Source organism: Nocardia bovistercoris (genome assembly GCF_015674855.1).
GTDB lineage: Bacteria > Actinomycetota > Actinomycetes > Mycobacteriales > Mycobacteriaceae > Nocardia > Nocardia bovistercoris.
Genome location: NZ_JADMLG010000007.1, coordinates 280,829 through 338,499 on the forward strand (window position 1 = coordinate 280,829; position 57,671 = coordinate 338,499).

The 57,671-nt window shown below is 68.0% G+C and carries 42 protein-coding genes, 4 tRNA genes and 2 pseudogenes (2 of these 48 running past the window's edge); 31 read left to right on the forward strand and 17 right to left on the reverse strand.

The window, feature by feature from the left end:
* Positions 1-1,074, forward strand: the 3' portion of a protein-coding gene (menD, locus tag IT779_RS18980; protein WP_196150677.1) for a 2-succinyl-5-enolpyruvyl-6-hydroxy-3-cyclohexene-1-carboxylic-acid synthase. It extends 561 nt beyond the left edge of the window; the window shows 1,074 of its 1,635 coding nt (coding positions 562-1,635); the start codon falls outside the window, past its left edge; its stop codon occupies positions 1,072-1,074.
* Positions 1,075-1,243: 169 nt separating this feature from the next.
* On the opposite strand, the gene IT779_RS18985 is transcribed toward menD, so the two are convergent.
* Entirely contained in the window at positions 1,244-1,453 is a 210-nt protein-coding gene (locus tag IT779_RS18985; RefSeq protein WP_196150678.1) for a hypothetical protein, read from the reverse strand.
* A gap of 248 nt (positions 1,454-1,701) precedes the next feature.
* Between IT779_RS18985 and IT779_RS18990 the strand changes: the two genes are divergently transcribed.
* Positions 1,702-2,280, forward strand: coding sequence for a TIGR03086 family metal-binding protein (locus tag IT779_RS18990; protein ID WP_196150679.1), 579 nt, complete (start codon positions 1,702-1,704; stop codon positions 2,278-2,280).
* A gap of 46 nt (positions 2,281-2,326) precedes the next feature.
* On the opposite strand, the gene IT779_RS18995 is transcribed toward IT779_RS18990, so the two are convergent.
* The 5 genes and pseudogenes from IT779_RS18995 to IT779_RS19015 all read right to left on the reverse strand — a co-directional run bounded on the left by IT779_RS18995 (position 2,327) and on the right by IT779_RS19015 (position 9,625).
* Positions 2,327-6,619 (reverse strand): bifunctional nitrate reductase/sulfite reductase flavoprotein subunit alpha, encoded by a 4,293-nt coding sequence (locus IT779_RS18995; protein WP_196150680.1) that lies wholly within the window; start codon positions 6,617-6,619, stop codon positions 2,327-2,329.
* A 237-nt stretch (positions 6,620-6,856) separates the two neighbouring features.
* Positions 6,857-7,567: a demethylmenaquinone methyltransferase gene (locus tag IT779_RS19000; RefSeq protein WP_332838861.1), complete on the reverse strand. Its 711-nt coding sequence runs from the start codon at positions 7,565-7,567 to the stop codon at positions 6,857-6,859.
* A gap of 103 nt (positions 7,568-7,670) precedes the next feature.
* A pseudogene (locus IT779_RS39085) lies at positions 7,671-8,198 on the reverse strand (glycosyltransferase); the annotation flags it as partial.
* Positions 8,199-8,543: 345 nt separating this feature from the next.
* Positions 8,544-9,137, reverse strand: a pseudogene (locus IT779_RS39090) (glycosyltransferase); the annotation flags it as partial.
* Positions 9,138-9,172: 35 nt separating this feature from the next.
* On the reverse strand, positions 9,173-9,625 hold the full coding sequence (locus IT779_RS19015) for a DUF3592 domain-containing protein (RefSeq protein WP_196150818.1): 453 nt from the start codon (positions 9,623-9,625) through the stop codon (positions 9,173-9,175).
* Between the two features lie 67 nt (positions 9,626-9,692).
* Here IT779_RS19015 and IT779_RS19020 point away from each other — a divergent pair, with 67 nt between their 5' ends.
* The gene (locus IT779_RS19020) at positions 9,693-10,199 is read left to right on the forward strand and encodes a DUF2505 domain-containing protein (protein ID WP_196150682.1); all 507 of its coding nucleotides are present in this window, start codon (positions 9,693-9,695) and stop codon (positions 10,197-10,199) included.
* Between the two features lie 328 nt (positions 10,200-10,527).
* Here the strand turns inward: IT779_RS19020 and IT779_RS19025 are convergent, their stop codons facing one another.
* Positions 10,528-11,793, reverse strand: coding sequence for a geranylgeranyl reductase family protein (locus IT779_RS19025; RefSeq protein ID WP_196150683.1), 1,266 nt, complete (start codon positions 11,791-11,793; stop codon positions 10,528-10,530).
* A 184-nt stretch (positions 11,794-11,977) separates the two neighbouring features.
* Between IT779_RS19025 and IT779_RS19030 the strand changes: the two genes are divergently transcribed.
* Together IT779_RS19030 and htpX are read left to right on the forward strand one after the other, a co-directional pair.
* Positions 11,978-13,000 (forward strand): polyprenyl synthetase family protein, encoded by a 1,023-nt coding sequence (locus tag IT779_RS19030; protein ID WP_196150684.1) that lies wholly within the window; start codon positions 11,978-11,980, stop codon positions 12,998-13,000.
* Between the two features lie 104 nt (positions 13,001-13,104).
* Complete coding sequence (gene htpX / locus IT779_RS19035; protein WP_196150685.1) at positions 13,105-13,980, forward strand: zinc metalloprotease HtpX; 876 nt, start codon at positions 13,105-13,107, stop codon at positions 13,978-13,980.
* Positions 13,981-14,087: 107 nt separating this feature from the next.
* On the opposite strand, the gene IT779_RS19040 is transcribed toward htpX, so the two are convergent.
* Positions 14,088-14,170 (reverse strand) — tRNA-Tyr (locus IT779_RS19040).
* A gap of 193 nt (positions 14,171-14,363) precedes the next feature.
* Between IT779_RS19040 and IT779_RS19045 the strand changes: the two genes are divergently transcribed.
* The 24 genes from IT779_RS19045 (at position 14,364) to rpoB (ending at position 37,328) form a co-directional block, all read left to right on the forward strand.
* The gene (locus IT779_RS19045; RefSeq protein WP_196150686.1) at positions 14,364-14,855 is read left to right on the forward strand and encodes a YajQ family cyclic di-GMP-binding protein; all 492 of its coding nucleotides are present in this window, start codon (positions 14,364-14,366) and stop codon (positions 14,853-14,855) included.
* 181 nt (positions 14,856-15,036) lie between these two features.
* Positions 15,037-15,109 (forward strand) — tRNA-Thr (locus IT779_RS19050).
* Positions 15,110-15,199: 90 nt separating this feature from the next.
* Positions 15,200-15,275, forward strand: a tRNA-Met gene (locus IT779_RS19055).
* Between the two features lie 43 nt (positions 15,276-15,318).
* Positions 15,319-15,489, forward strand: coding sequence for a 50S ribosomal protein L33 (rpmG, locus tag IT779_RS19060; RefSeq protein ID WP_011211653.1), 171 nt, complete (start codon positions 15,319-15,321; stop codon positions 15,487-15,489).
* Positions 15,490-15,858: 369 nt separating this feature from the next.
* A complete protein-coding gene (locus IT779_RS19065) occupies positions 15,859-16,917 on the forward strand; it encodes a fused (3R)-hydroxyacyl-ACP dehydratase subunits HadA/HadB (protein WP_332838870.1) in 1,059 nt (352 codons plus the stop codon).
* 252 nt (positions 16,918-17,169) lie between these two features.
* Positions 17,170-17,242, forward strand: a tRNA-Trp gene (locus IT779_RS19070).
* Between the two features lie 31 nt (positions 17,243-17,273).
* A complete protein-coding gene (gene secE / locus IT779_RS38825) occupies positions 17,274-17,678 on the forward strand; it encodes a preprotein translocase subunit SecE (RefSeq protein WP_196150687.1) in 405 nt (134 codons plus the stop codon).
* Positions 17,679-17,792: 114 nt separating this feature from the next.
* Positions 17,793-18,602 carry a transcription termination/antitermination protein NusG gene (nusG, locus tag IT779_RS19080; protein WP_332838871.1) on the forward strand — a complete coding sequence of 270 codons (810 nt, stop codon included), beginning with the start codon at positions 17,793-17,795 and terminating at the stop codon, positions 18,600-18,602.
* Between the two features lie 202 nt (positions 18,603-18,804).
* The gene (gene rplK / locus IT779_RS19085; protein WP_196150689.1) at positions 18,805-19,239 is read left to right on the forward strand and encodes a 50S ribosomal protein L11; all 435 of its coding nucleotides are present in this window, start codon (positions 18,805-18,807) and stop codon (positions 19,237-19,239) included.
* Between the two features lie 93 nt (positions 19,240-19,332).
* Positions 19,333-20,046: a 50S ribosomal protein L1 gene (gene rplA, locus IT779_RS19090; protein WP_196150690.1), complete on the forward strand. Its 714-nt coding sequence runs from the start codon at positions 19,333-19,335 to the stop codon at positions 20,044-20,046.
* Between the two features lie 400 nt (positions 20,047-20,446).
* Positions 20,447-20,986 (forward strand): 50S ribosomal protein L10, encoded by a 540-nt coding sequence (rplJ, locus tag IT779_RS19095; protein ID WP_196150691.1) that lies wholly within the window; start codon positions 20,447-20,449, stop codon positions 20,984-20,986.
* Between the two features lie 54 nt (positions 20,987-21,040).
* On the forward strand, positions 21,041-21,421 hold the full coding sequence (gene rplL / locus IT779_RS19100; protein WP_196150692.1) for a 50S ribosomal protein L7/L12: 381 nt from the start codon (positions 21,041-21,043) through the stop codon (positions 21,419-21,421).
* A 242-nt stretch (positions 21,422-21,663) separates the two neighbouring features.
* Positions 21,664-22,743, forward strand: a complete 1,080-nt coding sequence (locus IT779_RS19105) for an ABC transporter ATP-binding protein (RefSeq protein ID WP_332838872.1) — start codon at positions 21,664-21,666, stop codon at positions 22,741-22,743.
* 22 nt (positions 22,744-22,765) lie between these two features.
* Complete coding sequence (locus IT779_RS19110) at positions 22,766-23,548, forward strand: MlaE family ABC transporter permease (RefSeq protein WP_456299693.1); 783 nt, start codon at positions 22,766-22,768, stop codon at positions 23,546-23,548.
* Positions 23,549-23,551: 3 nt separating this feature from the next.
* Positions 23,552-24,418 (forward strand): MlaE family ABC transporter permease, encoded by an 867-nt coding sequence (locus IT779_RS19115; protein ID WP_196150694.1) that lies wholly within the window; start codon positions 23,552-23,554, stop codon positions 24,416-24,418.
* Positions 24,415-25,761: an MCE family protein gene (locus tag IT779_RS19120; RefSeq protein WP_196150695.1), complete on the forward strand. Its 1,347-nt coding sequence runs from the start codon at positions 24,415-24,417 to the stop codon at positions 25,759-25,761. Before IT779_RS19115 ends, IT779_RS19120 begins: the two co-directional genes overlap by 4 nt.
* Positions 25,758-26,834: an MCE family protein gene (locus IT779_RS19125; protein WP_196150696.1), complete on the forward strand. Its 1,077-nt coding sequence runs from the start codon at positions 25,758-25,760 to the stop codon at positions 26,832-26,834. Before IT779_RS19120 ends, IT779_RS19125 begins: the two co-directional genes overlap by 4 nt.
* Positions 26,834-27,844: an MCE family protein gene (locus IT779_RS19130; RefSeq protein ID WP_232541881.1), complete on the forward strand. Its 1,011-nt coding sequence runs from the start codon at positions 26,834-26,836 to the stop codon at positions 27,842-27,844. The genes IT779_RS19125 and IT779_RS19130 overlap by 1 nt, the downstream gene beginning before the upstream one ends.
* A gap of 1 nt (position 27,845) precedes the next feature.
* Entirely contained in the window at positions 27,846-29,108 is a 1,263-nt protein-coding gene (locus IT779_RS19135) for an MCE family protein (RefSeq protein ID WP_408637769.1), read from the forward strand.
* Complete coding sequence (locus tag IT779_RS19140; RefSeq protein WP_332838863.1) at positions 29,105-30,400, forward strand: MCE family protein; 1,296 nt, start codon at positions 29,105-29,107, stop codon at positions 30,398-30,400. The genes IT779_RS19135 and IT779_RS19140 overlap by 4 nt, the downstream gene beginning before the upstream one ends.
* The gene (locus IT779_RS19145; RefSeq protein WP_196150697.1) at positions 30,397-31,638 is read left to right on the forward strand and encodes an MCE family protein; all 1,242 of its coding nucleotides are present in this window, start codon (positions 30,397-30,399) and stop codon (positions 31,636-31,638) included. Before IT779_RS19140 ends, IT779_RS19145 begins: the two co-directional genes overlap by 4 nt.
* 29 nt (positions 31,639-31,667) lie before the next feature.
* Positions 31,668-32,612: a hypothetical protein gene (locus IT779_RS19150; protein WP_196150698.1), complete on the forward strand. Its 945-nt coding sequence runs from the start codon at positions 31,668-31,670 to the stop codon at positions 32,610-32,612.
* Positions 32,613-32,621: 9 nt separating this feature from the next.
* Positions 32,622-33,314 carry a hypothetical protein gene (locus IT779_RS19155; protein WP_196150699.1) on the forward strand — a complete coding sequence of 231 codons (693 nt, stop codon included), beginning with the start codon at positions 32,622-32,624 and terminating at the stop codon, positions 33,312-33,314.
* A 531-nt stretch (positions 33,315-33,845) separates the two neighbouring features.
* On the forward strand, positions 33,846-37,328 hold the full coding sequence (gene rpoB, locus IT779_RS19160) for a DNA-directed RNA polymerase subunit beta (RefSeq protein ID WP_196150700.1): 3,483 nt from the start codon (positions 33,846-33,848) through the stop codon (positions 37,326-37,328).
* Between the two features lie 47 nt (positions 37,329-37,375).
* Here rpoB and IT779_RS19165 read toward each other — a convergent pair whose 3' ends face one another.
* The 8 genes from IT779_RS19165 to IT779_RS19200 form a co-directional block, all read right to left on the reverse strand.
* Positions 37,376-37,732: a hypothetical protein gene (locus IT779_RS19165; RefSeq protein WP_196150701.1), complete on the reverse strand. Its 357-nt coding sequence runs from the start codon at positions 37,730-37,732 to the stop codon at positions 37,376-37,378.
* A gap of 637 nt (positions 37,733-38,369) precedes the next feature.
* Positions 38,370-39,182, reverse strand: a complete 813-nt coding sequence (locus IT779_RS19170; RefSeq protein ID WP_232541882.1) for a class I SAM-dependent methyltransferase — start codon at positions 39,180-39,182, stop codon at positions 38,370-38,372.
* 39 nt (positions 39,183-39,221) lie between these two features.
* Entirely contained in the window at positions 39,222-40,484 is a 1,263-nt protein-coding gene (locus IT779_RS19175) for a PucR family transcriptional regulator (RefSeq protein ID WP_196150703.1), read from the reverse strand.
* 643 nt (positions 40,485-41,127) lie between these two features.
* Complete coding sequence (locus tag IT779_RS19180) at positions 41,128-42,150, reverse strand: AraC family transcriptional regulator (RefSeq protein WP_196150704.1); 1,023 nt, start codon at positions 42,148-42,150, stop codon at positions 41,128-41,130.
* A 42-nt stretch (positions 42,151-42,192) separates the two neighbouring features.
* Positions 42,193-43,593, reverse strand: a complete 1,401-nt coding sequence (locus IT779_RS19185) for a condensation domain-containing protein (protein WP_196150705.1) — start codon at positions 43,591-43,593, stop codon at positions 42,193-42,195.
* Between the two features lie 40 nt (positions 43,594-43,633).
* Positions 43,634-45,076 carry an MFS transporter gene (locus tag IT779_RS19190; protein WP_196150706.1) on the reverse strand — a complete coding sequence of 481 codons (1,443 nt, stop codon included), beginning with the start codon at positions 45,074-45,076 and terminating at the stop codon, positions 43,634-43,636.
* Positions 45,073-51,615 carry a type I polyketide synthase gene (locus IT779_RS19195; protein ID WP_196150707.1) on the reverse strand — a complete coding sequence of 2,181 codons (6,543 nt, stop codon included), beginning with the start codon at positions 51,613-51,615 and terminating at the stop codon, positions 45,073-45,075. The genes IT779_RS19190 and IT779_RS19195 overlap by 4 nt, the downstream gene beginning before the upstream one ends.
* A gap of 125 nt (positions 51,616-51,740) precedes the next feature.
* On the reverse strand, positions 51,741-52,745 hold the full coding sequence (locus IT779_RS19200; protein ID WP_196150708.1) for an alpha/beta hydrolase: 1,005 nt from the start codon (positions 52,743-52,745) through the stop codon (positions 51,741-51,743).
* Positions 52,746-53,005: 260 nt separating this feature from the next.
* On the opposite strand from IT779_RS19200, the gene IT779_RS19205 reads away from it, so the two are divergent.
* Both IT779_RS19205 and IT779_RS19210 read left to right on the forward strand, forming a co-directional pair.
* Positions 53,006-54,019 carry an alpha/beta hydrolase gene (locus tag IT779_RS19205; protein ID WP_196150709.1) on the forward strand — a complete coding sequence of 338 codons (1,014 nt, stop codon included), beginning with the start codon at positions 53,006-53,008 and terminating at the stop codon, positions 54,017-54,019.
* A gap of 403 nt (positions 54,020-54,422) precedes the next feature.
* Positions 54,423-55,295 carry an aldo/keto reductase gene (locus tag IT779_RS19210; protein ID WP_196150710.1) on the forward strand — a complete coding sequence of 291 codons (873 nt, stop codon included), beginning with the start codon at positions 54,423-54,425 and terminating at the stop codon, positions 55,293-55,295.
* A 569-nt stretch (positions 55,296-55,864) separates the two neighbouring features.
* Here the strand turns inward: IT779_RS19210 and IT779_RS19215 are convergent.
* Positions 55,865-57,671, reverse strand: the 3' portion of a protein-coding gene (locus IT779_RS19215; protein WP_196150711.1) for a serine/threonine-protein kinase. It continues 1,877 nt past the right edge of the window; the window shows 1,807 of its 3,684 coding nt (coding positions 1,878-3,684); its start codon lies beyond the right edge, outside the window — the gene reads right to left on this strand; the stop codon is at positions 55,865-55,867.

Genomic DNA, 57,671 nt, shown 5'->3' on the forward strand with positions numbered 1-57,671 from the left:
GTGCCGGACCTGGCACCGGGTGAGTCGGCGCCCGAGGGCCGCACGGACGGCCGCGCGTGGACCGCCACCGAATACGCCACCCTCGACGTCCCGTTGGAGATCGACCTCACCCCCGACACGGTGGTCATTTCCGGCCACGGCGCCGGTCTGCGGCCCGAGTTGGCGCAGCTGCCGACGGTAGCGGAGCCGACCGCCCCCATGCACGGCCCTGCCCTGCACCCTCTCGCGCTGCCATTGCTGCGCCCGAAGCAGGCCATCATCACCGGTCGCCCCACCCTGCACCGGCAGGTTTCGCGGGTTCTGGCCGATCCCGATGTCACGGTGTTCGCGTTGACCACTGGCCCGCGCTGGCCCGATGTGTCCGGCAATGTCGTCGGCACCGGTACCAGGGCGGTCATCTCGGGCGCGCCGCGCGCGGAGTGGCTGGCGCGCTGCCGCGAACTGGATGCGACCGCCGATCAGGCGGTGCGCGCCGAACTCGCCGGACATCCGAAGCCGACGGGCCTGCATGTGGCGGCCGTCGTCATGGACGCTTTGCGCGCGGGCGATCAACTGCTGCTCGGCGCGTCCAATCCGGTGCGGGACGCCGCACTGGTCTCGGATCCGCGTCCCGGGGTGCGGGTGCTGTCCAACCGAGGTGTCGCCGGTATCGACGGCACCGTGTCGGCGGCCGTCGGCGCGGCGTTGGCGCACGAGGGCCGCACCGTGGCCCTGATGGGCGACCTGACCTTCCTGCACGACGCGTCCGGCCTGCTGATCGGCCGCGGCGAACCCCGCCCGGAGGACCTCACGATCGTGGTCGCCAACGACGACGGCGGCGGCATCTTCGAACTGCTCGAACAGGGCGACCCGCAGTACGCGGGCGTCTTCGAACGCGTCTTCGGCACCCCGCACGGCATGGACCTGGCCGCACTCTGCGCCGCCTACCGCATCCCGCACCGGCAGGTCGACCCGGAGGAACTGGCCATGGAACTCGTCGGCCCCGCCCACGGTGTCCGAGTGCTCGAGGTGATCACGGAACGTTCGAGCTTGCGCGAACTACACGCCGCCGTGCGGGCCAAGATAGCCCCCTGACGCTTGCCGACAGCCTCGGGCGTCGCATCGCCACCATCGATTTCCCGCGACAGATCGGGCGGTCCAGGAGCCGCAGCGCGCTCGCCGTCGCCGGGGCGCCGAGTCGTCTCGGATCTACGAGGCAGACGGTTCGTGGCGTGATCAAGGCCGCAGATATCCAGGCCGCAGATCAGGCGCCTGGCGCGAAATCCTCGTCATCCAGCGGCGCCGGAATCGACTGCTCGACCACATCCGCCGGATCGGCCGACCAGATGTCGCGGGCGACGGCGTCGGCGAGGTCGACCTCGGCCGGGTCGTCCGGGTAGGCGGGGGCAGCCTGTTCGGCCAGGTCCGCTTCGGAAACCTCGTCGGTGGTGCGGAATGTGCTGCGATCGATCATCGTGCCCTCCTGTCCACTGGGTTCTCGTTACCGCGTACCCGAATCACGGACGAACATCAGTACGAGGATGCGCCCCGCCTGCCGAGTAGGGCAACCCGTCGGCCGCAACAGACGGTCACGACGGCGTGCCGTGGGGTCGCGGTGTGTCGCGACAGCATCCTGCGACGAGTTCGAGGTCCCGCGCCGATGAGTTCGCGACTCCCGCGCCGTCCACACAGGTGAAGCCACGTCGTCCGACCGGAGAACTCATGACTGCGAATTTCGACCTCGAACCCGCCGCCACCGCACTCGCCGCGGTGGTCGCCGCGATCACCGACGACCAACTCACCGCGCCGACGCCCTGCGCCGACACCACCGTGCGTGACCTGCTGGCCCACGTCGTGATGCTCACCGAGGCATTCCGCCAGGCCGCGACCAAGGAAGCCGTCGGCCGTTCCGCCCCGCCCGGCTCGGCCGCCGACATCGAGCTGCCCGCCGACTGGCGCACCGTGATCCCGACCCGCCTGAAGGCCCTGGTCGAGGCATGGCGCGAGCCCGGCGCGTCGGACGGCGACACCGAGGCGGGCGGCGTAGCGCTGCCCGCCGCCGCCATGGCGGTGATCGCTCTCGACGAGGTCGTCGTCCACGGCTGGGATCTGGCCCGCGCCACCGGCAGCACCTTCACCGCCACCGAAACCGACCTCACCCTCCTGCTCGACATGCTGAAGGACACCCCAACCGAAGGCACCCCCGGAATGTTCGGCCCCGTACTCCAACTCACCCCGGACGCCCCACTACTCGCCCGAGTCCTGGCCCTCACCGGCCGCAACGCCACCTGGCCCGCCTGACCCCTTACGGACTGCTCGCAGGCGATCGGCATCTGCTCGCCTGAGGTCAGTAGACGTCGCGGACGTAGCGTTTCTCGGCTATCAGCTGTTTCTTGAAGGCGAGGGCGGCGGGTTCGTCGAGTTTTCCGTGGATCTGGGCGATGCGCAGGAGGGTGTCGTCCACGTCCTTGGCCATGCGGGCGGCGTCGCCGCAGACATAGAAGTGGGCGCCGTCGCGCAGCCATGACCAGAGTTCGGCGCCGTGTTCGATCATGCGGTGTTGTACGTAGACGCGTTCGCGTTGGTCGCGGGAGAAGGCCAGGTCGAGGCGGGTGAGGAAGCCGGAGCGGAACATGTCTTCCAATTCGCTTCGGTAATAGAAGTTCTCGGCGGCGTGTTGATCGCCGAAGAACAGCCAGTTGCGGCCGCGGGCGCCGAGTGCGCGGCGTTCGTGCAGGAAACCGCGGAACGGGGCGATGCCGGTGCCGGGGCCGACCATGATCATCGGGGCGTTCGGGTCGAGCGGCGGGCGGAAATGCGGCGCGCGTTGCAGGAATATGGGCACCCGCGGCGCGCCGTCGGCGACCCGGTCGGCGAGGAAGGTCGAGCACACGCCGCCGCGGCGCGCCGCCGAACCGGTCGCGGCCGGATCACCGAAACGCACCACGCCGACGGTCAATTGGACCTCGTGCGGGCTCACCAGTGGACTCGACGAAATCGAGTATTGGCGCGGTTGCAGTTTTTTCAGCACCCCGAGCCATTCCACCAGATCGGCGCGCACCGGGAAATCGCGCAGCACGTCCACGGCTTGGCGGTCCCACAGATAGTTGTCGAGTTCGTTGCGGTTGTCGCGACGCAACAGTTTCGCCAGTTGCTGGCTCGGATTGCGTTCGGCGACGAACGCGAGCAGGTCCGGTCCGACCTTGGTGATGTCGTAGTGCGTGCGCAACGCTTCGGCGAGCGGGACTTCACGGTCATCGATTTCGACGCCGCGGTGCGCGTCGAGCCCGGTCGCGGCCAGCCATTCGCCGACCAGCGACGGGCAATTGGCGGGCCAGATCCCGAGCGAGTCGCCGACTTCGTAGCGCGCGTCGAGATCGCGCAGGTCGAATCCGAATCGGCGGACCTCCTTGGCGGAACCGCCGCTGGAGAGCGGTTCGTTGCGGACCAGCGCGGAGGACAGGGGAGTGTTGCGGGTGAACGGCGCACTCGCCCGCGACGTACGCGCGGGCGCCGGACGGGTGAGCGTCGTGGTGCCACCGCTCGCACCGCCGCCATCCCTACCGCCGTTTCCGATTCCGCCGCCCGTGACTCCACTACCGCCGCCGCCCGTGGCGCCGCCGCCTCTGATGCCGCCCGCCGGTCCGCTGACTGCGAGCCCGCCGCCGTTGCCACCGCCGCCGTCCCGCGCCGCACCGCTCCGATCCGACGCCCCGACCCCCGCATCGATGAGCTCACTCCCGCCGAGCGTGCTCACCACGCGATCCAGCCAGCTGTCGGCGGCCTCACGAAAATCCGGTTCGCTGTCGACCCGTGGCAACAACCGGGTCGCCCCACGCTCGGCCAGCACCCGGTCCAGTTTCCGCCCGTGCCCGCAGAAGTCGTCGTAGGAGGAATCGCCGAACGCGAACACCGCGTAGCGCAGCGTCGGGAACCGTCCGACGCCCGCGTCGAGCCGATCCCAGAAGTCGGCGCCGTTGTCGGGCGGCCCGCCGTCCCCGAAGGTGCTGCTGATGAGCAGCACGTCGCCGGTGAGGGAGTCGAGTCCGCAGGAGTCCATATCGATCAGGCGCGGCGCGTATCCGGCGTCGGCGAGCCGTTCGGCGACCTCGGCGGCGAATTCCTCCGCGGTGCCGGTTTGCGAGGCCCACAGCACTGTTACCGGCGACCTGGCGGGCTCGGGTGTCCCGGCCGCTTCGGCCGCGTTCGCCCGCGAGTACATGCCCGCGAGCAGTCCGTCGATCCAGGTCCGGCTGCGCGCGGACAGCGGCGCGGTTTCCGGCAGCACCGGTTGTCCGACCACCGGAAGTGATTGCAGGGCGGCGAGATAGCCGCCGAGGTAGATCTGTTCGACATCGCTGAGGGTCGGCGCGGTCGCGGTGTCGAGTCCGAGCATCACGGCCAGCGGATGCCGTTGCTCCACCGGATTCGACACCGGCTGCGCCGGGCTCGGCACGGGCGCCACCCGCCGCAGCGAGACCGCGCACGCCTTGAATTCCGGTTGCAGCGAATCGGGGTCGACGGCGTCATTGGTGACCGCATTGATCGTCAGGTATTCGCCCTGTTCGTCGTTCCAGTGGAACGGGGCGAAACAATCACCGGGCCGGACCCGGTCGCTGATCAGCACCGGCAGCACGGCCCGACCGCGCCGCGACGCGATCTCGAGCTGATCCTCGGCGCGCACCCCGAGCCTTTCGGCGTCCTCGGGATGAATTTCGATGAAGGGCGCGCCGTTCAGTTTGTTGAGTTTGCCGATCTTGCCGGTCTTGGTCATGGTGTGCCATTGATGCTGGAGGCGACCGGTATTGAGGGTGAAGGGGTAGTCGTCGTCGGGCATTTCCCGCGGCGTCATATGCGGACGCGGCCAGAACACGGCCCGCCTGCTCGGCGTCGCGAATGCCAGGCGCGGCCGGTGTCCGTCCTCGTGTTCGTGCAGATGCTGGCTGACGCCGTCGTTGCGGTAGCGGATCGGGTTGCGGCGGTCGCCCGGCTCGGCGCACGGCCACTGCATCGGGCCTTCGCGCAGCGCCGCGTAGCTCATGCCGCGCAGGTCGTAGCCGGTGGCCGGATTCGCGAAGCGCTGGATCTCGGCGAACACCTCCGCGCTCGACGCGAAGTCGAAGCCGGGGAAGCCCATGGCGGTGGCGACCTGGGCGATGAGCAGCCAGTCGGGGCGCGCGTCGCCGACCGGGTCGACCGAGCGCCGCAACAGCGTGACCGTGCGATCGGAATTGACCATCACCGCGTCGGATTCGGCCCACAGGGTGGCGGGCAGCAGCAGGTCGGCGTAGGCGTTGGTGGCGGTTTCGACGTAGGTGTCCTGGGCGATGACGAGGTCGGCGGCTTCGAGTCCGGCGATCACGGTCTTGCGGTTGGCGACCGAGGCCACCGGGTTGGAGCAGATGATCCAGGCGGCTTTGATGTCGCCCTCGGACATCGAGCGGAACATCTCGATGGTGCCGGGACCGGCTTCGGTGCGCAGCGTGCCCGGCTCCAGTTCCCACGCCGTCTCCACGAAGGCACGGTCGCCCGCGGCGAGCAGGCTGCGCTGACCGGGCAGCCCTGGCCCCATGTAGCCCATCTCGCGCCCGCCCATGGCGTTGGGCTGGCCGGTGAGCGACAGCGGCCCGCTGCCGGGGCGGCAGATCGCGCCGGTGGCCAGGTGCAGATTGCACAGCGCGTTGGTGTTCCAGGTGCCGTGGGTGGACTGGTTGAGTCCCATCGTCCACAGCGACATCCATTCCCCGGCCGCGCCGATCCAGGCGGCCGCGGTGCGGATATCGGCTTCGGCGAGTCCGGTGAGTTCGGCGACCCGCGCGGGCGGATAGTCGGCGAGGAATTCCGGCATCGCCTCCCAGCCCTCGGTGTGTTCGGCGATGAATTCGGTGTCGATGTCGCCGTTCTCGACGAGCAGGTGCAGGATGCCGTTGAGCAATGCCAGGTCGGTGCCCGGTTTCAGTTGCAGGAACAGGTCGGCGCGCGCGGCGGTGTCGGTGCGCCGTGGATCGACCACGATGAGTTTCGCGCCCGCTTTGAGCCGATCGGCCATGCGCAGGTAGAGGATCGGGTGGCAGTCGGCCATATTCGCGCCGATCACGAAGAACAGGTCGGCGTGTTCGAAATCCTCGTAGGAACCGGGCGGGCCGTCGGCGCCGAGCGATTGTTTGTAGCCGGTGCCCGCGCTGGCCATGCACAGCCGCGAATTCGCTTCGATGTGGACGGTCCGCAGGTATCCCTTGGCCAGTTTGGTCGCCAGGTACTGCGCTTCCAGCGACATCTGCCCGGACACGTAGATCGCGATGGCGTCGGGTCCGTGTTCGTCGAGGATCGCCTTCAGCCTGGCCGCGGCCTCGGCGACCGCGGCGTCCACCGCGACGGGTTCGGGTGTCGCGCCGCGTTCCGGGCGGCGCGACGCGGTCCGCATCCGGCCCGGCGTCCGCATGAGTTCGAGATGGGTCGCGCCCTTGGTGCAGAGCCTGCCCGCGTTGGACGGGTGCGCCTTGTCGCCGCTGACCTTGGTGATCGTCGTCGCACCCGCGCCGTCGAGTCCGGTCTCGACGGTGATGCCGCAGCCGACGCCGCAGTACGAGCACTGCGTGCGCGCGGTGCCCGTGGCGCGTCTCGTACTCGCATCCGACATGCCTCCGATGATGGCGACCGGCCGTTGCGTCGCATTTACCGTGCGTTAGGGCCAGATGACAATTAACCTCACGCCTCGCGCACGACGCGGTGAGATGTCGGCCGATACCCGCGTTCCGTCGCGCGTTTTACTGCTATGAGCTGCGGATATGTGGATGTCACCGCACTGTGTCGCGCATCGTGAACCGCAACCGCGCTCGCAGTGGACCGGCGCGTGAGCGGTGTCACGCCCGGATGCTCACAGTTTGTAGGCCCGGTGCAGCGCGACGATCCCGCCGGTCAGATTGCGCCATTTCACCGACGACCAGCCGGTGTCGGCGATCCGCATCGCCAACTGCCGCTGATTGGGCCAGGCGCGGATCGACTCGGCCAGGTAGACGTAGGCGTCCGGATTGCTGCTCACCGCGCGCGCCACCCGCGGCAGCGCCTTCATCAGATACTCCATGTAGATGGTCTTGAAGACCGGGATCACGGGTGTGGAGAATTCACACACCACGAGCCGACCGCCCGGTTTGGTGACCCGCAGCATCTCGCGCAGCGCCGCGTGGCTCTCGGAGATGTTGCGTAGGCCGTAGGAGATGGTCACCGCGTCGAAGGAGTTGTCGGCGAACGGTAATGCGGTCGCGTCGGCCGCGACCATCGGCACCGCCCGGAACCGGCCCGCGGCGAGCATGCCTTTGGAGAAGTCGGCGGCCAGACACCAGGCCCCCGACCCGGCCAGGTCGAGCGTCGAGATTCCGGTGCCCGCGGCGAGATCGAGGATGCGTTCACCCGGTCGGGGCGCCACCGCCTTGCGCACCGCCCACCGCCAGTACCTGTCCTGGCCGGCGGAGATCACGGTGTTGGTGATGTCGTATCGCTTCGCGACCCCGTCGAACATCGACGCGACCTCGCTCGGCTGCTTGTCGAGCGAGGCCCGAACCGATTCCCGTTGCTCTGTTTTCGCCACGAGGTCGACCCTAATGCGCCGGGGCTCCGGCGGGCCATCGCGCCGGGACATGCCGGCTCGGACAGCGGGTTCCCAGCCTCCGATACCCGCCCGAACAGCGGTTTCAAGCCGAATTCGGCAGCCGGAGCCGCATTCCGGTCACGTCACAGTAGTGGCCCATCAGTTCGGTGCAGATGGCGGGCCAGGTGCGGTGCAGCACCGATTTGCGGGCCGCGCTCGCGAACCGCGCGCGCACCCGCTCGTCCCGCAACGCGCCGACCGCGCTCGGCAGCAGTTCCTCGAAACGCGGCACCGGAAGCAGGTAGCCGTTGCGGCAGTGTGCGATGAGGTCGCGCGGACCGCCCGCGTCCGGGCCGATCACCGGCACACCGGAGGACAGCGCCTCCTGCACGCCCTGGCAGAACGTCTCGTGCTCGCCCGCGTGCACCATCACATCGAGACTCGCGTAGGCCTGTGCCAGCTCCGCGCCGCCGAGTTCGCCGGTGAACACCGCGTTCGGCATCATCCGCCGGAGCTGGGCGCGGTCGGGTCCGTCGCCGACGATCACCAACTGGACGTTCGGGTCGTTGGCGAGCACCGCCAACCGGTCGACATGCTTCTCCGGCGCGAGCCTGCCAACGAAACCGACGATCAACTTGTCCGCGCGGCCCTGCTCGTGCGTGCCGCCCTGCTCGTGCGTGCCGTCGTACTGGTGCGTGCCGTCGTACTGGTGCGTGCCGTCGTACTGGTGCGTGCCGTCGTACTGGTGCGTGCCGTCGTACTGGTGCGTGCCGTCGTACTGGTGCGTGCCGTCGTACTGGTGCGTGCCGTCGTGCTCGTGTGTGCCGTCGTGCTCGACCGTGCCGCGCTGTACGTGTCTGCCCCGCTGCTCGACCGTGCCGCGCTGCTCGACCGTGCCGCGCTGCTCGACCGTGCCGCGCTGCTCGTTCTTGCTGCTCTGCCTGTGCGTACCGCTCTGCTCATGCACACCGCTCAGCCATCGCGCGCGCAGGTCGTCGCGGCGGGCCGACGGGGTGAACCGGGCGATGTCGACGCCGCGGCCCCAGCGGTGGATGCGAGGGATGCCGTGCGCGGCCAGATCCTCGGCGGCGGCGCTGGACGGCGCGAGGGTGCGCGTGGCGCCCTCGTGGATGCGGCGGGTCCAGCGCCAGGCGGCGCGCTCGGCGAGACCGAGTCCGTAGCTCTTGGCGAAACCCGCCACGTCGGTCTGGTAGACCGCGACCGTCGGCAGATCGAGCCGAACGGCCGCGCCGAGTCCGCCCGCGCCGAGCAGGAACGGCGAGGCCAGGTGCACCACGTCGGCGTCGAACGCGCCGATCGCGGCGGTGATGCCTGGCTGCGGCAGGCCGACCGGAAGCGAACTGATCCTCGGCACCATCACCGCGGGCACCCGGTGCACGGCGAACCGCCCGTGTCCGCGCGGGGCGGGTGGCTGCCCGCGCGGGGTGTCCGGCGCGATCACGAGCGCCTCGTGGCCGTGCCGGTCCAGATGATCCAGCACCTGCAGGACGGAGTTGACGACACCGTTCATATTCGGCAGGAACGACTCCGCGACGATGGCTACGCGCACGCTTACCAGCCTGCCTCGCGCGCCGCGCCGACCCGTCACGCAGACGTGACGCCAGAGGAAACGTCCGGCGAACGATTGGCGCGACGGCCGACGCGGTACAGGATCCACACCGTCGGCAGCGCGAGCAGCCACACCACCACGATCACCGACAGCGCCGGTAGCAGCGCCACTCGCACGTCACGTCCGGCGACCCGCACCAGATCGGGATCGGCGCGGCTGTACTCGACATTGATGCGCTCACCCGCGGTGAGGTTGGTCGGATACAACACGCCGACCTTGGGATTGTGCGTCTCGCCGTCGGGCGTGACGTAGATGACGGCCGAGCGCAACCGCCCCGCCGACAGCACCTCGGCGGTGGTCACGCCCTTGTCGGAACCGATCAGGTGGTCGTTGCGCCACGCGGCGAGCACCAGCAGCACCATCAGCACGCTCACCACCGTCGCCACGGTGCACACGCTGATCGCGGCGCGCCGCAGGCCGACCGGCATGCTCGCGGACTGAGTGGTTTCCGACACCGCAACAGGCTACCGAGCCGTTCGACTAGCGTGAGCGCCCATGTCCCGAAAATTCAGCTTCACCGTGCCCTACGCAGTCCCGGTCGAAGATCTTCACCGGGCACTGGTTCGCGACGACGTCTGGCACGCCAGATTCGAGGAAGCGCTCACCGCGACTCTCGAACTCTCGCATCCCGAAGGCGCGAACACCATTCGCATCCACATGGTCGAGCGGGCCGACAAGGACAAGGTCCCCGGCATCGTGCGCAAACTGCTCAAGGCCGACCTGATCCTGTCGCGCACCGACGACTGGCATGCCATCGACGGGGCGACCGCCAAGGGCGTCTTCCACGCCACGACCTCCGGAATCGCGGGCGACATGTCGGGCGCCTACGAACTGCGGCCGACCGCCGAGGGCTGCGAGATCGCGGTGGTCGGCACCGTGCAGGTCAAGGTCCCGCTGGTCGGCGGCGCCATCGAACCCCTGGCCGAGCAGCTGTACCGCAAAGTGCTGAGCAGCGAGCGCGTGTTCTTCGAGAAATGGGTCGCCGCACAGGCCGATGCGTGAGTCGCCTTCTCGGCAACCCCACGCGCCCTTGCCGATCGCAGAAGGCGGGTTCACGTGCGACAAGTGAGCCGCCTTCTTCCGACCACCCCGGCTGTGTTCTCGTGTGACCGACTGAGCCGCCGTGTCGTCGCGACCCGTGCGCGGCGGCTCCTCGTTCGATCGCGTGCGGCGCGCCTCGGTGTGCCGCCGCGCGCGGTGATTTCGCGTGTGACCAGCCCACGCCTTCTCGTTCGACCTACCTCGGGCGCAGGTAGGCCTGCCGTCCGCGGCGCCGAGTCGCGCGGGACGCGATCATGGATCGGGCTCGTGTGTGTGGCGGGGGTCCGGTTCAGGAGAACGGCGGGCGTTCGTCCAGGCGCAGCGAGGCCCGTCCGGCGACCCGCCAGGCGCGGGCGGTCAGGTCGAGGTCCTCGTCGGTCACGAGATTGCCCATGACCCGGACGGCGGTGCGCTGCAAGTACTTCGACCGCATCACGGGCGGGCCGCCGGTCGGCACCATGCGCGGGTGGGTCGCCAGGCCCGCGATGCGCCGCGCCACCGAGAAGGTGCGGCCGTAGCGAGCGCGCAGCAAATCCGGCCAGATCCGGGTCAGGTCGGGTTCGTCGAGCAGGTCGGCGAGCATGTGGCCGCCTTCGAGCCCGTAGTCGATGCCTTCGCCGTTGAGCGGGTTCACGCAGCCCGCCGCGTCGCCGATCAGCACCCAGTTGCGCCCGGCGATCCCGGAGACCGCGCCGCCCATCGGCAGCAGCGCCGAGGCTTCGGCGCGCAGTTCGCCCTCGAACTCCCATTCCGCGCGGCGCTGCGAAGTATAGTGGCGCAGAAGCGGTTTCAATGCGATGTGCGAGGGCCGGGCTTCGGTGGCCAGTGAGCCGACGCCGATGTTCACCTCGCCGTTGCCGAGCGGGAACACCCAGCCGTAGCCGGGCACGAGCGCACCGTCGGCGTCGCGCAGTTCCAGGTGTGAGGTGATCCACGGATCGTCGCTGCGCCCGGACCGGATGTAGGCGCGCGCCGCGGTGCCGTAGGCGTAGCGTCGATGCCAGGTGCGGCCGAGTTTCTTGCCGACGGTGGAGCGCACGCCGTCGGCGACCACGAGTGTCCGGCAGACGATGTCGTGGGTGCCCTCGGCAGTCTCGACCCGCGCGCTCACGACGCGATCACCGTCACGAGTGACATCGATCACCTTCGTGCCGTCCAGCAGTCGCGCGCCCGACTCGGCCGCGGTCTCGCGCAGCTTGTCGTCGAGTTCGGTTCGCGGGACGGCGCTTCCGTAAGCCGGGAAGGAACCGGCTGGCCAGCTCAGCAGCGCCTCGCGCCCGAAGCCGGTCATGCGGAGGCCGTGATTGACAGTGTGCCCGCGCAACCACTCGCCGAGCCCGAGGTGTTCGAGTTCCGCGGTGGCCCTCGGGGTCAGCCCGTCGCCGCAGGTCTTGTCCCTGGGAAACACCGCGGAGTCCACGAGCAGCACGTCGCGGCCCGCGCGCGCGGCCCACGCGGCCGCCGCCGAACCCGCGGGGCCCGCGCCGACCACGAGCACTTCGGCACGGTCCGGCAGCGCTTGCCCGCTCGCGGCGGTGACATCCGGTGCACCCATGGCCCCCATACTGGCAGGACCGCGCGCGCGGCGTCGACGGCGGTCGGTCCGCACCGCGCTCCCGGGTGTCGGGGCCGTGTGGAAAGGTTGGGGGTGCAGGGCAGAGTGACGGTGTTCATGGGCCGCGCGCAGCGCACACGCTAGGTTCTTCACCGTGGGGTCGGACGCATCGCTGGGAGAAGAGATGAGCACATCGGCTGTGACAGCGCAGACCACGGTGGTGGCCGGGGTCGACCTCGGTGATTACGAACTCGCCTCGACCGTTCGCAACGGCCTGGAACAGGTCGAGAAACTCCTCATCGACGAACTGTCCGACGGCGAGGACTTCCTCCAGGAAGCGGCGCTGCACCTGGCGAAGGCCGGTGGCAAGCGCTTCCGCCCGCTGTTCACGATCCTCACCGGCCAGCTCGGCCCCAATCCCGCCGATCCGGCGTTGATCACGGCGGGCACCGTCGTGGAACTGGTCCACCTCGCCACCCTCTACCACGACGACGTGATGGACGAGGCCACCATGCGCCGCGGCGCGCCGAGCGTTAATTCGCGCTGGGGCAACAACATAGCGATCCTCGCGGGCGACTACCTGTTCGCGCACGCCTCCCGCCTCACCTCAACCCTCGGCCCCGACGCGGTCCGCATCATCGCCGAGACCTTCGCCGAACTGGTGACGGGCCAGATGCGGGAAACCATGGGCGCGCGCGATTCCCAGGACCCGATCGAGCACTACCTGCGCGTGGTGTGGGAGAAGACGGGTTCGCTCATCGCCGCGGCGGGCCGCTTCGGCGGCACCTTCTCCGGCGCCGACACCGATCACGTCGAACGGCTGGCCCGCCTCGGCGACGTGGTCGGCACCGCCTTCCAGATCTCCGACGACATCATCGACATCTCCTCGGCCTCCGAGCAGTCCGGCAAGACGCCGGGCACCGACCTGCGCGAGGGCGTGCACACCCTGCCGGTGCTCTACGCGCTGCGCGAGGACGGCGCCGACGGCGACCGCCTGCGCGAACTGCTGGCACGCCCGCTGGAGACCGACGGCGAGGTCGAGGAGGCGCTCGCGCTGCTGGCCCGCTCGCCGGGCATGGGCAAGGCGAAGGAGAAGCTGCGCGGCTACGCCGACATCGCGCACACCGAACTCGCCGCGCTGCCCGCGGGCCCCGCCAACGACGCGCTCGTGCGTCTGGTGAGCTACACGATCGAACGCGTCGGCTAGCGCCGCGCCGCCGTGCCCGCCACCGGAACCTTTACCCGGTATCCGTCGTTGACCTGGTGTGATGTAGTCGGCGATGCCACGCGGAGAGGCAGGTCAGGGCGGATATGCACGCACATGCGAACGGACTGAAGACCTTCGGTCTGCTGGTCGGGCTCTCGGCGCTCATCGTCTTCGCGGGCGCGATGTTCCGCAGTCCGACGATTCTGGTGGTCGCGATCCTGTTCGCGGTCGGCATGAACGCCTACGTCTACTTCAACAGCGACAAACTCGCCCTGCGGGCCATGCACGCGCAACCTGTCAGCGAATTGGAGGCGCCGGTCATCTACCGGATCGTGCGTGAACTCGCGACCGCCGCGCGCCAGCCGATGCCCCGGCTCTACATCAGCCCGACCAACGCCCCCAACGCCTTCGCCACCGGCCGCAATCCGCGCCACGCGGCGGTGTGCTGTACCAGCGGAATCCTGCAGATACTGGACGAGCGGGAATTGCGCGCGGTGCTCGGGCACGAGTTGTCGCACGTCTACAACCGCGACATCCTCATTTCCTCCGTCGCGGGTGCGATGGCCGCGGTGATTTCCGGTCTGGCGAATCTGGCTTTCTTCGCGTCGATGTTCGGCGGCCGCGGCAACGGCGACGGCCCGAATATTCTCGGGGTGATCCTGGTTTCGCTGCTCGGGCCGATCGCCGCGACGTTGGTCAAACTCGCGGTGTCGCGGTCGCGGGAGTACCAGGCCGATCGTTCCGGCGCCGAATTGACCGGTGACCCGCTCGCCCTCGCGTCGGCGCTGCGCAAATTGGAGCGCGGTGTGCAGGCGGCCCCGCTGCCGCCGGAACCGCAGCTGACCGCGCAGTCGCATCTGATGATCGCCAACCCGTTCCGCGCGGGTGAGCGTGCCGCGCGGTGGTTTTCGACACATCCGCCGATGGCCGAGCGGATCGCGCGGCTCGAGGAGATGGCGGGCGGACCGCATACGCATTGAGCGCCGGAAATACTTGCCGGGCGAATATCGGGCGATCTGAACCGAATGGTCCGGAAAACGAATGAGCGAGCCGTGTGTTACACGACTCGCTCATTCGTCTATGGGTGTGGCAGGTGTAGGATTCGAACCTACGTAGGCTTTCACCGACAGATTTACAGTCTGCTCCCATTGGCCGCTCGGGCAACCTGCCGTCGCGCTGCTTGCGCTTTCGCACTTCTCGGCGCGCAGAGCAGCTTACAACGTACCCCGCCCCGTAATGCAAACCGGCTGGCCAACGGCCGTGCGGTGGGACAGCGCCGGTGCCCGACCGGTAGAACTGACGGTGACCGAGAGTGCCGGTCGATGGTGAGTCCGTGCAGGACCGTCAGGAACAGGAGCGAAGTGTGGCCGATTCGTCTTTCGATGTCGTCAGCAAGGTCGACCGGCAGGAGGTCGACAACGCCCTGCATCAGGCGGAGAAGGAATTGAACACCCGCTACGACTTCCGCGGCACCGGCGCGACCATCGAGTGGTCGGGCGAGGACAAGATCGTGCTCACCGCGGAGGCCGAGGAGCGGGTGAAGGCGGCGCTCGAGGTGTTCAAGGAGAAATTGATCCGGCGCGATATCTCGCTCAAGGCGCTCGAGTCCGGTGAGCCGCAGGCCTCGGGCAAGACCTACAAGATCACCGGAACCTTGGTGCAGGGCATCGATACCGAGCACGCCAAGAAGATCTCGAAGAAGATCAGGGACGAGGGTCCCAAGGGTGTGAAGGCGCAGGTCCAGGGCGACGAGTTGCGGGTGAGCAGCAAGAAGCGCGACGATCTGCAGGCGGTCATCTCGCTGCTCAAGGGCGAGGATTTCGGCATCGCGCTGCAGTTCGTGAACTACCGCTGACGCGTGTCGCGAACGGGGTGCGCGCCCGGTGCGGCTGCGGCCATCGGCTGATGGCCGCAAAAACCGCTCTGACCACCCGGTTTGGAGGTGCGACATGAAGGTGTGTAATCTCGTTCAAGACTTCGCCGCGCCGGAGTCGAGCAGTTCGATGCAGTTCAATATCGGTGCGGGACCTAGTCATGCCCCCTTAGCTCAGTCGGCAGAGCGTTTCCATGGTAAGGAAAAGGTCAACGGTTCGATTCCGTTAGGGGGCTCGCCGGATTGCCGGTGGTGACCGACTCGGCAACGCTGAATGTTTCCACGACGTGGAAGCCGGGGCGCGTCATCGTGGCAATGCGACCCGTGGCGGTGTAGCTCAGTCGGTAGAGCAAACGACTCATAATCGTTGTGTCGCCGGTTCAAGTCCGGCCATCGCTACCAAAGACCGATCAGAACCCTCTGGTTGACCGAAAGAAGGAATGTCGTGGCCGCGAAGTCCACCGATGTCCGGCCAAAGATCACCTTGGCCTGCGAGCAGTGCAAGCATCGCAACTACATCACCAAGAAGAACCGGCGCAACGACCCGGATCGGCTGGAGCTGAAGAAGTTCTGCCCGAACTGTGGCACCCACCGGGCGCACCGCGAATCCCGCTAGATCCGAACAAGCGCGTGTCTGCTGCCGCGTTATCGGATATCGAGTGCGGAACCCGATATCTCGAACCGTGAAGTCGCGAAGGGCCGGACAGGCTGGATGTCCGGCCCTGAACGCGTTTCTGCTACCGACACCGTCGGCGGCGATAACGTCAACGACGACACACTTGTAAGCACCGACACCGTGGTCGGCGACACAGACGGCGGCGACACGATTTTCCGGCGGCGATAACGGCGAACGGCGCGCCGCGCGATCGTATAGAGACAGCCGCACCACGCGGACACGGGGACGTCGAGCCTCGCCGAGGCCGATCCGTGAACGCTCGGCAGACTCCGGGCAGCGGGGTCAGATAGGTACAGTCCTCCCGTGACAATCAACACCGGTACAGCAGAAGCGGTCCAGGCGGACGAGGAGCAGTTCGACCCCGCCGCACACGCGGCGGCCATGGTCGGTCACCACTACCGCGTCGACGACTACTACGAGGTCGGCCGCGAGAAGGTCCGCGAATACGCCCGCGCCGTGCAGGACTACCACCCGGTGCACTGGGACGAGGATGTCGCGCAGTCCTACGGCCACGACGGCCTCGTCGCGCCGCTGACGTTCATCTCCCTGGTCGGCATTCTGGCCCAGCGCAAGCTGTTCGAGCAGATCGTCACCGGCTACGACCTCAGCCAGATCATGCAGACCGACCAGATCCTGGAATTCCACCGCCCCATCCGGGTCGGCGACCAGTTGACCTGCGATGTGTACCTGCATTCGTTCCGGCAGGCGTTCGGCGGCGACATCATCGTCACCAAGAACATCGTCACCGACCAGAACGACGATCTGGTCCTCACCACCTACACCACCCTCATCGGGCGCAGCGGCGGTGACATCGATCCCAATCTGACCGACGCGGTTCGCAATGTGCTCATGCACGGCATCGGTGAGGACGCGCCGCAACACCGCCCGCGCACCCAGCCCGCCGAGGAGCTCGCCGCCGCGGCCCCCGGGATCGCGCCGAGCGAGTCCGCGCGCGCCTTCGACTCGGTGACCGTCGGCGAGGAACTGCCCGCCCGTGTGGTGCGGCTTACCCGCGGCGACCTGGTCAACTACGCGGGCGTCTCGGGTGACGCGAACCCGATCCACTGGAGCGACGACGTGGTCAAACTCGTCGGCCTCGACGACGTGGTCGCCCACGGCATGCTCACCATGGGCCTCGGCGGCGGATTCGTCACCTCGTGGCTCGGCGATCCCGGCGCGGTCACCGAATACAACGTGCGCTTCACCAGCCCGGTCTACGTCGGCTCCGACGAGGCCGCCGACGTCGAGTTCACCGGCAAGGTCAAGTCGGTGGATCCCGAGACCCGCACCGCGGTGATCGCCATCGTCGCGAAGTCCGCGGGCAAGAAGATCTTCGGCCGCGCCACCGCGACCGTCCGGCTGTCCTGAGCTGGGCCGCGAGCCCGGATTAGCTATCCGCGCGGGCGGTGACGTAGACTCGGGAACCTGGGGTCACCAGCCGCTGCGCGCTGCTCTGCGAGACTGGTTCCCGGCGGTTCCGGGGATCTTCGTTCCGGATCGTCGATGGGAGCCGGCAACCGCCGGGGCGGCGCGCGTGTTGTGTGACACCGTGTACAACTGAATAGCACGTGTACAACTGAATATCGTAACGGTGGTTGGATGTTTCGAGAGTCCGACCGAAGGGGCGTAGCTCAATTGGCAGAGCAGCGGTCTCCAAAACCGCAGGTTGCAGGTTCAAGTCCTGTCGCCCCTGCCCAGAATGCCGGCGATGAGAGAGGATCGACGTGAGCGAGCGTAGCGAGCGAGACACTCGCCACGGTGCGCATGCCGCCGAAGAGGGCGACGACACCACCGCGGTGGCTCGGCCCAGTGGTAAGCGGTCCGCACGGCGTTCTCGCGTCGATTCACCTTCCCTGGACAAGGGTTCGGTCGCCACGATCGAGCGCCCGTCGAAGAAGGCGGACAAATCCGCGGGCAAGTCCCATCGGGACGGAACGGGTAACCCGTTCAAGCGTTTGCTGAAGTTCCTGCGAGAGGTCATCGCGGAACTGCGCAAGGTGATCTGGCCCAATCGGAAGCAGATGGTCACCTATACGGGCGTCGTACTGGTGTTCGTGATCTTCATGGTCGCGTTCATCAGCGGGATGGATCTGGCGTTCGTCAAAGGTGTCGACTGGCTGTTCGGCTGAGCGCCCGCGGGAGCGGGGCACGGCGGTCGAGTCCGGGCGGACGGGCGGATTGATCCGTAGCGCCGGTCCGGTACGCAGAGGATGTACGTGACGACACAGGAAGCGAGTGCACCGGTGAGCACCCCGGAGAACGACACACACGACGAGTTCCCGGCCGACGAGGCGGCGGATGCCGTGGAAGCCGTCGAGGAAGCCGCCGTTGTCGAGGAAGCCGCTGTCGAAGAAGCCTCTGTCGACGAAGAAGCTGTCGAGGAAGCCGTGGTTCCCGAGCCCGCGCCGGTCGACGCCGCTCCCTCCGATCCGGTCGCCGAGATGAAGGCCGCGCTGCGCCGCGCCCCCGGCGACTGGTATGTCATCCACTCCTACGCCGGTTACGAGAACAAGGTGAAGGCCAACCTCGAGACCCGCGTGCAGAACCTCGATCTCGAGGAGTACATCTTCCAGGTCGAGGTGCCGACCGAAGAGGTCACCGAGATCAAGAACGGCCAGCGCAAGCACGTCAACCGCAAGGTGCTGCCCGGCTACATCCTCGTGCGGATGGAACTCAACGACGAGTCGTGGGGCGCGGTGCGCAACACCCCCGGCGTCACCGGTTTCGTCGGCGCCACCTCGCGCCCGTCGCCGCTGTCCATCGATGACGTGGTGAAGTTCCTCGTCCCGGCCGCGCAGCAGCAGAAGAAGTCCGCCGCCGCCGAGACCACCGCCGCCGCGGGAGCCGCCGCCGACGCCGTCGCGCCGAAACCGGTCATCGAGGTCGACTTCGAGGTCGGCGAGTCGGTCACGGTCATGGACGGCCCGTTCGCGACGCTGCCCGCCAGCATCTCCGAGGTCAACGCCGAGCAGCAGAAGCTCAAGGTGCTCGTGTCGATCTTCGGCCGCGAGACGCCGGTGGAGTTGGCCTTCACCCAGGTCGCGAAGATCTGATCCGCGCGGGGCCCTTCGGTCGGCCCCGTGTGCGATGCCGAGGCGCCGTATCGGTAAGGTGTACGGGTTCGCGTGTGCGAGTTGCGCGCCGCTGAACATCCGTGCATCTTCACCTGTTCGCCGGATCGCGCCGGCATGTCAAGCAGGATCGAACTGCACACTGCTTACGGCAACCGTAAGGAACCGAAACCAAGGAAGAAAGATGCCCCCCAAGAAGAAGAAGCTCGCCGGGATCATCAAGTTGCAGATCCAGGCAGGCCAGGCGAATCCGGCTCCTCCGGTCGGCCCCGCGCTCGGTCAGCACGGCGTCAACATCATGGAGTTCTGCAAGGCGTACAACGCGGCGACCGAGTCGCAGCGCGGCAACGTCATCCCGGTCGAGATCTCGGTGTACGAGGACCGGTCCTTCGACTTCAAGCTGAAGACCCCGCCCGCCGCCAAGCTGCTGCTCAAGGCCGCTGGCGTGCAGAAGGGTTCGGCCGAGCCGCACCGCAACAAGGTCGCGACGATCACCATGGACCAGGTCCGCGAGATCGCCAAGACCAAGCAGGAAGATCTGAACGCCAACGACATCGAGCAGGCCGCCAAGATCATCGCGGGCACCGCGCGTTCGATGGGTATCACGGTCCAAGGCTGATCTCTCGAATGTGACAGCCGTTCAGCGAACTCCGAGTGGGAGGGCCGGCCAGGCCCGGTAACCACTTCTGAACCACCAAGAGGACAGACAAACATGGCAAAGCGAAGCAAGGCGTATCTCGCCGCGGCCGAGAAGGTCGACCGTTCCCAGCTCTACACCCCGCTGGCCGCCGCGCGGCTGGCGAAGGAGACCGCGTCCACCAAGACCGACGCCACCGTCGAGGTCGCGGTCCGTCTCGGCGTCGATCCCCGCAAGGCCGACCAGATGGTCCGCGGCACCGTGAACCTGCCGCACGGCACCGGTAAGACCGCGCGTGTCATCGTGTTCGCGGCGGGCGAGAAGGCCGCCGAGGCCGAGGCCGCCGGTGCGGACGCGGTCGGCGCCGAGGATCTGATCGAGCGCATCCAGGGCGGCTGGCTGGATTTCGACGCCGCGATCGCCACCCCCGACCAGATGGCCAAGGTCGGCCGGATCGCGCGTGTCCTCGGCCCGCGCGGCCTGATGCCGAACCCGAAGACGGGCACGGTCACCAACGATGTGACCAAGGCCGTCAACGACATCAAGGGCGGCAAGATCAACTTCCGCGTCGACAAGCAGGCCAACCTGCACTTCGTGATCGGCAAGGCGTCCTTCGACGACGCGAAGCTGGTGGAGAACTACGGCGCCGCGCTGGATGAGATCCTGCGCGCCAAGCCGTCGACCGCGAAGGGCCGCTACGTCAAGAAGGTGACGGTCTCGACGAACACCGGACCGGGCATCCCGGTGGACCCGAACCGCACCCGCAACCTCCTCGAAGAGGACGCGTAAGCGCTACCGACGCAACACTTCCGAGGGCGGGGACGCAATGGCGTCCCCGCCCTCGGGCGTCTCGGCCCGCACCTGTTTTGGCAGTTGGGGACCTGTGCGGGTACATTGGTCATCAGTTATCGACGTGTTCGATCACTAACCGATCCGTTCTACCGAAGACCGTTGGTCGCCGTTCCCGTCAGGGTTCGGTCGAAGGTCCGGCGACATTGCCGGCGGCCCACGCAGGGAGAGCCGTGGTTCGGGATTCGATTCGGAGCTGCCGCTGCGGCAGTGGATGTCTCGGTTTTCCTGTTCGCCTCGGAGCGCTCTGCGTCCGGGGCGTTTGTTTTGTCGCAGGCCCCCGGTTCCGGTCAGTGCGGTAGCAACCGACACGATCCGACATCGAGAGAGGAGGCGAAGTATGGCAAAACCCGAGAAGGTCACCGCGGTCGAGGAGATCGCCGAGCAGTTCAAGAGCTCGACCGCCACCGTGGTCACGGAATACCGTGGTCTTTCGGTCGGCAAGCTCACCGAGCTGCGTCGCGCACTCGGCGCCGAGGCCACGTACTCCGTCGCCAAGAACACCCTGGTCAAGCGTGCGGCAGCCGAGGCGGGCGTCGAGGGTCTCGACGACCTGTTCGCAGGCCCGACCGCGATCACCTTCATCACCGGTGAGCCCGTCAACGCCGCGAAGGCCCTCAAGACCTTCGCCAAGGACAACAAGGCGCTCATCATCAAGGGCGGATACATGGACGGCGCCGCGCTGTCCGTATCCGAGGTCGAGCGCATCGCCGACCTGGAGACCCGCGAGGTCCTGCTGGCGAAGCTGGCGGGCGCCATGAAGGGCAATCTCGCCAAGGCCGCCGGTCTGTTCAACGCTCCCGCTTCGCAGGTGGCCCGCTTGGCCGCCGCGCTGGTGGAGAAGAAGCAGGCCGAAGAGGGCGCTCCCGCCGCCGAGTGATCGGCGGCGTCTTCGCCCCATCCCAACACCCACTTACCTTGAAAGGAAACAACAATGGCCAACGTTGACGAACTGCTCGAGACCTTCGGCAACATGACCCTGCTCGAGCTGTCGGACTTCGTCAAGAAGTTCGAGGAGAAGTTCGAGGTCACCGCTGCCGCTCCGGTCGCCGTCGCCGCCGTCGGTGGCGCCGCTGCCCCGGCCGAGGCCGTCGAGGAGCAGGACGAGTTCGATGTCGTGCTCGAGGGCGCGGGCGAGAAGAAGATCCAGGTCATCAAGGTGGTCCGCGAGATCGTCTCCGGCCTGGGCCTGAAGGAGGCCAAGGACCTCGTCGAGAGCGCGCCGAAGTCGATCCTGGAGAAGGTCGCCAAGGACGCCGCCGAGGCCGCCAAGGCGAAGCTGGAAGAGGCGGGCGCCAAGGTTTCGGTCAAGTAATTCGATCCGAATCACGTGTCACGGGCGGTCCCCATCTGGGGGCCGCCCGTTTCACTTTCTCGGCCCGCGTGTCGTCGCAACCTGCGAATATGAGAGGCTATGCGGGTTACTCTTCGGTCAGGTAGGGGTGTGCCCCGTCTCGTTGTTGGGATAGAGTGACCGAACCCACTGTGACTCGCATACCGCGATGGCCGTGCGCGCGGTTGATCGGTGGGGTGCTTCGCCGAGAAAACGTGGAGGTTATCGTGGGCGTCGAGGTCAGGACCGAGGGTGTAACGAAATCCTTCGGCTCACAGCGTATTTGGCAGGATGTGAGCCTTACGTTGCCTTCGGGGGAGGTCAGCGCCCTGCTCGGCCCCTCGGGTACCGGTAAGTCGGTGTTCCTCAAGTCGCTGATCGGTTTGCTGCGTCCCGAGCGCGGGTCGATTTTCATCGACGGCACGGATATCACCACCTGTTCGAACAAGGAGCTCTACGAGATCCGGAAATTGTTCGGGGTGCTGTTCCAGGACGGCGCGCTGTTCGGGTCGATGAATTTGTTCGACAATGTGGCATTCCCATTGCGCGAGCACACGAAGAAGTCCGAATCGGACATCAAGAACATCGTGATGGAGAAGCTGGAGCTGACGGGTCTGCTAGGCGCCGAAGGCAAGCTCCCCGGTGAGATCTCCGGCGGTATGCGCAAGCGTGCCGGGCTGGCGCGCGCCCTCGTGCTCGATCCGCAGATCATCCTCGTCGACGAGCCGGACTCGGGTCTGGATCCCGTTCGCACGTCCTACCTGTCGCAACTGTTGATCGATATCAACGCCCAGATCGACGCGACGATCCTGATCGTGACGCACAACATCAACCTGGCCCGCACGGTGCCGGACAACATCGGCATGCTGTTCCGGCGTCAGCTGGTGATGTTCGGTCCGCGCGAGGTGTTGCTGACCTCGGAGGAACCGGTGGTCAAGCAGTTCCTCAACGGCCGGATGATCGGCCCGATCGGTATGTCGGAGGAGAAGGACGAGGCGCAGATGGCGCGCGAGCAGGCGATGGTCGACGCGGGCCATCACCACGGTGGCGCGGAGGAGGTGGAGGGGATCATTCCGCAGATGAAGGCGCAGCCGGGAATGCCGGTGCGCCAAGCGGTGCACCGCCGCAAGGCGCGGGTGCAGGAGATCATGCACACCCTGCCGCACGCCGCGCAGGCCGCTATTCGCGAATCACTTGCCGAGAACGACGATACGCAGGTCATGTCATATAACCACGCGAACCTGAACTCCTACTCCGACGGCGCGTTCGACACTACTGCTCGACACAACACAACCAGCGGGTAACATACCGTCCGTGAATCGGACAGTGGCGCGTGTGCGGACTCCAATCGAGTCGGCGTTTGCGCAGGCGGGCAACATCTTTGCGCTGTTCCTGGATGTCATCCGCAAGACCTTCCAGCGGCCTTTCCAGTTGCGGGAGTTCATCGAGCAATCGTGGTTCATCGCGAGTGTCTCGATCCTCCCGAGCGCGTTGGTGGCGATCCCGTTCGGCGCCGTTGTGGCGTTGCAGACGGGATCGCTCATCAAACAACTCGGCGCCGAATCCTTCACCGGCGCCACCAGCGTCCTCGCCACCGTGCAGCAGGCGGCTCCGGTGGTGACGGCGTTGATCATCGCGGGTGCGGCCGGATCGGCGGTCGCCGCCGATCTCGGCTCACGCACCATCCGCGAGGAGATCGACGCCATGGAGGTCCTCGGCGTCGATCCCGTGCAGCGGCTGGTGGTTCCCCGGGTGCTCGGCATGATGCTGGTCGCGCTGCTGCTCAACGGTCTGGTCTCGGTCGTCGGCATCGCGGGCGGCTACTTCTTCAACGTGTTGCTCCAAGGCGGCACGCCCGGCGCGTATCTCGCGTCGTTCTCGGCGCTGGCGCAGCTGCCCGATCTGTGGATCGGTGAGATCAAGGCGCTGGTGTTCGGTCTGATCGCAGGCGTGATCGCCGCGTACAAGGGCCTACATCCCAAGGGGGGCCCGAAAGGAGTCGGTGACGCGGTGAATCAGTCCGTGGTGATCACATTTCTGGTGCTGTTCTTCGTCAATCTGGTTTTGACGTTGGTGTACCTACAGGTCGTCCCCGCCAAGGGCGCGTGATCCGTGGCGACTCCTTACCGCAACCCGGTCTTCGCCAAGACGAGCCGCCGGGTCGGCGAAGTGGCGCGCGTGCCACTGGATATCGTCGACCGCGCGGGCGGGCAGATGTCGTTCTACTCGCGGGCCATCGCCTGGATTCCCCGCACCGCGGTGCACTACCGCAAAGAAGTGGTGCGGCTGCTCGCCGAGGTGACCTTCGGCACCGGCGCGCTCGCGGTCATCGGCGGCACCATCGGCGTCATCCTCTTCATGTCCGGTTCGGTCGGCGTCGTGGTCGGCTTGCAGGGCTTCAAGGCGTTGGATTCGCTCGGCAGCTCGGTGCTCACCGGCTTCCTCACCGCCTACATCAACACCCGTGAGATCGCGCCGCTGGTGGCGGCGTTGGCGTTGTCGGCCACCGTGGGCTGCGGATTCACCGCCCAGCTCGGCGCGATGCGCATCTCCGAGGAGATCGACGCGCTCGAGGTGATGGCCGTGCCCGGCGTGCCGTTCCTGGTCACCACCCGGGTCATCGCGGGCTTCCTCGCGGTGATCCCGCTCTACGTGGTCGGCCTGCTCGGCACCTTCGTCGCCTCGCGGACGATCAGCGTGTGGTTCAACGGCCAGTCCAGCGGATCCTACGACCACTATTTCAGTCTCTTCCTGCCACCCGAGGACGTGCTCTATTCGTTTCTCAAGGTGCTGGTCTTCGCCTTCGTGATCATCCTCGTGCACTGCTACTACGGCTTCAACGCCTCCGGCGGCCCCGCGGGCGTCGGCGTCGCGGTGGGCCGGGCGGTGCGCGCGGCGATCGTGCTGGTCAACGTGCTCGATTTCTTTCTGAGTCTGGCGATCTGGGGCACGACGACGACCGTGCGAGTGGCCGGATGAGCGGGCAGGCCTGGCGCAGGTCCGAGAAGACGCGAACCAGGATTCTCGGCGTCACCTTCTTCGTGCTCGTCGCGCTGTTCCTGTGGAGCACGGTCGCGATCTACAACAAGCAGTTCGTGCGCACCGTCGACGTCGCGCTGGTCACCGACAGCGTCGGCAACGCGCTGACCCGCAACGCGGATGTGAAGGTGCGCGGCGTGCCGGTCGGACAGGTGCGGTCGAGCAAGTCCGAGGGTGGCAAGGTGACCCTCGAGCTGGCCATCGAACCGGCCAAGGCGAATCAGATCCCGGTGAACGCGACCGCCCGCCTGCTGCCGAAGACCCTGTTCGGCGAACGGTATGTGGACCTGCTGATCCCGGAGGATGCCAGCGCCCAGCACCTGACCGACGGCGTCACGCTGTATCAGGATCAGAGCGGCAACGCGATCGAGATCAGCAAGTTGCTCGACAATCTGCTGCCGTTGCTCCAGGCGATTCCGCCGCAGGATCTCGCGGCCACCCTCGGCGCGCTGTCGCAGGCGCTGGCCGGGCAGGGCGAAGCGCTCGGCGTCACGGTGGAGCGGCTCGACGACATCTTCCGCGACATCAACGGCCTCCTGCCGGATCTCCAGGAGGATCTGCGCAGTTTCGCCACCGTGGCCGCGACCTATTCCGACGCCGCGCCGCAGTTGATCGACGCGCTGAACAATCTGCGGACCACGAATACCACGATCGTGCAGCGCCGTTCGGATATCGACACCCTGTACGCGACCTTGACGCCGACCTCGTCGAGCGCCGCCGATTTCCTGCTCGCCAACCGCGACAACATCATCGATATCGCGGCGGATTCGCGTCCGGCGCTGGAAATGCTGGCCAAGTACTCGCCTACCTACGCGTGCACGATGTCGAACTTCGCGGCCATGAAACCGCGTATCGACGACATCATGGGCCAGGGCACGAAATATCCCGGTTCACGGGTGAGCATCGAAATCGTCAACACCAGGGGCAGATATCTGCCGAATCAGGACGAACCGCGCTGGTTCGATACCAGAGGCCCGTGGTGTGTGGCCGAATACCCGCTCGGCGTTGATGTTGGTCAGTACATCAGCGGCCCGCCCAACGACGGCTCCTATGCCGTGCCGAGTCGCAATCCGGGTGATCAGACCACCGGCTATCTGCCGGAACCGCAGCTCGGGGTCTACCCGGCCGCGCAGGTGCCGACGCTGGCCGGTTCGCCCGCCGAACAGCAGTCGCTCGGCGCGATCTACGGTGCCGCGCACGGCGTTTCGCCGGATGCGGTGCCCGGCTGGATGACCAGGGCCGGTGCGCCCGCATTCCGCGGCAGCGAGGTGAGTGTGCGATGAAGGAGCGGTTGCGCGGCCTTGGCGGGCCGCTGACCAAACTGGTGATCTTCGTCCTGGTGACGGTGTTCGCCACCGTGATGCTCGGGCTTTCGATCGCCAATTACACCGGTGGCGGTACGAAATTCAAGGCCCGATTCACCGATGTCACCTCGCTCAACAAGGGTGACGAGGTGCGCATCGCCGGTGTTCGGGTCGGCAAGGTCACCGATGTCAGAATCGTGGACCGGCGCCAGGCCGAGGTGGCCTTCGAATTGCAGGACCGCGAATGGCTGCCCGCGTCCACCACCGCCACCATCCGTTATCGGAACCTGGTCGGCCAGCGCTATATCGCGCTCGAACAGGGCGTGGGCGAGCAGGGTCGCAAACTCAACGAGGGCGCGACCATCGGTTTGCAGAACACCAGGCCCGCGCTGAATCTGACCACGCTGTTCAACGGATTCCGTCCGCTGTTCCGCACTTTGACCGCCGACGACGTGAACAAATTGTCGTTCGAGATCATCCAGGTTTTCCAGGGTGAGCAGGGCACGATCAAGGATCTGGTCAGCACCACGGCGAATCTGACCAACAAGATCGCCGACAAGGACGCGGTGATCGGGGATCTGGTGAAAAGCCTCACCGCCGTGCTGGAGACGGTGAATCAGCGCCACGATCAGTTCGACCAGTTGATCGTCAATACCGAGGCGTTGGTCAGCGGTCTGAACGCGGAACGCGATGTGATCGGCCGTTCGATCACCTCGCTCGGCAATCTGGCCTCGGCCACCTCGGATCTGCTCGTCCCGGTCCGACCGACCCTGCAGGGTTCGATCGCCGGACTGAATCAGCTCACCGGAACGCTGAACGAGCGCTCCGACGAGGTGAACCAGGCGATCCAGACCTTGCCGATCAAGATGGAGAAACTCGGCCGCGCGGGCAGTTACGGCTCCTGGTTCCAGTTCTATCTGTGCGGCATCGACGTGGTGATCGGGCCGGGCGCGGCGGCGGCGCCGCAGCTCAACCTGCCCGCGGGCATGCCGACGGTGAATCAGCCGCTGTACACCAATGCCGCGCCGCGCTGCCAGGGGAAGGCCCGCTGATGGACGACCGGATGTTGCTCGGCAAACGCAGTCCCGCCTTCCTCGGCGCGCTCGGTTTGGCGATGGTGTTGTTGGTGACGGTATCGGCGTTCTTCCTGGACCGGCTGCCGATCATCAGCGCGGGCACCAAGTACACCGCCGAATTCTCCGAGGCGGCGGGGCTGAAGAAGGGGAACGAGGTCAGGATCGCCGGGGTCAAGGTCGGGCAGGTGGCCGACGTGCGCCTCGACGGCGACAAGGTGCTCGTCGACTTCCGCACCACCGACGCCTGGGTCGGCAACGAGACCACCGCGTCTATCCAGATCAAGACGGTGCTCGGCCAGAAGTACCTCGCGCTCGACCCGAGGGGCACCGAGCCCGCCGATCCGGCGCAGCATATTCCGCTGTCGCGCACCGTGGCTCCGTACGACGTGGTCGACGCCTTCACCGACGTGGCGAAGACCTTGGACCAGGTCGACACCGCGCAATTGGCGACGAGTATGCAGGTGCTCTCCGATGCCTTCGAGACGACGCCGCCGGAGATCCGAGGGTCTATCGACGGCATCGCCCGGCTGTCGGAGACCTTGGCCAAACGCGACGAGGAGCTGAAGCGGCTCTTCCGCGCGACCAGGGAGACCACGCAGGTGCTCGCCGATCGCAACGCCGAATTCGAGCGACTGCTCACCAACGGCGGACAGCTGCTCACCGAACTGAATATCCGCCAGCAGTCGATCCACCAGTTGCTGACCGGCGCCAAGACGGTGGCGTCCGAGCTGAGCGCACTGGTGCGCGACAACGAGGCGCAGATCGGGCCCGCCCTAAAGAATCTGCGCCAGTCCATCGACATGCTCAACGACAACCAGCAGAGCATTTCCCGCATCCTGGAGCTCGCGGCGCCGTTCTACGGGCTCTACGCGAACGTGCTCGGCACCGGCCGGTGGTTCGACGCGGTGATCACCAATGTGATTCCGCCCGGGCTGCCGGAGATTCCGGGCGATCGTCCGCCGGTGCGCACCATGGGAGGTAACTGACGTGGCCGTGCGCGACGAAGCGCTGACCGCGCGTGGAAAGAGAAGCCGCGGCGCCGTCGCGGGGATCGTGATCGGCCTCGTGGTCGTCCTGGTGGCCGTCGGATTCCTGTGGTGGCTGTTCGATCGAGTGAACACCACGAAGATCACCGCGTACTTCGACCGTTCGGTTGGCATCTACGAGGGGTCCGACGTGCGGGTCCTCGGTGTCGCTGTGGGATCGGTCGATTCCGTGGAGCCGATGGGCGAGCAGGTCAAGATCGTGATGAGCGTCGACCGGAAGTACGACATCCCGGCCGACGCGCAGGCCGCGCAGATCACCCCCTCGGTGGTCTCCGATCGCTTCATCCAGCTCACGCCGGTCTATCGGGGCGGGCCGAAGATGGCACGCGACGCCACGATTCCGCGGACGCGGACGGTCACGCCGATCGAGGTCGACCAGCTCTACCAGAGCATCGCCGAACTGTCCGACGCGCTCGGTCCCAACGGCGCCAACAAAGACGGCGCGGTCAACGAGCTGGTGCGCACGGCCGCGGCGAATCTGTCGGGCAACGGCGAAGCGCTGGCGAACAGCATCACGCAGTTGAGCCGGGCCGCGCGCTACCTGTCCGACGCGCGCGGCGACATCTTCGACACGGTGAAGAACCTGCAGAACTTCGTCACCATGCTCGCGGTCAACGATCAGCAGGTGCGCCAGTTCAACACCCAGCTGGCGGATCTGTCGGGATTCCTCGCGGGCGAACGCCAGAACCTCGGCGAGGCATTGGAACTACTGTCGGTGTCCCTCGGCGATGTCGCTCGGTTCGTCGACGACAACCGCGGGCTGATCGCCGACAACGCGGAAGCGCTGACGACGCTGACCAAGACGCTCGCCGACCAGAGCAACGACCTGGCGGCCGCGCTCCCGGTGCTCCCCGTGGCGCTGAGCAATCTGATCAATATCCACAACGGCGAATCGGGCACCCTCGACATGCGCGCCAACTTCCCCGAATTGCAGGATCCGTTCGGGGTGGTCTGCAAGCTGCTCGACCTGTCCAAGCTCATGCCGGGCGATCCCCAGTTCGAGGCGCTCGGCAGGCAACTGCGCCCGGTGCTCGAACACTGCAAGGAGATCACCGACCAGATCACCGCCGGTGTGCAGACCCCGTCGCTGATCCTGCCCTTCGGCATCCTCAGCGGTGAGAACCAGCAGCGCGATCCGGTGCCGGGGACCGTACCCGGAACGCCGTCGGATCGGCTCCCGCCTTCTCAGGGAGGACAGCGATGACGGGGAGAGCGGCGATGACGGGAATCCGCCACGCCACCCGAGGTTTCGGCGCGGCGGTGGCCGTCGCGGTGAGCGCCGCGCTGGTCACCTCGTGCTCCTCGGACGGCATCTACAGCATTCCGCTGCCCGGCGGCGCCGATGTCGGCGCGCATCCGATGACCATCGAGATCCGCTTCGACGACGTGCTCGATCTGGTGCCGCAGGCCGCGGTCAAGGTCGAGGGCGTGCCGGTGGGCCGGGTCGAGGAGATCAGCGTCGGCAAGGACCAGTGGACCGCGAGCGTGCGGACGCTGGTGAACTCCTCGGTCGATCTGCCCGCGAACGCGCGCGCCGAGGTGCGGCAGTCGAATCTGCTCGGCGAGAAGTTCATCGAACTGTCCAAGCCGCCCGCCGATCCCGATCCGGCGAAACTCGCGAACGGCGCGGTCATCCCGGTCGACCGCACCCGGCACGCCACCGAGGTCGAACAGGTGCTCGGCGCGATGTCGTTGCTGCTCAACGGCGGCGGCGTCGCGCAGTTGCAGCCGATCGTGACCGAACTCAACAAGACTTTCGAGGGCCGCGAGGACAAGGTCCGGTCCCTGCTCGAACAGGCGAACACGCTGATCGGCGGGTTGAACGAGCAGGTCGATGACATCACGAGGGCGATCGACGGTCTCGCGACGCTCAGCGGTCGGGTGAGCACCCAGACCGATCAGATCGCGAAGATCCTCGACGAATTGCCGCGCGGTGTGAAGATTCTCGAGGAGCAGCGCCCGCAGTTGGTCGCGCTGCTGGCCCAGTTGGACCGGGTCGGCCAGGCCGGTTTCGACGTGTTGAACAAGTCGAACGCCGATCTCATCGCGGGCCTGGTCTCGCTGCGTCCGACCTTGCAGGAATTGGGCCGTGCCGCACCGGATCTGGTGACCGCGCTGCCGTTGATCCCCACCTATCCGTTCCCGGATTCGACGCTGGCGGGCACCTTCGGCGGATCGGTCAACACCTTCCTCTCGGTGGACGGCGAAATCGGCGTCCTGTTGAGCAATCTCGGTGTCGGCAAAGGTGATCCGGTCTATGTTCCGCCGGTCGGGCGGCCGGTGCCGGTGAATCCGAGCAATCCTTACTACAACGGCAACGGCGCGCATCCGGGGTGGCCGACGATCTCGCTGGTTCCGCTGCCCGCGACGCTCGCGCAGGTCGTGCCGAACGGTGTGCCCGCCGTGCCGAATCCGCTCGGTCCGCTGCTCGAACAGTTCGGCGTGGAGAACCAAGGCGGTCGGCCCGTACAACCCGGACAGGAAGGGCAGCGATGACGCGTCTGGTGCGCTACCAGTTGATCGCCTTCGGGTTGATCGCCGTCCTCGGCGTCAGCTACGTCGGCGCTCGCTACGTCCGGCTGGACGAGATGTTCGGGTTCGGGCTCTACCAGGTGCGCGTGCAGGCGAAGGAGACCGGAGGACTCTACAAGGGCGCCGAGGTCACCTATCGCGGCGTGCCGGTGGGGCGGGTCGGTGATCTGGCCATCGATCCCGCCGGTGTCGTGGTGACCCTCGACATCGAGTCGAGCGCGCCCAAGATCCCCGGCTCGGCCAAGGCCGTCGTCGCGAATCGCTCGGCCATCGGCGAGCAGTACGTCGACCTGCAGCCGGATTCCGACAGCGGGCCCTATCTGCGCGACGGTTCAGTGATCGTCGGCGCGAGTACGCCGATCTCGGTCGAGGAACTCGTCGCCAGCGTCGACCACCTGACCAGCACGGTGGACCTGGCCGCGCTGCACACCACGGTCACCGAACTCGGCAAGGCGTTCAACGGCAAGGGCGACGACCTGCGCGTCCTGATCGAATCGCTGAACACCTTCACCGAGAGCTTCAAGGACGCGCTGCCGCAGACGGTCACGCTGATCGAGGACGGCCGTATCGCCCTCGGCACGCAGGCCGAACAGTCGGCGGCGATCCGACAGTTCAGCGACGGACTCGATCAGCTCACCGCGCAACTGCGTTCCAGCGACCCGGCCATCCGCAGGCTGATCGGCACCGGCACCGACGCGGGCACCCAGATCGGCGCGCTACTGAAGGAGAGCGGCGGCGCCCTGACCCAGGACCTGACGAACCTGCGGACCCTGTTGCAGACCATCTCGCCGAAGTTCTACGCACTGCAACCGCTGCTGATCATGCTGCCCGGGCTCTCGGTGGGCGCCTCGGCGACCGCGCCCGGCGACGGCACGAGCCACTTCGGCCTTGTGCTCGAGGTGAACAATCCGCCCGCCTGTACCGTCGGGTACGAGGGAACGCGCCGGATTCTGGAGCAGATGAAGGCGCAGAACCCGAACTTCGACGATTCCAAGGACGATTTCCCGTTCAACAAAGACGCGAAGTGCACCGTGCCGCAGGGTAATCCGAGCGCGGTGCGGGGCGGCGCGCGGGCCGACACGGCCGATCCGAGCATCCCGCAGCCGTGGGACGACGTTCCCAAAACCGATCCGGAGAAGCTGAATCTGAACCCGATCGCCGTGCAGATGGCGACCCTGCTAGGGGTTACGCCGAAGCGGTGACCAGGACCGACGACGTTAGGGTGCCTGTCGTGAACATCGATCTTTCCAAGGAACAACCGGGGGCGGTCGAACCGGATACCGAGGAATCCGATGCCGATCCGACGCCCGAAGCCGATGCCACCGCGCGGCGTGCCGATGACGCCGTGCGCGGTGCTGATGACGCGGCACTCGCGGGCGGCGGTGCGGCGCGGGCCGCTGACGATGGCACGGCAAAGGGTGGTGGCGAGGCAGACGCAGCCGTCGCCACCGAGGACGCGTCGCGGGCAGTTGATGGCAAGCGCGGGTGGCGCGGCGGGGCGGCGAAGTCGGCGCGAGTGACCGAGGTCTCCTCCGATGCGCCGCGGCGCGCGCCGGTCGCGGTCACGGCGGTCGCGGTCGGCGCCCTGGTTGTGGCATTGATCACCGCACTGTGGTTCGGCGGTACCTGGGCGCGCGCGGCGTTCCTCACCGACGGCCCCCGCGTGTCCGCGCGGGACAGCGCGCTGGACGCGGCGCGGCAGGCGGCCATCAATATGACCTCGATGAATCTGGACGACGTGCCGGGGTCGCTGGCGATGGCCCGCTCATCGATGACCGGCGCGATCCTGGAATCGGCGCAGAAGAATCAGCAGCAGTCCGAGCAGTTGGCCGCCCAGGCGGGGGTCGGCATGCAGGCCAAGGTGCTCGGCGCCTCGCTCACGGCGTTGAACAGCGAGAACGACAAGGCGACCGCGCTGGTGGTGCTCCAGGTCACCGAATCGAAAGCCGACAAGTCGGTTTCGGATTACCGGTACACGTGGAGTCTGGACATGACCAAGGTGGACGACGTGTGGAAGGCCGAGCAGGTCGCTTCGCTGGCGCAGCCGGTCCTGGTGGACGGCGCGGGCCCCGGGGGCCTCGGACAGCCCGCCCAGTCCGGCGGCGCGCAGCAGCCGGGTACGGCACAGCCCGCAGCACCGTCCGAGCCGGCCCCGGCGCCGCGGCCGGGATCGTAGGAGATACCGATGAACACTCGCAGGCCGGTCAATCGGGTCACCTCCAAGCGTCGTCCGTCCGCGGGCGCGATCACACGTCCGCGCAAGGTCGCGGGTCGCGTGCCGCACCCGGTGTCGAGCGCGGCCGAAGCGGTCGCGCAGACCCCGCCATCGCGTGGTGCGCGGGCCGAGGGGGCATCGGACGCGCCGCCTCGGCGTCGGTTCGGGCGCCCAGGATCATCCTGGACGGTCGTTATAGGAAGTCTGGTCGCCGCGGTGCTGCTGGCCGGATTCGCGGCCGTGGCGGCGACCCGTCCCGGTGTGAACGATTCCAACGCGGCCTTCGTCGACACGGCGGGCACCGAGGAGGTGCGCGCGGCCGCCGAGCACGCGCTGCACACCATCTACGCCTACGACATCAAGGACATCGACGGCTATCAGGCGGCGGTGCGCTCGGTGGTAACCGGCGCCATGCTCACCGATCTGGACAAGTTCGCCGACACCACGATCAGCGCCATAAAACAGTCCCAGACCAGCGCAGATGCCAGGGTGGAACCGATCGGTGTGACAATGCTCACCGATGATCGGGCGGAGTTGCTGGTCAATCTCGTCGTGAGTTCGACCAAGGGTGGCGCGGCCCAGCAGAGCGTGGCGGGTCCGGTGGTGCTTCGCATGCAGAAGGTGGACGGCCGCTGGCTGGCGAGTGACATCGTCGACCGATGACCGTGAATGTGCTAAGTCGTGGTGCGGCAGCGGATCTCGTCGCGGTCTCGCGGCGTGTCCGTGCGGTGTGGCGCTGGAAACCGCCACTTGACGAGTTTCGCCGGACACGTCACGCTATTCACAACAGCGGCAGCTGTCACAGTGGCTCCAGACAGCCTCGCCGGTGCCGGATAGACCCTGCCCTCGACGCAGCCAGCGTTCGGGCGCGGGCCTCGGCGCCGGAACGGGGTCGCCGGTGAGCCTCGTGACCGGGGTCGGAGGTCGGATCGTGAGGTCCGGCGCGCCGGCCGCGTGATCATTCACACGGGTGGTACTTTGACACGCCCGTGTATGTAGGTGTAAGTTTGGACGTTGCGCTGGCTGCCTCCTGTCCATCACCTCAATTCGCACTCGTAAGTGCCACCTTTCCGGTGTGCTTTCGTTGTTGCCTGTTCGGGTTCGTGTGGGTCGTGACCAGCGAGAATCGCATCGAGCAAGAAAAGAACGAAGCAGGCAAGCGACGGTCGCGGACCACCACGCGACGCGCGTGAGGTGCTGGAAGGACGCATCTTGGCAGTCTCCACCCAGACCAAGGCAGTTGCCGGAATCCCCGGAGCCCCGTTGCGGGTGTCTTTCGCGAAGATCCGTGAACCCTTGGAGGTGCCCGGACTTCTCGACCTACAGACGGATTCTTTCGCATGGTTGATCGGCTCGCCGTCTTGGCGTGAAAAGGTCGCCGCCCGCGGCGACGTCGGGCTAGTCGGGGGGCTCGAGGAGGTGCTCGAGGAACTCTCGCCGATCGAGGATTTCTCCGGCTCCATGTCACTGTCGTTCTCCGACCCTCGTTTCGAAGAGGTCAAGGCCTCCATCGACGAGTGCAAAGACAAGGACATGACCTACGCGGCGCCGCTGTTCGTGACCGCCGAGTTCATCAACAACAACACCGGTGAGATCAAGAGCCAGACGGTCTTCATGGGTGATTTCCCGATGATGACCGACAAGGGCACGTTCATCATCAACGGCACCGAGCGCGTCGTCGTGTCGCAGCTCGTGCGCTCGCCGGGTGTCTACTTCGACCACTCGGTCGACAAGGGCACCGAGAAGGATCTGCACAGCGTTCGGGTCATCCCGTCGCGCGGCGCGTGGCTGGAGTTCGACGTCGACAAGCGCGACACCGTCGGCGTCCGCATCGACCGCAAGCGCCGCCAGCCGGTCACCGTGCTGCTCAAGGCGCTCGGCTGGACCACCGAGGAGATCGTCGAGCGTTACGGCTTCTCCGAGATCATGATGTCGACCCTCGAGAAGGACAACACCGCGGGTCAGGACGAGGCGCTGCTCGACATCTACCGCAAGCTGCGTCCGGGCGAGCCGCCGACGAAGGAGTCGGCGCAGACCCTGTTGGAGAACCTGTTCTTCAAGGAGAAGCGCTACGACCTCGCGCGCGTCGGTCGCTACAAGATCAACAAGAAGCTGGGCATCCACCTCGGCGAGCAGGTCACCGGCTCGGTACTGACGAAGGAAGACATCGTCAGCACCATCGAGTACCTGGTGCGCCTGCACGCGGGCGACAAGGGCATGACGGCGCCGGGTGGCGAAGAGGTTCCGGTCGAGGTCGACGACATCGACCACTTCGGCAACCGTCGTCTGCGCACCGTGGGCGAGCTGATCCAGAACCAGATCCGGGTCGGCCTCTCGCGTATGGAGCGTGTGGTGCGCGAGCGGATGACCACCCAGGACGTCGAGGCGATCACGCCGCAGACCCTGATCAACATCCGCCCGGTCGTCGCCGCGATCAAGGAGTTCTTCGGAACCTCCCAGCTGTCGCAGTTCATGGACCAGAACAACCCGCTCTCCGGACTCACCCACAAGCGTCGCCTGTCGGCGCTGGGTCCGGGCGGTCTGTCCCGTGAGCGCGCCGGTCTGGAAGTCCGCGACGTGCACCCATCGCACTACGGCCGCATGTGCCCGATCGAGACCCCGGAAGGCCCGAACATCGGCCTGATCGGTTCGCTGTCGGTGTACGCGCGGGTCAACCCGTTCGGTTTCATCGAGACCCCGTACCGCAAGGTCGTCGACGGCCGCGTCACCGACGAGGTGCGCTACCTCACCGCCGACGAGGAGGACAGGCACGTCCGCGCCCAGGCGAATTCGCCGGTGGACGCCGATGGCCGCTTCCTCGAGGATCGGGTGCTCTGCCGTCGTGGCAACGAGGAGAACGAACTCGTCGCCGCCGCCGAGGTGGACTACATGGATGTGTCGCCGCGTCAGATGGTGTCGGTGGCGACGGCGATGATTCCGTTCCTGGAGCACGATGACGCGAACCGTGCGTTGATGGGTGCGAATATGCAGCGTCAGGCGGTGCCGTTGATTCGGTCGGAGTCTCCGATCGTTGGTACGGGTATGGAGTTGCGTGCCGCGGTGGATGCCGGTGATGTGGTGGTCAACGAGAAGCCGGGTGTGGTCGAGGAGGTCTCCGCCGATTATGTGACGGTGATGGCCGATGACGGGTCGCGTAAGTCGTATCGGATGCGTAAGTTCAACCGGTCGAATCAGGGCACGTGTTCGAATCAGCGTCCGATCGTGGACGAGGGTCAGCGGGTGGAGTCCGGTCAGGTACTCGCGGACGGGCCGTGCACCGAGAACGGTGAGATGGCACTGGGTAAGAACTTGTTGGTGGCGGTGATGCCGTGGGAGGGCCACAACTACGAGGACGCGATCATCCTGTCGCAGCGGTTGGTGGAAGAGGACGTGTTGACCTCGATCCATATCGAGGAACACGAGATCGACGCGCGTGACACCAAGTTGGGTGCCGAGGAGATCACTCGGGATATCCCCAACGTCTCCGACGAGGTGCTCGCCGATCTGGACGAGCGGGGGATCGTGCGGATCGGTGCGGAGGTGCGTGACGGTGACATCCTGGTGGGCAAGGTCACTCCGAAGGGTGAGACCGAGCTGACGCCGGAGGAGCGGTTGTTGCGGGCGATCTTCGGGGAGAAGGCGCGTGAGGTGCGTGACACCTCGCTCAAGGTGCCCCATGGTGAGTCGGGCAAGGTGATCGGTATCCGGGTGTTCTCCCGTGAGGACGACGACGATCTGCCGCCGGGTGTGAACGAGTTGGTGCGTGTGTACGTGGCGCAGAAACGTAAGATCCAGGACGGTGACAAGCTCGCGGGGCGGCACGGGAACAAGGGTGTGATCGGTAAGATCCTGCCCACCGAGGACATGCCGTTCCTGCCGGACGGGACCCCGATCGACATCATCTTGAACACCCACGGTGTGCCGCGGCGTATGAACATCGGTCAGATCCTGGAGACCCATCTGGGGTGGATCGGTAAGGCCGGGTGGCGGGTGGATGTCGCCGGTGACGGGACGCGTCCGGAGTGGGCCAAGGCGTTGCCGGAGCAGATGTTGGGCGCGCCCGCGGATTCCAATATCGCGACCCCGGTGTTCGACGGTGCGCGGGAGGAGGAGTTGACCGGGTTGCTGGCCTCGACTCTGCCCAACCGGGACGGGGAACGCATGGTCGACGACGACGGTAAGGCGATCCTGTTCGACGGGCGTTCCGGTGAGCCGTTCCCGTATCCGGTGGCGGTGGGTTACATGTACATCCTGAAGTTGCACCATTTGGTCGACGACAAGATCCACGCGCGTTCGACCGGTCCGTACTCGATGATCACCCAGCAGCCGTTGGGTGGTAAGGCCCAGTTCGGTGGTCAGCGGTTCGGGGAGATGGAGTGCTGGGCCATGCAGGCCTACGGCGCCGCCTACACCCTGCAAGAACTCTTGACCATCAAGTCCGACGACGTGGTCGGTCGGGTCAAGGTCTACGAAGCCATCGTCAAGGGCGAGAACATCCCCGAGCCCGGCATCCCCGAATCGTTCAAGGTCCTGCTCAAAGAACTCCAGTCCCTGTGCCTCAACGTCGAAGTGCTCTCCGCGGGATCGGCGATCGAACTGGCGCGGACCGACGACGACACCGACCGCGCCGCGGCCGACCTCGGAATCACCTTGTCCCGTAACGAATCCGCTTCATAGCGCGACCGACGGTCGCCGCGCCGGGTGCGCGGCGACCGCGACTCGGGTCAGCGCACGCCGTGCGGCACTCCGGTGGACACGAGTCCGGCGTTGATCAGCGTATTGAGCGCGGCGACCTTGCGCGGGCAGTGATCGAGTTTGCAGTCGCGGTGGATCTGCACCTCACGCCGCGCCTCGGCCACCTCGAACGGCTCCGCGGGCAGGTCGTGGCTCGGCCTGCGCAGCGCGGCCTCCTCGACCCACTCCCGAGGCACCTCCGACCCGACAACCGGGCCGGGCACCCGAGGCTCCCGGCGATCGAGTGCGTCGATCTTGCCGACCGCGAGCACCATCACCGCGACGAGCAACGCCACCGCACCGGCTCCGGCGAGCCCGCCGTACAGCAGCGAATCAGTCCACGACATCGCACAACCCTTCTCCGTTCGGGCCGCCTCCGACGCGCCCCGAAACTGAATATCGACCCGCACAACACATTCCATGATCAGACCGGTCGACCATCATTCGCCGTTCGACGCCCGCGCGACACGGAACGCCGACCGATGACGCGCGTCCGGAGCGTGGATGTGATCCTCGCGCCGGTTTGCCGCATGGTGACCTCGAGTACTGGTGAATGCCGTCGATGACGGGAATCGGAACTCGGCCCGATTCGACCGCTCACCGCATTGTGCGCGTAACGCTCGAGACCGCTGCTGACGATAGACCACCCGGCGACACGGCGCGGACTTCCGCGTGACGTGGATGCCGCTCGCGCGGTGCCCGAACGGCAAGCGCGGCAACCATTTCAGCGGCGCATCTCACACTCGGCGGAGGAATCCATCGGGCCGACCATGGTCAGGGTCGTACGACCATGCCGGTTACACATCACACCCCGCCGACACCGAGTGACCAAGATCGCACGAAATCCGGTGGATCACGAAAAATCGCACCGGTCGGAGTGATTCGGCGCGCGCCGATCAGATCCCCCGCTTCGTGACGCGCGACGACGACCGGGCGCCCACGGATCGGGAACATCGCGGTCCCCTCGTTCGTGTCCGGGCCGTGTCAGCCCTTGCTCGCGTGGATCAGATGAACCACCGAATCCGCGGGCCCCATGACGGTTCGGATGCCGTAGCCGTCGAGCACCTCGGCCGCGGACCGATCACGGACCTGCTCGAAACCACAGGTCGACAAGGTGTGCCGGATCTCGTCGGCGGTGAAGAAGCTCAACCAGGGCTCCCCCGCCGCGGCCACTCGATCCGCGCGGGCCTGCCGCCGCGCCGACGCCTCGTCCGCCGCGGGCGCCGCCGGGTATATGTAATCGAAGACGACTTCCGACGCGTCGCCGTGGCCCGCGATATAGCCGAGAGTGTCGTCGATCGACGCCTTCGTCAGATACATGGCGACACCGAGCCAGACGAAAACCGCGCCGCGGGTACGGTCGAGGCCCGCCTCGGCCAATCCGGTGGCCAGCGTCGACTCCTCGAAATCGATCGGGGCGAAGGTCAGCGACGGCGGGATCTCGATTCCGGTCTCGGCCAGCCGCCGTCGTTTCCAGCCCTGGGTGTCGGGATGGTCGACTTCGAAATAGCGCACCCGAGAACGGGTGTCGCGGTAGGCGGTGGTGTCGAGTCCGGCGCCGAGGATCACGACCTGATCGACGCCCCTGTCGACGGCCCGCGCCACGACGTCGTCGGCGAAGCGACTGCGCGCCGCGATCATCAAGCGGCGGCGGCGCACTATGTCCTCGTCGATACCGCGATCGAATTCGTCGGCGCGTAAACCGGATTCGCCGATGATCCGGACCGCCAGCGGATCGGTGAACACCCGCGGCTCATCGGCGACCTGGTGATATGCCCTCGCACGCGCCACGGCCATAGCTGTTCTACTCGGTTGCCCGACTTGCATGCCGACACATTACCGGTCCGGTGTGGCATAGCTCGCGGTCTGGTGGCCGCGCGCGATCAAAGCCGCGCGCAGTTGCCACATTCCGGTGCCGGAACTCGGGTCGTGTCCGGTCAGTTGCGCGATTTTCTTCAGCCGGTAGTCGACGGTATTGGCGTGCAGGCCGAGTCGGCGCGCGGTCTGCTGCCGGTTCAGTTCGGTCGCCACGTGCACGCGCAAGGTCTCGAGCAGTTCCGGGTGGCCGTCCAGCGGTTCGAGCACGGCGGCGAGGCTGTCGCGCGCCGGACCGGGTCGCGACAGCTGGTATTCCACGGCCATCCGATCGAATCGGAACACGCCCGAGGGGGAACCCGCGCGCACGATGGTGTCGAGAAGTTGGTGCGCGCGTTCCGCGGCGTCGGGGATCTCGGCGGTGGTGGCCGCGACGGCGGTCGCGGTCACCGGGACGCGACCGGCCTCGGACAGGCGCGCGATCACGCCGTCGAGTTGGTCTTCGGCGATATCGCGGGTCGGCAACAAGAGTGTGCCGCCCTCGACGCTGAGCAGCGCCAACGCCTTCCTTCCACAGCACAGCGCGAGCTCGGCTTGGACGCGGCGCAGTTTGCGACGCGCCACGACCTGGGCGTCGACGACCGGATTCGATTCGTCCGGGTGCGGCGGAATGTGCAGCGCCAGCACGGTGTAGCGCTCGGCGACGTCGATGCCGCACTGGCGCGCCATGACGGAGGTGGCGTGCCCGCCGAGCAGCGCCGAGGTCAGGGTGTGGGTGGCGGTGTGGTGTTCGGTCGCGACCACGCGCATCTCGCGGATATAGGCGAGCGTGATGGTGGTGGTCATGACGTCGAGGGCGTCCACCAGCAGTTTGACGCACTCGGCGAGATTGTCGAAGTCGTCGGCCCGTACCGCTTCGGTGCGGTCGCGTCCCGTCGTGGTGACCAGGTCGAGCCCCATCCGAAAGCCCGCGTGCACCGCGTGCAGGATGGTGTCGAGCGGCACGCCCTCGCGCGCCCACCCGGCAGCGGCTTGTTCCAGCCGCGCGATCTTGTCCGGCGCGGGCCCGCCGTCGAGCATGCCGACCACGATCTCCAGACAGTGGCTGGTGACGATGGTGACCTCGCCGCGCACCAGGTCGCCGGGCAGCGTGCCGCACGGCGCGACCGCCTCGACGAAGTGTCCGACCATCTGCTGGGCCAGTCTGCGCGCACCGCGCAACGGCTCCGACATCGGACGTCCCGAGATGACCAGGCGTTCCCGTGCGGGTGCGGTGACCGACATCGGGGCCTCCTTCCGTGCGTGGGGTTGAGCGGTGCGCCGTCTTCGCGGGTGCCGGGCCGCGAGAATCGCCGCGCCGGTGCGAAAAGGGCATTGCCGTACGACGACCGTGGTGTGGGTGTCGTCAGGCGTTCGAGAGTGATGGGGTCAGGTGAGCCGGCACGGCGCGATGCGGCGGCGTGGTGATGGGCTCGTGGGTTCGCGCGTCGCGCGCGGGGAGCGACGATCGGCGACGGAGTGCGCGGAGTGTGAGGTGGCGGCCGTTCGCCCGAGACCGCGCGTGGCGCCGAACGTTTCCGCGAAAGCGGCGGATTCGCGAGCGGCGAATAAAATATGCGCGGCGCAGGCTGCCGAAGCGCCGTTGATTTCGGCGGCGGTGTCGAATTCCGCGGCTGCGGCGGATGCCGACGCGGCGCACGATTCGAACGCCGCGTCGAATCGTGCGACAGAGTCGAAATCCGCGGCGATGCCCGATTCGGGGAACCGCGCCGAAGCGGCGGAATTCGCGGCGGCGTCGGATTCGCGCGGGGCCGGGAATCGGTGCCGGGGAAGGGACATCGGTGTCCTCCCGTCAGGGTCTGGTCGAGATGCGGCCTTCAGTCTCGGACACTATTGTCCGGTATACTTGACCGGCGACGACAACTATTTACCCCTGCACGACATCTCGGTGAATTTCCCGCAGTCGGCTCGGCGTCGCGTTCCACCACCGCCGCGCGCACCGGGTGAGCGCGGACTGCCGTGCCAGGCCGACCAGCGCGGCGATCTGCTGGATCGGCAGATCGGTCGTCGTCAGATAACGGTACGCCGCGTCGCGCCGGACATCGTCGAGGATCAGGGCGAAGGAGGTCCGCTCGGCCGCCAGATGTCGTTGCAGGGTGCGCGGATGCACGAGCAGCGCCCTTGCGACCACCGAGATCTCGCTCGAGCCCGCGCCGAGGGAGCGCCGCAGCGCGGTGCGCACCCTGCCGACGACGCCATCGTCGGCGACCGCGTCGGTCGGCGCGGACAGGAAGGTCAGGGCGGGCCGCAGCAGCGCCTCGTCCGCGCCGTTCAGCGCCTCGGTGGTGAGCTCGCGCGGTACGCGCAGCAGCGCGGCGGGTCTGCGCACGCGCACCGGCGCGCCGAAGAAGTCCTCGTACCGCGCGATCGGGGCGAGCGGCCGATGCGGCAGGTCGACCGAGACCAGCCCGTAGTCCGCGCCCGCCAACGTCTCGACGGCCCGGTGCGCGAGGCCGAGCCCGAGATCGAGGCCCTGCGCCGAAACCGCCTGGCCCGCGGCGACTTCGAATCGCAGGGCGAGCACATCCGGGTCGCCGTCGCCGTCCTCGGCCAGCGCGACGCTCATGGTGCGCGATTGCAGGAACACATAGCGCGAGGCGCACCGCACGGCCGCGGCCGCGCTCGGCGCGTTGCGGATCGCGAGCACCAGCGGACCGAGCGTCGCGGGCCCCTGCCTGGCGGCGATGCGCAATCCGAGATCGGGGCACGCGAGCGCGCGGGCCGCCACCTCGAGCGCGCGGGCGACCGCGAGATCGTCGACCGGCACGTCGTCGCGGTCCAGCGCCTCCGGCGCCAGCCCGGCGCGCACCGCGATGGCATCGGGGTCACCGCCGAGTCGGTGCACCGTCGACCGGAATCCGCGCAGCGCCGCGGACCGTATCGCGGGCATGTCAGAGGGCGCGATCGCGGTGCGGCGCACTGCGAACGGCGATCACCGGGCCATCGATTCGCTCGCGGCGGCGAACGCGCGCCGCACGGCGGCGATATAGCGTTGCACCGATTCGTGGGCCGCGGGCGTATCCGGGTAGATGGCGCTGAGCGAGGTGCCCGACGGTAGCCGGTTGATCCAGAGCAGTACCTCCTCGGAGGCGGCGCGGTTGGCGTAGACCCCGCCGTTGACCAGGTCGAAGAACTGATGGCCCGCGAAGTCGCGGGCGTCGACGTAGGAGATCATCGGCGCGGCCCAGTCCGGGCTCACGTCGAAGCCCATGTCCTGCGGAATCAATTGCAGGACGCGGTGCGGCGAGACGGCGGTCAGTTTCAGCGCGTTGTCGTAGGCGCGCTGGGCGCTGCGCACGAGTCGCTCGAAATTCGCTGTCGCGCCGACCGGGAACGCGACCGGGACCAGCGTCGCGTACCACCCGACCGAGATCAGTTCGGCCACCGACCCGCGCGTGCTGATGGGCGTCATGTTGAAGTAGTAGTCGCGGCCCGCCAGTTCGCGTTCGGCCATGGCCGCGGCGGCGAACACCCCGCCGGTGAAGGCCGCTCCGACCTCGGCGCACGCCTTCTCGAAACGCAGCGCAGCGGCCTCGTCGAGCAGCGGGACGGTGACATGCGCGCTGCGGATGTAGGCGTCGCCGCCGCCGCGCGTGCCGAGATCGAGCGGGAAGGTCGGCAGCGAACCGTCGTTGCCGCGCAGCAGTTCGATCCAGCGCCGCACGCCGGGCGATCCGAGTGTCAGTTCCGCGGTCTCGGCGCGTTCGCGCGCGCAGTAGTCGAGGTGGCTCGCGGGCGTCGGCAGCGCGACGGCCTCCTCGCCGATCTCGCGGGCGTAGAGGTTCGCCAGCTCGTAGCACGAGATGTACTGCGCCACACCGTCGGTGTGCAGGTGGTCGACGGCGAGGTAGACGGTGCAGGATTCGCCGTGCTCGATCACGCCGAAGGTGAAGCAGTCCCACTGGAACGGTCCCGGCGTGTCGTCCTGCACGTGTTGCCGGATGGCTTCGGCGTCCTCGACGCGGCCGTGGTCGACGGGCACGAATTCCATGTCCCCCGGTTCGATCACGTGCCGGACGATCCGGCCCGATTCGGGGGCGAACCAGCTGCGGAAGGTGTCGTGACGGGAGAGGAATGCGTTGACCGCGCGCGTCATCGCGTCGCGGTCGAGTGCGGCGGGCACCTCGGCGGTGACCACGCACAATCCCGAATAACGGAAGCCCGCGTCGGCGTGGCGGTGCGCGGAGGCCAGATACACCTCCTGCTGATGCGAAGGCGGCGTCGGGTGCGCGGGCGCCAGCGCCGCGCGGGCGCGGGACTCGACCGACGCGGACCAGCTCACCAGGTGTCCCGGTGCGGGACTCCATTCCTCGATGAGACCGAAATCGACCACTGGTGCATTCCTTCGTTCGCGTGGCGAAAGCCGTTGTCTGTCATGCGTGCCGGACTGCCGATCGCGGCGCGTCGAGCCGCCTCGGATCGGGCAGCGCGGTGGTGGCGACCGCGAGCGCGACGGCGACCGCAGCGATGGCCGCCATCATGGTGACCGTGCCGTCGACGGTGTGCGCGCGGAAGAACACCGCGCTCAGCGCGGCCAGACCGACGGCGTTGCCGATCTGCTCGATGGTGGGCAGCACGCCCGAGGCCTCGGCCATGCGTTCCTGGTCGAGGCCGGAGAGCATGAGCGGCTGCAACTGGACGCCGAAGATGCCGACGCCGAATCCGGAGGCGATCACCGGCCCGATCGCGACCAGTGTGTTCACCTCCCCCTGCGTGATCCACAGGTATCCCGCGCCCGCGCCGATGCAGCCGCCGAACAGCGCGATGCCGAAGGCAAGCGCCAGTACTCCGAAGCGCCGCAACAACAACGGCGAAACCAATGCGCCGACGCCCGCGCCGATCGCGAACGGGGTCATCGACAGTCCGGTGCGCACCGCCGACCAGTCCAGCACCTCCTGCATCGCGATCGACATGGCGAACACGAACGCGGTGAACAGCCCGAAGAACACCGCGATGATTCCCGAACCGACCCGGAAGCCGCGGTCGGCGAACAGGTCAGCGCGCACCAGCGGGCTGCCGCCGCGGCGCAGTTCGGCCCGCTCGTGCACCACGAACGCCACGCCGAGCGCGGCGGCGCCCGCCAGCGCGCCGAGCAGTTCCGGCCGCCATCCCCGCTGTTGCACCTCGGCCAGCGCGAACAGCAGCAGGAACAGCCCGGCCGTGGAGAGCGCAACCCCGGCCGGGTGCAGGCCGGGCCGGTTCCGGTCCCGACCGAGCCGCAGATACCGCCAGGCCAGGGTGAAGGCGATCGCGCCGAGCGGGACGTTGATCAGGAAGACCGAATGCCAACCGAGACCGAAGGGATTCGCGCCGATGAGCAGACCACCGAGCAGCGGACCGAGCATGCCCGCGAATCCGGCGGTCGCGCCGTAGACGGCGAAGACCAGCGGATGCCGCTCCCGGGGGAAGCCCGCAGTGATGATGGCGATCGTCTGCGCCGCGAACCCCGCGCCCGCGAACCCCTGCACGACCCGCGCGACCACGAGTTCGGTCGCGCCGGAGGCGGTTCCGCACCACACGGAGGCGGCGGTGAACGCCACCACCGAGACCAGGAACATCGACCGCCTGCCCACCAGCGCGCCCAGGCGCGCCGCGGGCAGCAGCGTGCAGGCGAACGCCAGCGAGTAGCCCGAGATGACCAGCAACTGCTGCGAGCGGGACGCGCCGAGGTCCTCGGTGAGGTTCGGCAGCGCCACGTTCACGATGGTCACGTCGATCATCTGCATGAACACCGCGATCAGGCAGGCCGCGAAGGCCGCCCACGCGGCGCGGTCGCCGAAGAGATGTCTCGCGGCGACCGCGTCCGGGTCGGTCATAGTCCGGCCCGCACCGGCTCATCCGTGGCGCGCGCCGATTCGGCGCTTTCGTGCGCCGATTCGTCACCGTCGGCCGTAGCTTCATCGCCGTCGGCCGCCGAGGCGCCTCCGTTGGCCGCAGGCGCGCCTCCGTTGGCCTGCGCACCACCCTTGGTCGCGGGCGCGCCACCGTTGGCGGCGGGCGCACCGCCGTTACGGGCCGGTTCATCGCCCGCCGCGGGCTCGAGCGCGAGCGAACCCGCCCCGCGCTGGTCGCCCGCCAGGATCAGTTCCGCGACCTTCGGACCGATCTGCTCCAGGCTGAACGAGCGTCCCATCTGCAAGGCCATGAGGTCGACGCCGAGCGATTTCGACACCCGCGCGCCGAGTTCCACCGCCATGAGCGAATCCAGGCCGAGTTCGGGCACCGGAACCGTGAGGTCGATGGAATCCGCGGACACGCCCATGACGACGGCCAGTTCCTCGGCCATCATCCTGGCCACGGCCTGACCGCGCTTGCCCTCGTCGAGGGCCGCCAGTTCGGCACGGACGCGGTCGAGTTCGGAATTGTCGCGCACCGAGGCCGCGACCAGGTCGGTGAGCCGACCCGTGCGCGACAGCTGCGGGAACGCCGCGGTGAGCGCGGACCAGTCGGTGGGGATGATGGCGGCGCGGGTGGCCCCGAGTCGCAGCGTCTGTTCGAGGTAGGCGGCGCCGTCGCCCATGTCGATCGGCGCGAAGCCCGCCACCTCCAGATACTTGGCGACCTTTTCGTCGGCCGCCATGCCGCCGGTCGCGCCGGACATGTGACCCCAGCCGATGCACACGGTCCGCAGACCCTCGCGCGACCACTGCTCGGCCAGCGCCTCGACCGCGAGATTGGCCGCGCTGTAGTTGTACTGGCCGAAGATGCCGAACATCGAGCCGCCCGAGGAGTAGAGCACGAACATGTCCAGTTCGATGTCCGCGTCGGCGACCGCCCGGCGCAGCACCCGCGCACCGTGCACCTTCGGGCGATACACCCGCGTCAGCTGGTCGAGGTCCATCTCCTCGATGCGGCTGTCGGCCACCGCGCCCGCCGCGTGGAAGATCCCGCGCAGCGGCCGGTCCGCGGTGTGGGCGCGGGCGACGACGGCGGCGACTGCCTCGGCGTCGGCCACGTCGGCGCGTTCCTCGACGACCTCGACCCCGCCCGCGCGCCACGCCTCGATCTGACGTTTGGCGGCGTCGTCGACGGCGCCGCTGCGGCCGAGCAGCACCAGCCGCCGCGCGCCCTTGCCGACCAGCCAGCGTCCGGTCGCCATGCCGAAGCCGCCGAACCCGCCGGTGATCAGATACGTTCCGGCCGCGCCGATCTCGACCTCGGGGAGGTTGGGACGCACGGGGGTGAGCTCGGAGTTCATGTCGATGGCGACGCGCCCGATGCGGGTGGAGCGGATCACCTCGTCGAACGCCTCGGTCACCGCGGCGGTGCCGAACAGCTCGTAGGGCAGCGGCGTGTAGATCCCCTCGCCGATCTTGGTGTAGACGCGGGCCAGCAGTTCGGCCAACTGCTCGGGCCGCACCGCGCACATCCGGTCCAGGTCGACCGAGAAGTACGACAGGTTCTTGTCGAAGTTGGCCAGTTCCAGCAGGCCGCCGGTGTAGACGTCGGCCTTGCCGACCTCGACGATGCGCCCGAATTCGGCGACGGCCTTGAAGTTCTGCCGCAGGATCTCCCCCGGCGCGGTGCTGAGCACCACGTCGACGCCCCTGCCGTCGGTGAGTCCGAGGACGTCGTCGGCGAAGTTCAGCGACCGCGAGTTCAGCGCGTGGTGCGCGCCGAGTTCGAGGATGTGCGCGCGCCGCTCCGGCGTGCCCGCCGTGCCGATGATCCGCGCGCCCGCCGCCGTGGCGACCTGGATCGCCGCCGAGCCGACGCCGCCCGCCGCGCCGTGGATGAGCACCGTCTCACCCGGACGCACCCGCGCCAGGTCGAGCAGCGCGTATTCGGCGGTGCCGAACGACGTGGTGCTGGTGCACAATCCGGGGTCGACGCCCTCGGGCAGCGGAATCAGCCTGGTGTGATCGACCACCCGGTAGCGGCCCATCATGCCGCGCGCGGCGACACCGACGAGCGCGCCGACCTGCAGGTCGGTGACACCCTCGCCGAGCCGGACGACCTCGCCTACGCCTTCCATGCCAGGGTCGGTGCCGAAGAAGGTCTCCGACAGTTCCCGCTCGCCGAGCAGGCCCATCACCTTGAGCGGGTCCTTGTAGTTCAGGCCGATGACCCGCATCCGGACCTCGACCTCGCCCGGCGCCGGATCGCGGCGCGGGCAGCGCCGCCACGACAGCGCCGAGAGCAGGCGGTTGCGCGGCATCTCCAGTTCGAAGTCGACCTCGGGATCGGTGAGCGATTCGGTCGCTTCGAGCTGTTCGAGGCGTTCGGGCAGCGGCGCGGTGATGATCGGGACCCAGCGCTGTCCGCCGCGCAGCAGCACCTCGTCGGCGTTGTCGTGGGAGAACGCGCCAGGCACCGCGAGTTCGGTGACCAGGTCGGCGATCTCGGTGTCGGCGTCGATATCGACGAGCCGCCACCGCAATCGGGTCTGCTCGTTCAGCAGCACCCGGCGCGCGCCCGCGAGCGCGGCCTGCGTCGAGTCGGGAACGATGTCGGAATCGGGCAGGGTGAAGGCGTTGTCGGTGATCATGGTGACGTGGCACAGCGGGCTGTCCGGCGTCCCCGCCGCTTCCTCGAACGTGTGCACCGCGACGGCGATCCGCTTCAGGGTCCACAGGTCGGCGATGTCGTCGGCGACCGGTCCGGCCACCACGCACACGTGCACCCGCTCGGCGCCGGAATCGACTGCGGCGCGCAGTGATTCGGTGAGCTCGTCCTCGAGTTCGACGGCGCCGCCGATCAGCACGGTGGCATCGCCGAGCGCGGCGGCGAGTTGTCCCGCGCGTGCACGGCCGCTCGGGGCGAGCGCGACCACCACCGACGCGGCGGCCGAGACCTCGCCGAGCGCGGCGGGGTCGACGGGGTCGGTGCGGCGCATGGAGTCGGTGTAGTAGAACTCGGCCATCCGGGTCAGCGGGCTCTGTCCCGGCGTCAGCGCGCCGAGCTGCACGCCGACCAGGCGCATGACCAGGTTGCGTTCGTCGTCGAGCAGGTCGACGTCGGCGCGCAGGCGCATCGAGGGATCGCGGCGCGCGACCACCGTGAGCTGTTCGGGCAGCGCGCCGAACAGCCGCACCGAGCTCACCCCGATCGGCACCACGGGTCCTTCGGCGGCGCCCTCGGCGGCGAACAGCAGCGCGACGGTCTGCATGGCGGCGTCGACCACCGCCGGATGCGCGAGATGACCCGAATCGGCCGCGATGGAAGCGTCGATGACCGATACGGCGGTGTCGGTGTCGGCGCGTACCGAGGTGACGCGCCGGAAGCTCGGGCCGTAGCGCAGCCCGCGCGCGGCCAACGCGTTGTAGAACAGCTCCGGTTCGAATTCGACCGCCGAATCCAGTTCCGGCACTTCGACCTTCGTCGATTCATAGCTGCCCATGAGCAGACGGCCGATCGCGTTCACGGTCCACACCGAACCGGTGGCGCTGCGCGAGCGCAGCATGAACCGTCCGCTCGTCTCCTCGACGCTGAACAGGGTGATCGGCAGGTCGGACGAGCCCATCACCAGCGGCGCGATGAAACGCACCTCCTCGAGCGCCACGCGCTTGGTCGCCATCCGGCTGGCCGCCGCACTCAGCGCGGCGTCCAGGTAGGCCGCGCCCGGCATGATGCGCGCGTCCCCGATCACGTGGTCCTCGAGCCAGGGCAGCAGCGCCGACCCGACCTGTAGCAGCCATTCCGGCCTGCCCTCGGTGTCCTGGTCGCCGAGCATGGCGTAGGAACCGGGAGAGCCGAGGCGAGCCTGTTCGAACATCGGCAGGGCCGTGTGCAGGCGCGTGCGCTGCCACGGGTAGGTCGGCAGCGCCACATACGGGGTCGGGCGCGCGGACGGGAACAGCGCATCGATGTTCAGCGCCCCCGCCGCGTACAGGCCGATGAGGGTCTTGCGCAGGCTCACCGAATCGTCCTGCCCGCGATCCAGGGTGGCCACCGTTGTGCCGTTCACATCCGCGCCGAGCAGCAGTTCGCGGATATTGCCCGACAGCACCGGATGCGGGCCGGTCTCGAGGAACACCCGGCTGCCCGATGCGATCAGTTCGGCGATGGCGGCGGCGAACAGCACCGGCTGCCGCACGTTGGCGCACCAGTACTCGGCGTCCCAGTCGGCCTCGGTGACCGGTGCGCCGGTGACCGTCGACCACAGCGGCACCGTCGGCACGCGCGGTGTCAGCCCGGCCAGTTCGGTGCGCAACTCGTCGAGGATCGGTTCCATCAGCACGCTGTGGTAGGGCACCTCCACGCGCAGCCTCCGCGCGAAAACGCCTTCGTCGCTGAGCTTCTCGGCGAGTTCGTCCAAGCGATCGGCATCGCCGGACAGGGTGAGCGAGGTGTCGCTGTTGATCGCGGCGATATCGATCGACGGGTCGGCGGCGACGAGTTCGCGCGCCCGTTCCACGGTGATGCCCGCGGCCAGCATGCCGCCCGAACCCGCCGTGGTGGCCTGCAATCGAGCGCGATGGTAGGCGACAAGGACCGCGTCCTCGAGGGAGAGCATGCCGCTGATGTAGGCCGCGGAGACCTCGCCGACACTGTGCCCGACGATCGCGGCGGGCACGATGCCGAGTTCGGCCAGTTCGGCGGTCAGCGCGACCTGCACCAGGAAGTTCGCGGGCTGCGCGATCTCGGTCGCGGTGACGCGGGATTCGTCCTCGGGGCGCAGCAGTTCGGCGATCACCGAGAATCCGGCGATCCTGCGGAACTCGGCGTCGACGGTCTCGGCCGTGCGGGCGAAAACGCCGTCGGTGGTGAGCGATTCGCGCGCCATCGCCCACCACTGCGGGCCCATGCCCGAGTAGACGAAGACCGGCTCGGCGACCCGGCTGGTCACCGTGCGCACCGCGTCGCGGCCTTCGCCCTCGGCGTAGCCGCGCAGTTCGGCGACCGTCTCGGCGCCCGCGAGGGCGAATCCGGTGCGGAAGTTGTGGTGCGCGCCGCGCGTCCACAGCGCCTCGGCCAGCGCGTCCTGGTCGGCGCCCGCCTCGACGAGATCGGCCACCCGACCCGCCATCGCCCGCGCGGCCGCCGCGCCGCGCCCCGAGATCGGCAGCACGCCGCGGTGCGAGGGCGCATGGTCGGCGGGCCGGGTGAGTCGCCCGGACAGCGGGGCGCGGTATTCCTCGAGCACGGCGTGCGCGTTGGTGCCGCCGTAGCCGAATCCGTTGACGGCGATGGTCATCGGGTCGGCGTCGGCGTCGAGCGGCTGCGCCTCCAACTGCACGTGCAGGCCGAGTTCTTCGAACGGGATGTCGGGATTGGGCTTGTCGAACCAGCCCTGCGGCGGGATCGTGCGGTGCCGGATCGCCAACGCGGACTTGATGACACTGGCGACGCCCGCCGCGGCCTCGGTGTGGCCGAGGGTCGCCTTGAGCGAGCCGACGCCGAGCGTTCCCTCCCGGCCCTGGGCGCGGCCGTAGACCGTACCGAGCGCGCGCAACTCGATCGGGTCGCCGACCAGGGTGCCCGTGCCGTGCGCCTCGACGTAGGTGACCGGTCTGGTCAGGCCCGAGCGCTCGTACACCGTGCGCGCCAGCGCCTCCTGCGAGTCGCCGTTGGGGACGGTGATGGCGGAGGTGCGCCCGTCCTGGTTGGTGCCGGTGGCCTTGATCACCGCGTAGATCCGGTCGCCGTCGCGTTCGGCGTCGGCGAGCCGCTTGAGCGCGACCATGCCCGCGCCCTCGCCGCGGCCGTAGCCGTCGCCGGTGGCGTCGAAGGATTTGCAGCGCCCGTCGGCGGCGAGGAAGCCGCCCTTGCACATCATGACGAACGTCTCGGGTTGCAGCATCACGTTCACGCCGCCCGCCAGCGCGATATCGCTGTCGCCGCGATCGAGCGACTGCACCGCCAGGTCGAGCGCGACCAGCGAGGACGAGCACGCGGTGTCCACCGTCAGCGCCGGACCGACCAGGTCGAGAGCGTAGGCGATGCGATTGGACAGCATCGTGTAGGACGCGCTCGCGGCGGTGTGCATATCCGCGTGCGCCAGCGCCGGGCCGACCACCCCGACCACGGACTGGTCGACGATGAACCCGCCCACGTAGACGCCGACCGAGGCGCCGCCCGCGCGCCCGGCCACACCCGCGTCGTCGAGCGCCTCCCATGACACCTCCAGTAGCAGCCGCTGCTGCGGGTCCATGACGGTGGCTTCACGCGGCGAGATGCCGAAGAAGTCGGGATCGAACTCCCACGGGTCGATCGTGAGGAACGCGCCGCGCTTGGTGTAGCTGCGTCCCGGCGTGCGCTTGTCGGCGTCGTAGTAACGGCGGTAATCCCACCGGCTCGCGGGGATCTCCACGACCGCGTCCCGCTTGTCGAGGACGAATTGCCAGAAGCTCTCCGGCGATTCGATACCTCCGGCGAAACGGCAGCCGATCCCTACGATGGCGATGTCCGACATCGAACTCCTCCGAACTCGGTCGCGCCCGAATCTCTTTCGGATACGCGTATGTTCATTTCAGTGCACGCGAACGGAATACACGTCATCGCCGACGTGAACCGTTGCGCTGCGGCCGCTTACGCGGCCTAATCCCCCGACAGTGCCGCTCCGATCAGGTTCCAGGAATCGTGCAAGTCGTCCTGCCAGTAGTGCCAGGAATGAGTTCCGTTCGGCCGCAACACGAAAGTCGCCGGGACGGCGAGTGCCCGCAGCCGGTCGCGCAGCTGTGCGGCACAGATCCCGGTGACCGCCTCGAGCGGCGCCCCGAAGACCAACTGGTAGGCGAGTTCGATACCCGAACCGTCCGCACCCGCCAGCGTGTCGTACTGACCGGGCAGGCCGTTACCGGTCGACACGTAGATCTTCGTGCCGCGCAACTGGTCCGCGTGCAGGTACGGATCGTTGGCCGCCCACGCCGGATCGCTCGGCGGACCCCACATGTTCATGACATTGCCGCGCCTGCCGCCGACGACCGCGCTCACGATCACCTTGCCCTGCGGGTCACTGGTGCGCACACAACCCGAATACGAGCCGATCGCCTTGTACAGTCCCGGCGCGGCCAGCGCCAGCTGGAACACCGAGGTGCCCGCCATCGAGATTCCCGCGATGGCATTCGCGCCGTTGCCGTTGTACTCCGAGTCGATCAGCGGCGGCAGTTCACGGGTGAGGAAGGTCGTCCACCGCTGCCGTCCCAGCACCGGGTCATCGGTGCGCCAATCGGTGAAATAGCTGCTCGCGCCCCCGAACGGGACCACGACGTTCACCTGCTTGTCGCGGAAGAATTCGGCCACGTCGGTGCGGTCGATCCAGCTTCCGTCGCTGATGCCGCCGTTCGCCCCGTTGAGCAGGTAGAGGGTCGGCGCGGGCTGGGTCGGGTCGGCCGCGCGCAGCACCCGCACCCGCGTCACCGACTTCATCGACTCGGAGTAGACGCCGACGTCGAGGACCCGGTCCGATTCGGTGCGCACATCGTCGACCCGCGCGCCGATCGAGGCCGGTTCGGCGGTCACCGCAGCGGCGCACCACGCGCCGATCACCGTGATCACCAACAGGATCACCACGGTTCGTAAAGTTGGACGAGGGGCCGACATCGCGCTCCGATCCCGAAGGCCGCACGGTTCCGACGCGCGCGGCGCACACCGGTGGACGCTCGGTCGAAACAAAGAAATTCTGGGCCGAGTGAACAACACCGAACATGCCGAAATCCACTGATGCGGCCCTTCTTGTGTGTGCTCCTAAAGGCGGTGTAGGCGATTTGGGCTCGCTCCTCAATCAGCGTCCGCCCGGCGACCGCACATGAAATCCACGTTACCGTCGGACTGTTCGCACTCTCTCGACGACGAGGTCGACCATGGCAATCGCCGAAAGAACCCTCCGCGGACCGGCCGCACGGCTGGTCGCCGCGGTGTTGCTGTCGTGTGCACTCGCGAGCGCGGGCGCGAACGCCGAACCCCCGAACGAACCGACCCGCGTCCTGAACCGGACCGAGGGGCCGGGACGTCAGGTGGAGCTGACGGTGCACTCCGCCGCGATGGCGCGCGCGGTGACCGTGCGTGTGCTGCCCGCCGCGAATCCCGACGCACCCGCGCCGACGCTCTACCTGCTCAACGGCGTTGACGGCGGCGCGGACGGAAACTGGTTCAACAGAACCGATATCGGCGAGTTCTTCGGGCCGCGCCAAGTGAACGTGGTCGTCCCGTTCGGCGGCGCGGGCAGCTGGTTCACCGACTGGCGCGCCGACGACCCCGCACTGGGACGCCAACGCTGGACGACCTTCCTCACCCGCGAACTCCCCCCGCTCGTCGACGCGACCTTCCGAGGCAACGGCCACAACGCGATCGCGGGCATCTCCATGGGCGCCACCGCGGTGTTCCAGGCCGCCCTCGCCGCACCGGGACTGTTCCGCGCGGTGGGTTCGTTCTCCGGCTGCGCGAGCGTGAGCGATCCGCTCGGCCGCACCGTGGTCAGCGGAATCATCACCGGCCACGGCGGCGACCCGAACAATATGTGGGGTGGGCCGGACAACCCGCTGTGGGCGGCCAACGATCCGGCGCTGCACGCCGACAAGTTGCGCGGACTCAGCCTGTTCGTCTCCGCGAGCACCGGTTCGCCCGGCAACCACGACACCCTCGACGATCCTCGGATCGGCGGCGATCCGTTGACGTTGGCCGACCGGGTGGTCGTCGGCGGCGCCATCGAGACCATCTCCGCCGACTGCACGCGCAGACTGCGCGATCGGCTCGTCGAACTCCGCGTTCCCGCCACCGTCACCGTGCGCGAGGGCGGCACCCACGCGTGGCCGTACTGGCAGGACGACCTGCACGCCGCGTGGACCCAGTTCGAACCGGTCCTCGCCGCACCCTGAGCCGAATCGACGCCCTTCCGTGAGCCGGACCGACGCTCCTCCCGCAAGCCGGACCGCGCGGCACAGTGAACCGGCTCGGCGCGGCACAGTGAACCCGGATCAGTGTCAGCACCGTGGGCCGGAACGGCGTAGGCGCCCGCGAGCCGAATCGACGCGCTTCCGCGGATCGGATCGCGTCGGCACCGTGGGCCGGATCGGCGCGCCGCCGGTGCGGGCTAGGCTGGTGGATGGTCGACGCCGGACCATTCGGTCTGTAGGCCGCGAACGCCCGGACTCCGCGGTTCCGGCACACGACCGGGCGACGCCGCACATCGATGCCGACGCGGCGGCGCCACCTCGACACCGACCGGCCCGCGCGGACCGTCACCCGACGGCCGCCGCCGAACTGGAAGGAGCACGATTCATGGCAACCGAAACCATCGACCGGCCCGCGGAAGCGTCAGGAACCTTCGCCCTCGGCGGAGACCTCCCGATCCACCGACTCGGCTACGGCGCGATGCAGATCACCGGCCCTGGCGTCTGGGGCGATCCCGCCGACCCGGACGAAGCGGTGCGGGTCCTGCGCCGCGCCGTCGAGCTGGGCGTCGACTTCATCGACACCGCCGACTCCTACGGTCCGTTCGTCAGCGAACAACTCATCCGCCGCGCACTGCACCCCTACCCGGACGACCTGGTCATCGCCACCAAAGCCGGCCTCACCCGCGCCGGGCCCGCCGACTGGCGCCCCGTCGGACGGCCCGAATACCTGCGCCAGCAATTGGAATTGAGCCTGCGCCACCTCGGAGTCGACAGCATCGACCTCTACCAACTGCACCGCATCGACGCCAAGGTGCCACTCGCCGACCAGATCGGCGCGCTGGTCGAATTCCAGCAGGAAGGCAAGATCCGCCACATCGGTGTCTCCGAGGTGAGCGTCGACGAGCTCGCGCAGGCGCGCGAACTAGCGACCATCGTGTCCGTCCAGAACCTGTACAACCTGGCCAACCGCAGAGCCGAGGACGTCCTCGACTACGCCGAGGCCAACAACATCGCGTTCATCCCCTGGTTCCCGATCGCCACCGGCGAGCTCGCCCGCCCCGGCGGACCACTCGACAAGATCGCCGAACACCACGACGCAACCCCTTCGCAACTGGCACTGGCCTGGTTGCTGCGCCGCTCACCGGTACTCCTGCCGATCCCCGGCACCTCCTCGGTCGCCCACGTCGAGGAGAACACCGCAGCCGCCACCGTCACCCTCACCGACGAGGAATTCCAGGCACTGTCCGACGCGGTCTGAGGTCCGGGGGGCAGTCCACGCCTGCTGATCGTCGCTGTCCCGGTGTGGCCGGGCTCGCGGTGGTGTCTCTTGGTCGGCTCCGGGGCGGTCACCACGGTCGCGCGGGTGGTCGCGGACGTGATCGGGTCCGCAGAGGTGGACACCTTACAAGCGGGTTGCGAGTCCTCACAGTCGCCGAAGCGGCGACCGGCATGGTCGGGCCGCAATGGTGGTCTGTCAGTCGATGGGTGGACGTCCCAATCGGCCAAGTGGCCCCAGCCGAGGCCGGGCTCGCGGTGGTGTTCTCTCGGTCGACTCCGGGCCGGTCGCCACGGTCGCACAAGCGGTTACGGACGTGATGGGGTCCGCAGAGGTGGACAACCTACAAACGGTTGCAAGTCCTCACAGTCGCCGAAGCGGGCGACCGGCAAGGTCGAACCTGTAATGGTGGTCTGTCAGTCGATGGGTGGTCGTCCCAGCCGGCCAAGTGGTCGCAGCCGAGGCCGGGCTCGCCGTGATGTCCCCCGGTCGGAGCCGGGTGGGCGTCACGGTCGCCGGGGAGGTCTCGGGCTCGCGATGATGGTCTCCCGTCAACGCGGGGCGATCGTCTCGGTCGGCGGTGTCGTCGCAGGTGTGGTCGGACTCGTGGTGGTGGCCGCGGTCGACGAGGTTGTCGTCGGGGGTGCGGTGGTGGTCGTGGGAGTGGGTTCGACCGTCGTGACTTTGGTCGTGGTTGTCGTGGTCACCGGGGGAGGTTCCGTCGTCGTCGCCGGTGCGGACGTCACGGTGGGGAGCGGGTCCGGCGAGCCGACCACTTCGGTGCGCGGGATGTGTGCGGGCTGGGTGGCCACGGGACCGGGCGGGGGTGCCGGAACAGCCGTCTGCTGCGGCGGAATCGGGAGTTGCGCACCCGGCTCGGGTGGTATCGGCGCGGGTTCCCGCGTGGTGGGAGCCTCCGTGGGTGATACCGGCACGGCCACCGGCCCCGGGCCGGAAGTGGCACGAGTCGGTGGTAGCGGGCTCACGAGGACCGGCGCCGTCGTGGACGGAGAGGAACCATCGGGCGGCGCGGCGCCGAACATCGCCCGCGCGACGGTGAAGGCCGCGAGGATGGCGAGGACGGCCGCGGCTCCGGCCAGAAGTCGTCGGCCGCGCAAAGTTGCCGGGCGCGGATCCGCCGGATCGGATGTGGCCGGACGGAACGATATTCGGCCGTCGCCGGTGCGCGGAGGGACAGCGGGGCGTGCCGAGCCGGCAGAGTCCGGGCGATCCGATCCCACGAAGTCCACGCGAACCGGACCAACGAAGTCCGGACGAACCGGGCCAGCGGAATCTTCCCGATCCGGGCCGGCAGAATCCGGGCGAACCGATCCCACGAAGTCCACGCGAACCGGACCAACGAAGTCCGGATGAACCGGACCGGCAGAGTCTTCCCGATCCGGGCCGGCAGAATCCAGGCGCGGATCCGCCGGATCGAATGTGGCCGGACGGAACGATATTCGGCCGTCGCCGGTGCGCGGAGGGACAGCGGGGCGTGCCGAGCCGACGGAATCCGGGCGATCCGATCCAACGAAGTCCGGACGAACCGGACCGGCGGAGTCCGGACGAACCGGGCCAGCGGAGTCTTCCCGGTGCGGGCCGGCGGAATCCGCGCGAACCGGGCCAGTCGAGTCCGGGTGGCCGGGACCGACGGCGTCCGAGTCGTGGCGGCCGAGATCGAACAGGTCGGGTGCGTGTGGTTCGTTCTCGACGGGCGACGGTTCGCGACCGTGCTCGACCGTCTTCGGGGCCTGCGAGTCGATTCCGGCCGGTGTGCGTTCGGGGTGCTGTTCCTCGACAGGCTCGTCGGCCGATACGGATTCGCCGGCCGACGCAGGCCCGGGTGCGGGTTCGCCACCCGCCTTCGGGTCGCCGTCATCGGCCGAATCGGGCTCACCCGAGCGATCTCCGGCGGTCGCCGATCGGCGAGGGTCGGCTCGCGCCGCGTCCGTGCCGCCGAGGGCCGCTCGAATCTCCTCGATCTCCGTGGAATCGAGGGCGGGACCGACGACGGACTCACGCTCTGTGGTCGCGGATTCGAGTCCACGCGGCGTACTCGAATCCGATATCGTCGCTCGGGATTCGGGAGATCGCTCGACCGACTCCACACGCGCCGAACCGTTCGCGTCTTCGGTGGTCGATGCGTCCTCGTCCGAGGCTCCCGAACCCGCGCCATCGGCGCGCGCCGACTCGAACTTTTCCGGACCAGTCGGCATCCGCCCGTGAACCGCCTCCGACATGGACGAACCGGGCGGGGCGGGGGCGCTGTCCGAATGCACTGAGACGTCCCGAACCGGAGGCGCCGCCCGGTCCGGTGCCGCGGGGTCCGGTGCGACCAGGTCCGGCACCGCCACGTCC

What these genes read in the sequence shown, in the direction of transcription:
- IT779_RS18985 (WP_196150678.1), bottom strand. Translation starts at nt 1,453, where the DNA reads ATGATCGATCGCAGCACATTCCGCACCACCGACGAGGTTTCCGAAGCG.
- IT779_RS18990 (WP_196150679.1), top strand. Translation starts at nt 1,702, where the DNA reads ATGACTGCGAATTTCGACCTCGAACCCGCCGCCACCGCACTCGCCGCG.
- IT779_RS18995 (WP_196150680.1), bottom strand. Translation starts at nt 6,619, where the DNA reads ATGTCGGATGCGAGTACGAGACGCGCCACGGGCACCGCGCGCACGCAG.
- IT779_RS19015 (WP_196150818.1), bottom strand. Translation starts at nt 9,625, where the DNA reads ATGCCGGTCGGCCTGCGGCGCGCCGCGATCAGCGTGTGCACCGTGGCG.
- IT779_RS19020 (WP_196150682.1), top strand. Translation starts at nt 9,693, where the DNA reads ATGTCCCGAAAATTCAGCTTCACCGTGCCCTACGCAGTCCCGGTCGAA.
- IT779_RS19025 (WP_196150683.1), bottom strand. Translation starts at nt 11,793, where the DNA reads ATGGGTGCACCGGATGTCACCGCCGCGAGCGGGCAAGCGCTGCCGGAC.
- IT779_RS19030 (WP_196150684.1), top strand. Translation starts at nt 11,978, where the DNA reads ATGAGCACATCGGCTGTGACAGCGCAGACCACGGTGGTGGCCGGGGTC.
- htpX (WP_196150685.1), top strand. Translation starts at nt 13,105, where the DNA reads ATGCACGCACATGCGAACGGACTGAAGACCTTCGGTCTGCTGGTCGGG.
- rplK (WP_196150689.1), top strand. Translation starts at nt 18,805, where the DNA reads ATGCCCCCCAAGAAGAAGAAGCTCGCCGGGATCATCAAGTTGCAGATC.
- rplA (WP_196150690.1), top strand. Translation starts at nt 19,333, where the DNA reads ATGGCAAAGCGAAGCAAGGCGTATCTCGCCGCGGCCGAGAAGGTCGAC.
- rplJ (WP_196150691.1), top strand. Translation starts at nt 20,447, where the DNA reads ATGGCAAAACCCGAGAAGGTCACCGCGGTCGAGGAGATCGCCGAGCAG.
- rplL (WP_196150692.1), top strand. Translation starts at nt 21,041, where the DNA reads ATGGCCAACGTTGACGAACTGCTCGAGACCTTCGGCAACATGACCCTG.
- IT779_RS19120 (WP_196150695.1), top strand. Translation starts at nt 24,415, where the DNA reads ATGAGCGGGCAGGCCTGGCGCAGGTCCGAGAAGACGCGAACCAGGATT.
- IT779_RS19125 (WP_196150696.1), top strand. Translation starts at nt 25,758, where the DNA reads ATGAAGGAGCGGTTGCGCGGCCTTGGCGGGCCGCTGACCAAACTGGTG.
- IT779_RS19130 (WP_232541881.1), top strand. Translation starts at nt 26,834, where the DNA reads ATGGACGACCGGATGTTGCTCGGCAAACGCAGTCCCGCCTTCCTCGGC.
- IT779_RS19140 (WP_332838863.1), top strand. Translation starts at nt 29,105, where the DNA reads ATGACGGGGAGAGCGGCGATGACGGGAATCCGCCACGCCACCCGAGGT.
- IT779_RS19145 (WP_196150697.1), top strand. Translation starts at nt 30,397, where the DNA reads ATGACGCGTCTGGTGCGCTACCAGTTGATCGCCTTCGGGTTGATCGCC.
- IT779_RS19155 (WP_196150699.1), top strand. Translation starts at nt 32,622, where the DNA reads ATGAACACTCGCAGGCCGGTCAATCGGGTCACCTCCAAGCGTCGTCCG.
- IT779_RS19165 (WP_196150701.1), bottom strand. Translation starts at nt 37,732, where the DNA reads ATGTCGTGGACTGATTCGCTGCTGTACGGCGGGCTCGCCGGAGCCGGT.
- IT779_RS19170 (WP_232541882.1), bottom strand. Translation starts at nt 39,182, where the DNA reads ATGGCCGTGGCGCGTGCGAGGGCATATCACCAGGTCGCCGATGAGCCG.
- IT779_RS19175 (WP_196150703.1), bottom strand. Translation starts at nt 40,484, where the DNA reads ATGTCGGTCACCGCACCCGCACGGGAACGCCTGGTCATCTCGGGACGT.
- IT779_RS19180 (WP_196150704.1), bottom strand. Translation starts at nt 42,150, where the DNA reads ATGCCCGCGATACGGTCCGCGGCGCTGCGCGGATTCCGGTCGACGGTG.
- IT779_RS19190 (WP_196150706.1), bottom strand. Translation starts at nt 45,076, where the DNA reads ATGACCGACCCGGACGCGGTCGCCGCGAGACATCTCTTCGGCGACCGC.
- IT779_RS19195 (WP_196150707.1), bottom strand. Translation starts at nt 51,615, where the DNA reads ATGTCGGACATCGCCATCGTAGGGATCGGCTGCCGTTTCGCCGGAGGT.
- IT779_RS19200 (WP_196150708.1), bottom strand. Translation starts at nt 52,745, where the DNA reads ATGTCGGCCCCTCGTCCAACTTTACGAACCGTGGTGATCCTGTTGGTG.
- IT779_RS19205 (WP_196150709.1), top strand. Translation starts at nt 53,006, where the DNA reads ATGGCAATCGCCGAAAGAACCCTCCGCGGACCGGCCGCACGGCTGGTC.
- IT779_RS19210 (WP_196150710.1), top strand. Translation starts at nt 54,423, where the DNA reads ATGGCAACCGAAACCATCGACCGGCCCGCGGAAGCGTCAGGAACCTTC.